At 35.5% G+C, this 57671-nt stretch carries 37 protein-coding genes (2 of these 37 running past the window's edge); 16 read left to right on the forward strand and 21 right to left on the reverse strand.

The genetic code is table 11. The annotated features are described in order from the left end of the window. From PXD56_RS11895 to PXD56_RS11905, 3 genes are all read right to left on the reverse strand, one after another. Positions 1–283: the beginning of a gluconate:H+ symporter gene (locus PXD56_RS11895; protein ID WP_276493566.1), read on the reverse strand. It extends 1034 nt beyond the left edge of the window; only the first 283 of its 1317 coding nucleotides appear in the window; it begins with the start codon at positions 281–283; its stop codon lies beyond the left edge, outside the window. A 95-nt stretch (positions 284–378) separates the two neighbouring features. Continuing rightward, on the reverse strand, positions 379–1074 hold the full coding sequence (gene aqpZ, locus PXD56_RS11900) for an aquaporin Z (RefSeq protein WP_276493567.1): 696 nt from the start codon (positions 1072–1074) through the stop codon (positions 379–381). Positions 1075–1276: 202 nt separating this feature from the next. Then, positions 1277–2170 (reverse strand): metallophosphoesterase family protein, encoded by an 894-nt coding sequence (locus tag PXD56_RS11905; RefSeq protein ID WP_276493568.1) that lies wholly within the window; start codon positions 2168–2170, stop codon positions 1277–1279. 111 nt (positions 2171–2281) lie between these two features. Here PXD56_RS11905 and PXD56_RS11910 point away from each other — a divergent pair, with 111 nt between their 5' ends. Continuing rightward, positions 2282–4654 carry a GAF domain-containing protein gene (locus tag PXD56_RS11910; RefSeq protein ID WP_276493569.1) on the forward strand — a complete coding sequence of 791 codons (2373 nt, stop codon included), beginning with the start codon at positions 2282–2284 and terminating at the stop codon, positions 4652–4654. Here the strand turns inward: PXD56_RS11910 and PXD56_RS11915 are convergent. Next, entirely contained in the window at positions 4643–5860 is a 1218-nt protein-coding gene (locus tag PXD56_RS11915) for a Pycsar system effector family protein (RefSeq protein ID WP_276493570.1), read from the reverse strand. The genes PXD56_RS11910 and PXD56_RS11915 overlap by 12 nt on opposite strands. A gap of 57 nt (positions 5861–5917) precedes the next feature. Here PXD56_RS11915 and PXD56_RS11920 point away from each other — a divergent pair, with 57 nt between their 5' ends. Beyond that, on the forward strand, positions 5918–9640 hold the full coding sequence (locus tag PXD56_RS11920; RefSeq protein ID WP_276493571.1) for a metallophosphoesterase: 3723 nt from the start codon (positions 5918–5920) through the stop codon (positions 9638–9640). Between the two features lie 9 nt (positions 9641–9649). Here PXD56_RS11920 and PXD56_RS11925 read toward each other — a convergent pair whose 3' ends face one another. The 5 genes from PXD56_RS11925 to PXD56_RS11945 are packed head-to-tail and all read right to left on the reverse strand — an operon-like array spanning position 9650 to position 19355. After that, positions 9650–10507 carry a hypothetical protein gene (locus PXD56_RS11925; RefSeq protein WP_276493572.1) on the reverse strand — a complete coding sequence of 286 codons (858 nt, stop codon included), beginning with the start codon at positions 10505–10507 and terminating at the stop codon, positions 9650–9652. Beyond that, the gene (locus tag PXD56_RS11930) at positions 10500–11399 is read right to left on the reverse strand and encodes a GyrI-like domain-containing protein (protein ID WP_276493573.1); all 900 of its coding nucleotides are present in this window, start codon (positions 11397–11399) and stop codon (positions 10500–10502) included. Before PXD56_RS11930 ends, PXD56_RS11925 begins: the two co-directional genes overlap by 8 nt. Before the next feature lie 22 nt (positions 11400–11421). After that, positions 11422–12753 (reverse strand): vanadium-dependent haloperoxidase, encoded by a 1332-nt coding sequence (locus tag PXD56_RS11935; RefSeq protein ID WP_276493574.1) that lies wholly within the window; start codon positions 12751–12753, stop codon positions 11422–11424. A 4-nt stretch (positions 12754–12757) separates the two neighbouring features. Next, entirely contained in the window at positions 12758–16009 is a 3252-nt protein-coding gene (locus PXD56_RS11940; protein ID WP_276493575.1) for a VCBS repeat-containing protein, read from the reverse strand. Next, positions 15999–19355, reverse strand: a complete 3357-nt coding sequence (locus PXD56_RS11945; protein WP_276493576.1) for a VCBS repeat-containing protein — start codon at positions 19353–19355, stop codon at positions 15999–16001. The genes PXD56_RS11940 and PXD56_RS11945 overlap by 11 nt, the downstream gene beginning before the upstream one ends. A 276-nt stretch (positions 19356–19631) precedes the next feature. Between PXD56_RS11945 and PXD56_RS11950 the strand changes: the two genes are divergently transcribed. Beyond that, positions 19632–21218, forward strand: coding sequence for a solute:sodium symporter family transporter (locus PXD56_RS11950; RefSeq protein WP_276493577.1), 1587 nt, complete (start codon positions 19632–19634; stop codon positions 21216–21218). 501 nt (positions 21219–21719) lie between these two features. On the opposite strand, the gene PXD56_RS11955 is transcribed toward PXD56_RS11950, so the two are convergent. Next, positions 21720–23330, reverse strand: a complete 1611-nt coding sequence (locus PXD56_RS11955) for a RagB/SusD family nutrient uptake outer membrane protein (RefSeq protein WP_276493578.1) — start codon at positions 23328–23330, stop codon at positions 21720–21722. A gap of 19 nt (positions 23331–23349) precedes the next feature. Continuing rightward, positions 23350–26472 carry a SusC/RagA family TonB-linked outer membrane protein gene (locus tag PXD56_RS11960; RefSeq protein ID WP_276493579.1) on the reverse strand — a complete coding sequence of 1041 codons (3123 nt, stop codon included), beginning with the start codon at positions 26470–26472 and terminating at the stop codon, positions 23350–23352. Between the two features lie 321 nt (positions 26473–26793). On the opposite strand from PXD56_RS11960, the gene PXD56_RS11965 reads away from it, so the two are divergent. From PXD56_RS11965 to PXD56_RS11995, 7 genes are read left to right on the forward strand one after another with little or no spacing between them, the layout of a single operon-like run. After that, positions 26794–27819 (forward strand): LacI family DNA-binding transcriptional regulator, encoded by a 1026-nt coding sequence (locus PXD56_RS11965; RefSeq protein ID WP_276493580.1) that lies wholly within the window; start codon positions 26794–26796, stop codon positions 27817–27819. 10 nt (positions 27820–27829) lie between these two features. Next, positions 27830–28498: a beta-phosphoglucomutase gene (pgmB, locus tag PXD56_RS11970; RefSeq protein ID WP_276493581.1), complete on the forward strand. Its 669-nt coding sequence runs from the start codon at positions 27830–27832 to the stop codon at positions 28496–28498. 57 nt (positions 28499–28555) lie between these two features. Further along, entirely contained in the window at positions 28556–30859 is a 2304-nt protein-coding gene (locus tag PXD56_RS11975; RefSeq protein ID WP_276493582.1) for a glycoside hydrolase family 65 protein, read from the forward strand. A gap of 45 nt (positions 30860–30904) precedes the next feature. Beyond that, positions 30905–32680 carry an alpha-amylase family glycosyl hydrolase gene (locus PXD56_RS11980; protein WP_276493583.1) on the forward strand — a complete coding sequence of 592 codons (1776 nt, stop codon included), beginning with the start codon at positions 30905–30907 and terminating at the stop codon, positions 32678–32680. Positions 32681–32737: 57 nt separating this feature from the next. Further along, the gene (locus PXD56_RS11985) at positions 32738–33430 is read left to right on the forward strand and encodes a glycerophosphodiester phosphodiesterase (protein ID WP_276493584.1); all 693 of its coding nucleotides are present in this window, start codon (positions 32738–32740) and stop codon (positions 33428–33430) included. Continuing rightward, entirely contained in the window at positions 33430–34716 is a 1287-nt protein-coding gene (locus PXD56_RS11990) for a BaiN/RdsA family NAD(P)/FAD-dependent oxidoreductase (RefSeq protein ID WP_276493585.1), read from the forward strand. Before PXD56_RS11985 ends, PXD56_RS11990 begins: the two co-directional genes overlap by 1 nt. Next, entirely contained in the window at positions 34713–35252 is a 540-nt protein-coding gene (locus PXD56_RS11995) for a DUF1697 domain-containing protein (protein WP_276493586.1), read from the forward strand. The genes PXD56_RS11990 and PXD56_RS11995 overlap by 4 nt, the downstream gene beginning before the upstream one ends. On the opposite strand, the gene PXD56_RS12000 is transcribed toward PXD56_RS11995, so the two are convergent. After that, positions 35249–35722: a TspO/MBR family protein gene (locus PXD56_RS12000; RefSeq protein WP_276493587.1), complete on the reverse strand. Its 474-nt coding sequence runs from the start codon at positions 35720–35722 to the stop codon at positions 35249–35251. The genes PXD56_RS11995 and PXD56_RS12000 overlap by 4 nt on opposite strands. Before the next feature lie 81 nt (positions 35723–35803). Here PXD56_RS12000 and mvaD point away from each other — a divergent pair, with 81 nt between their 5' ends. The 5 genes from mvaD (at position 35804) to PXD56_RS12025 (ending at position 40908) form a co-directional block, all read left to right on the forward strand. Next, complete coding sequence (mvaD, locus tag PXD56_RS12005; RefSeq protein WP_276493588.1) at positions 35804–36886, forward strand: diphosphomevalonate decarboxylase; 1083 nt, start codon at positions 35804–35806, stop codon at positions 36884–36886. A gap of 147 nt (positions 36887–37033) precedes the next feature. After that, positions 37034–37972, forward strand: coding sequence for a mevalonate kinase family protein (locus tag PXD56_RS12010; protein WP_276493589.1), 939 nt, complete (start codon positions 37034–37036; stop codon positions 37970–37972). A gap of 13 nt (positions 37973–37985) precedes the next feature. Continuing rightward, on the forward strand, positions 37986–38891 hold the full coding sequence (locus PXD56_RS12015) for a geranylgeranylglycerol-phosphate geranylgeranyltransferase (protein ID WP_276493590.1): 906 nt from the start codon (positions 37986–37988) through the stop codon (positions 38889–38891). Between the two features lie 75 nt (positions 38892–38966). Beyond that, the gene (locus PXD56_RS12020) at positions 38967–39809 is read left to right on the forward strand and encodes a pseudouridine synthase (protein ID WP_276493591.1); all 843 of its coding nucleotides are present in this window, start codon (positions 38967–38969) and stop codon (positions 39807–39809) included. Positions 39810–39846: 37 nt separating this feature from the next. After that, positions 39847–40908: a zinc-binding metallopeptidase family protein gene (locus PXD56_RS12025; RefSeq protein WP_276493592.1), complete on the forward strand. Its 1062-nt coding sequence runs from the start codon at positions 39847–39849 to the stop codon at positions 40906–40908. Here the strand turns inward: PXD56_RS12025 and PXD56_RS12030 are convergent. Both PXD56_RS12030 and PXD56_RS12035 read right to left on the reverse strand, forming a co-directional pair. Further along, complete coding sequence (locus PXD56_RS12030) at positions 40905–41831, reverse strand: PorP/SprF family type IX secretion system membrane protein (protein WP_276493593.1); 927 nt, start codon at positions 41829–41831, stop codon at positions 40905–40907. The two genes, PXD56_RS12025 and PXD56_RS12030, sit on opposite strands and share 4 nt — an antisense overlap. A 4-nt stretch (positions 41832–41835) precedes the next feature. Further along, on the reverse strand, positions 41836–49410 hold the full coding sequence (locus PXD56_RS12035; RefSeq protein ID WP_276493594.1) for a BspA family leucine-rich repeat surface protein: 7575 nt from the start codon (positions 49408–49410) through the stop codon (positions 41836–41838). 235 nt (positions 49411–49645) lie between these two features. On the opposite strand from PXD56_RS12035, the gene PXD56_RS12040 reads away from it, so the two are divergent. Continuing rightward, positions 49646–50527 carry a YihY/virulence factor BrkB family protein gene (locus tag PXD56_RS12040; RefSeq protein WP_276493595.1) on the forward strand — a complete coding sequence of 294 codons (882 nt, stop codon included), beginning with the start codon at positions 49646–49648 and terminating at the stop codon, positions 50525–50527. Here PXD56_RS12040 and argH read toward each other — a convergent pair. From argH to PXD56_RS12075, 7 genes are all read right to left on the reverse strand, one after another. Continuing rightward, positions 50520–51800, reverse strand: coding sequence for an argininosuccinate lyase (gene argH, locus PXD56_RS12045; protein ID WP_276493596.1), 1281 nt, complete (start codon positions 51798–51800; stop codon positions 50520–50522). The genes PXD56_RS12040 and argH overlap by 8 nt on opposite strands. Positions 51801–51862: 62 nt before the next feature. Beyond that, positions 51863–52936 carry a M20 family metallo-hydrolase gene (locus tag PXD56_RS12050; protein WP_276493597.1) on the reverse strand — a complete coding sequence of 358 codons (1074 nt, stop codon included), beginning with the start codon at positions 52934–52936 and terminating at the stop codon, positions 51863–51865. Between the two features lies 1 nt (position 52937). Next, positions 52938–53717: an acetylglutamate kinase gene (gene argB / locus PXD56_RS12055; protein WP_276493598.1), complete on the reverse strand. Its 780-nt coding sequence runs from the start codon at positions 53715–53717 to the stop codon at positions 52938–52940. Between the two features lie 161 nt (positions 53718–53878). Continuing rightward, entirely contained in the window at positions 53879–54820 is a 942-nt protein-coding gene (locus PXD56_RS12060) for a Rossmann-fold NAD(P)-binding domain-containing protein (RefSeq protein ID WP_276493599.1), read from the reverse strand. Beyond that, complete coding sequence (proB, locus tag PXD56_RS12065) at positions 54817–55584, reverse strand: glutamate 5-kinase (RefSeq protein ID WP_276493600.1); 768 nt, start codon at positions 55582–55584, stop codon at positions 54817–54819. The genes PXD56_RS12060 and proB overlap by 4 nt, the downstream gene beginning before the upstream one ends. Before the next feature lie 111 nt (positions 55585–55695). After that, positions 55696–56892 carry a glutamate-5-semialdehyde dehydrogenase gene (locus PXD56_RS12070; RefSeq protein ID WP_276493601.1) on the reverse strand — a complete coding sequence of 399 codons (1197 nt, stop codon included), beginning with the start codon at positions 56890–56892 and terminating at the stop codon, positions 55696–55698. Then, positions 56889–57671, reverse strand: the 3' portion of a protein-coding gene (locus PXD56_RS12075) for an aspartate aminotransferase family protein (protein WP_276493602.1). Its footprint extends 342 nt past the window's final position; only the last 783 of its 1125 coding nucleotides appear in the window; the start codon falls outside the window, past its right edge; the stop codon is at positions 56889–56891. Before PXD56_RS12075 ends, PXD56_RS12070 begins: the two co-directional genes overlap by 4 nt.

The following is a 57671-nucleotide window of genomic DNA, read 5'->3' on the forward strand; positions in this document are numbered from 1 at the left end:
TTTTTCCGAATTTCTCTACTAATTTAGTGGTAATACGCTGCGCCGCACCACTATCGGCTACCAATTTGCCCAGCATGGCACCAAGACCTAAAATAATAACAAGAAAACCTAGAATGTTACCGATACCTTTTTGAATGGAATCAACAACGCTAATGGGTTCCATACCCTCAGCAATACCAACGAATAAAGAAACGATGATAAAAGTGATAAAGGCATTTAATTTGAATTTGGCAATAAGAATGAATAGGAGAAGAATTCCTATAATAACAATGAGTAGTGGCATATTTAATAGAGTTGTTTAGTTGATTCTCTAAATATACCATAAAAAAAAAGCTCATCATATTTTAACTAAATACGATGAGCGTAATCTTTAAAGTTCTATAATTTATCTGTCATTTCTGGTGAAATAGCTTTGTAAACCAATCCTGCTATAATAGCCCCAACTATAGGTGCCAGCCAGAATAACCAAAGCTGGTCTAAAGCCCAATCACCAACAAAAAGTGCTTGACTTGTACTACGAGCAGGGTTAACGGATGTATTTGTTACGGGAATACTGATCAAGTGAATTAAGGTAAGACAAAGTCCAATTGCCAAACCTGCAAAACCTCTTGGAGCTTTTGTGTAGGTAGATCCCAGAATTACGAATAAGAATATAAATGTCATTACTACCTCTATGATCAAAGCAGAAGTCATACCGTATCCTCCTGGTGAATGTTCACCATAACCGTTAGAGGCAAAACCGCCAAGAACGAAATCAGATTTACCCGAAGCAATAAGAAAAAGTATTGCTGCACCCGCAATACCGCCCATTACTTGGGCAACGATATAGGGGAAAACATCTTTGCCTTCAAAACGACCACCTATCCAAACACCTATAGTTACGGCCGGGTTTAAATGGCAACCAGAAATATGACCAATCGCATATGCCATGGTAACGACGGTTAAACCGAAAGCCAAAGAGACGCCAACGAAGCCAATACCCATTTCCGGAAATCCTGCGGCAAGTACGGCACTACCGCAACCACCTAATACCAGCCATAACGTACCGATAAATTCTGCAATAAATTTTTTCATTTTTATAAGGTTTAATTGATTGTATTAGTTTAGAAACTAAAAATTTATATAAGTCACAATATTTTGGATATATTTTTAAGAATTTTCATACAAAATACATATTGCACAAAAGTATTCTTATAAAAGAATCTAATTTAATATGATTATTTAAATATTTGATTTAGAAATGATAAAGCAGATAAAGTACCGCATTATGGTATACTTATTCTATATAATCTGCCAGTTTCTGAGGTCCTTCCAATAGAATACGAACAACGCGAAGAGTGCCATCATCGGTGGTGTTTATTTGCCATTTGATCAGAGAAATATTGCCATTTTCTATTTCAATACCGGTAATACTTCTTGGGTGAACGCAGCTGCCATCATTAAATAGGGGAATATCGCCAGGTTCAGGAAAGCGCGGTCTATGCGTATGGCCAACAACAGTAACTTTTGAGTTGTTCTTTAAAATCCACTTTTTTGTACGTCGTTCAACTTTTATAAGTTCGGTATAGTTTCTAGCGGGAGATGTAGGATCGGCTATACCCCAAACTTGAAGAGGTTTCCAAAGAATTCTCACTAAAAATCTACCTACTCGCCAAAACCTGTAATTCCACCAATCTGCTTGGTGCCCGTGGGTAAGAAAAACTTCTTGCTGCGTTTCTTTGTGTTTAAGAATAAGCGCTTCATGATATTTAATACCTTCAAAAAGAGATTTGTCTTTATCATCAATAGGCTCAAAGTAACTAGATAAATGCTTCTTTACATAAGCTTCATCTTTGTAGACCATATCATGATTTCCCCAAATCATATGCAATCTTTGCTCTAAATGAAATTGCTTTAAAAGCTTGAATACATTTTTATGAGCCTCAAAAATAGACTCGAAATGAATGTTCTCCCAAAGTTCATCGCCATCACCAAGTTCACAGTAGTCAAACCCTTGTGAGTGATAGAATTGTAAGGCGTGAAAATAGATGTTTCTGTTGTTAGCGAAATCATCGGCAAAACTGTTGTCTCCCCTATGGCAATCGCTAAAAAGTATGAATTTAGATGCGTCGTCAAACGGAATAACTTTGGCGTTTTTGTAAGCTCTATTAAGTCTACTATCCGATGACATGGGTAAATTTTCGTTAAATATCCGAAAATCAAGTCAACCATAGGGCTTAGTGCGCTAAAAAAATATGGTATGTTTTGTAACTTTACCTCAAATTAGTAGACTAACTCAACCATGGGAAAGCACGAAAGAAAGATAATGCCGGTAAAGCACCTCATTAGTTTTGAAAAACTTCTACAGAAGTATGATGAACATTTAAAGGGTGATGATCCTTTTTTGGCGGCTACCGCTGAGCGTATTTTATCTATTGAGAAGGGTTTTCCTGAACTACGAGATGGTTTTTCAGATTTTACATTATTAGAGAAGAACAAAGATCTTATAAATAAAATTCTACAAGATACATTTACAGAAGCTTTAAGTGGTAATGAGATAAAGGTAGCAACCTTGCCTTATCAAGATATGATCATAAAGTCTTCTAATCGTTTTCAAAAAATAATTGAAGAGGCTGGTAAAGACTATGAGCCAGAGTTAAGAAATGTAAGCGATGATATGGATTATATCATGAGCTGCGTAGTGGTCTTGAATTATTATTATGGTTATCATATAGATTTTAGCCGTCCCTATTTTTATGATATTCCAGATGCCAATGGGGTAATGCGTCATTACCGTATTTTGTACAATGCAGATTTTATTGATGTTATACCTACGGAGAGAGCAAAAGAAATTACGCAAAAAGATGTAGATGAGCTTTTGGCTAGTCCAAACGACATTAAACTGTGGATGGAGAAAATACCGCCAGAAAGTTTTATATCTAAAGGTTTTGTAATTGCCAATCTGTTCGATGTTACCATGGAGCAAGCGATTTCAAATATTAAGACAAAATTAATTTCTAAGGATACCATACAGCCTACAAACTTCATGCATGATCTGCAGGAAACTTTCAAGTCGTTCTTTAGATTGCCAAATATTAAAGTGGGTTTTGCTTCTTTTGATGCTAAAAAAGATGAATTTGAAGAGGTTGCAGGTATGGGGTTTGATAGCTTTCTGCTAGGTGGGTTGCACCATATGGATTGTAAAAGTGCATTGTGTGCAGATTCTTATGATAAGCTCATAGATCACAATTCATACTTTACAATCACAGATATGGACAGTAAGGTAGAGCAGTCAGGTAATATGAATCCTTATAAAGGGCTTAAAGAGCAAGGCATACAAAGTGCCATTTTTGCTCCTATAGCTTATGAGAATAACCTTTTAGGGGTTTTAGAAATCGTTTCTAAAAAGAAGGGAGTGCTTAATGGAGTAAATGCCCAAAAGTTAGATGACGTATTACCGTTTATAGTATCTGCCGTTGTACGTGCCAATGTTGAAGAGACCAATAGAATAGATGCTATAATTCAGAACGAGTGTACTTCTGTTCATTCATCGGTTTACTGGAAATTTCAAGAAGAGGCAAAAAAGTTTATGATTGATGAGGCAGAGGGGAAATCTCCATCGTTTAAAGAAATTGTTTTTAAAGATGTGTATCCGTTATTCGGTCAAATTGACATAAAAGATTCTTCCCAAGCTAGAAATTTAGCCATTCAGCGCGATTTAATGATTCAGCTTTCTGAGATAGACAATGTGCTTAACATAGCACAAAAGAAGTGGAATTTGCCAATTTATGAAGAGCTGATCTTTAGGGTGAACAATCATTTAGAGAGTATAAAGGAAATGCTTTATACGAATAGTGAACAGGCTATATTTGATTTTGTACATGAAGAAATATTCCCTGTTTTTGAGCATCTTAAAAAGTCTGACAAAGAAATAGAGAAGCATATATTAAAATATGAGTCTAAGATAGATATGGGTACGGGCTCTTATTACGATCATAGAAAGAACTATGACGAGAGCGTAACATTAATCAATAAAAAGCTTTCTTCGGTAATTGATAAAAGACAAGAAAGTGCACAGGCAATGTTTCCTCACTTTTACGAGCGTTACAAAACAGACGGCGTAGAGCATAACATGTATATTGGTTCTTCAATTTCTGAAAACAAAGAATACAATTCACTATATCTTAATAATTTAAGGTTGTGGCAATTACAGGTAATGTGTGAAATGGAAAATGCACATTATGCTTTAAAGCCAAAATTACCGGTACCGTTAGATGCAGCCTCTTTAATATTGGTATATAACACATCGTTATCTATTCGATTTAGAATGGATGAAAAACAATTTGATGTAGATGGCACGTACAATGCCCGTTATGAAGTTATTAAAAAAAGAATTGATAAATCTTATATAAAGGGCACCGATAAAAGGTTAACTCAGAAAGGTGTGCTGTCTATTGTGTATTCACAAAAGAAAGATGAATTGGAGTATTTAAGATATATCAAGTTCTTAAGGTCTAAAGGTTGCTTTACCAACAAAATAGAAATTGTAGAGTTAGAGGGGTTACAAGGTGTTTCTGGCTTAAAGGCTATACGTGCAGAGATTCTTTATAAAAGAGAGCAAGAACCTGAAAAGACATATACCTACCAGGATCTTATGGATGCCTTAAAAGAATAACACCTGGCTCAATAATTCTATTTTTCGGTCTGGACCAAAGAATTTAAACGAAACGGCAAATGCTATTACGGAAAGGATCATACCGATCATGAAAATGGTATAGGTCCAACGCAGTAATGAATACTTTCTGTTCAGTACAATACCAAGAAAATAAAGATCTTTGGTTAAAGATGTATAGATGTAATCTTTGTCCTTTAGCATTTCTTGAATAGCCCATTCATACTCACTTAAAGCCATTTTGTGAAAGTTGCCAAAAAATAAGAGGTTTACATTTTTGTTGGCTACATCTTCTTTGGTAAACTCGCCACTGGTAACGTTAGGTCTGGTTGCCAATACTGCCAATACCATAGAAACTACGCTAAAGAATACGAAAATTACAGTTGGGTAAATTAAATAATCGTTAGACGGGTTGTCTAATTTAGGGATAAGGTTAGATAGGGCTAATGATATGATAATGGCATTTACAGAAAGTAAAATGTTTGCTTTTGTGTCTGCAATATCACTTAGGGTTATATGGTTTTTAAGGGTAACTCGGTATAAGGTCTGTATACCACGATCCGGACTTTCGCTTTTGAACTGTGCTTTTAGTTTTTCTTTTTTAGCAAGTTTCTTTTCGGACTTTTTGTCTTTTATCAGCTTTCTTAAATTTTTGTCTTTTTTAGGTAGCCAATTCTCTTTAGCATAATCTGTATAATACTGGTGGTCTGTTCTAAAAACTTGAATATTCAGTTCTAACCAATCTTTTTGGTTGTAGTTTTTTAAACCGAGCAGTTTAAGTTCTTCACGTAAAAGATCGGAGGTTTCAAGATAGCTGCTTTGTGCAAAATGAGAAGAATCTGCATCGCGTATAATCTCGTCCATTAAATTGGTTGGCTGTGCATTCCATTTGGTGGCTAGTATGCAAGATTTCACCTTCTTTATTTTTTCTTTGTCATAACCTTCTTTTGTCAAAAAATTCTCTGAAATGTCACAGCTACTTTCTTCGTGATTGGCGGTGCCCTTTGTGTAGCCGGTATCATGTAACCAGGCAACTAATACAAGAAGTTCCTTATCCTGATCGGATAGAGAACATGATTCCAGTAATTGTTTAGTACTTTTAACGACTCTTTGGGTATGTCTTAGATTATGGTATAAAAACTTCTTATCCAGATGATTGGTAAGTAAGTCAGTTACAAACTGTTGTGTATTATCTAAGATTTTTGACATGGAAAAATTGGTTTCAAATACCCAAATTACAAAATTTTAAAGATGGGCAACGTTACTATGAAAAAATTATATGCATATCTGTCGGTTTTTATATTCATTACTAGCTGTGCTACGTATAATACAAAGTATGTAGATGAAAAATATGGTATAGATGTAAATGATGAAAAAGAGATATCACATACCTTTTATTTAATTGGAGATGCTGGTTTATCTCCTATGGGAGGAATGAATCCTGCTCTGAAAATTTTTAAGAATAGATTAGACAAGGCAGATGAGAATAGCACGGCCATTTTTTTAGGCGATAATATTTATCCTGCCGGTTTGCCTGACCCAAAAGATTCTACCGATGCCTATAGAACAGCTAAGAATCATTTAGATGCCCAGGTCAATACATTAAATAATTTTAAAGGAAGACCTCTTTTTATACCAGGAAATCACGATTGGTATACAGAAGGTTTAGTAGGTCTTGAAAGAGAAGAAAATTATATAAAGAAAGCACTTAAGAAAAAAGAAAAAGATCCATTTTTACCAGAGAACGGCTGCCCTATAGATGTTGTGGAAATAGGTGATGATGTTGCTGTTATAACTATTGATACAGAATGGTATTTGACAAATTGGGACAAACGCCCAGATATTAATGATAAGTGTGATATTAAAAGTAGGGCAAAGTTTTTCTTAGAACTTGAAGATGCTATAAAAGATTACCGCGACCGTACAACGGTTATTGCAATGCATCACCCTAGTAATAGTTATGGTGAGCATGGTGGGCAATATTCGATAAAAAAACATTTGTATCCTAAGAAAATGGCGGTGCCATTACCTGTACTAGGTTCGTTCATTAATATACTTAGAAATACTTCTGGTGCATCTGTAGAAGATGTAAACAATAAGCGTTATCGAGAATTAATGAATAGGGTAACTACATTGGCACAATATTCTGATCGCGTAATTTTTGCATCTGGGCATGAACATACATTACAATATTTTGTAGAAAATAATACTCCGCAAATTGTTAGCGGTTCTGGTGCAAAAGAAGGTTTTACACGTTTGCTCAACGGTTCTCAATTCAATACCGGTAAAATGGGATATGCTACTTTAGAAGTATATAAAGATGGTTCTTCTAGAGTTCGTTTTTATGGTGTAGGAGATGATGAAAACGAAGAGTTTTTATTTACTAATGAAGTTCTGCCATCAACTCAAAAAAAATATATTGGTGAATTTTCCAATGAATTTCCTGATAGTGTAAAGGCATCTGTTTATACAAAGGGCGAAATTGATAAAAGCGGATTTTATAAAGGAATATGGGGTGACCGCTACCGAAAGTATTATGGTACCGAGGTGACCGTACCAACCGTAAATATAGATTCTCTTTTTGGTGGTTTGGTACCAGTTAAAAAAGGAGGTGGTCATCAATCTAAATCATTACGTTTGCGAGCAAAAGATGGAAGGGAATTTGTGATGAGGGCTTTAAGGAAAAGCGCGGAATTGTATTTGCAGTCCATGGCTTTTCAAGATCAGTATGTGCTAGATGATTTAAAAGAAACATATACACAAGAGATATTACAAGACTTTTATACGGGATCACACCCCTATGGGCCGTTTACAACAGCAAAATTATCTGATGCAGTAGGTATTTATCATACCAACCCGGTTTTATATTACGTGCCTAAACAGCCAGCTTTAAAAGAGTATAACGAAACCTTTGGTGATGAACTGTATATGATTGAAGAGCATACTGGCGATGGTCATGGAGATTTAGCAAGTTTTGGGTATTCTAATAATTTAACGAGTACAGATGGTATGCTAGAGGACCTTCGTGATGATGAAAAGTACGAAGTGGATAAAGCCCTCTATTTAAGAGCACGACTTTTTGATATGGTTTTGGGCGATTGGGATCGTCATGTAGATCAGTGGCGTTGGGCAGAATTTAAAGACGAGAAGAAGGGCAAGATCATTTATAGACCTATACCTAGGGATCGTGATCAAGTGTTCTCTAAAATGGGTGATGGCGCGTTAATGAAAATAGCTACCCGTATTATACCAGGGTTAAGATTAATGGAAGGCTTTAATGAAGATATTAGAAGTGTAAAAGGCTTTAATTCATCACCAATGACCTATGTACTTGATTTGACATTATTGGGCGAAACAGAAAAAAGTCAATGGTTAGAGCAAGCTAGATATTTACAAGAAAATCTAAAGCCTAGTGATATAGATGAGGCATTTAAATCTTTTCCAGAAGAAGTGCGTGATGAAACGGTAGATGAAATTAAAAAGGTTCTATTGGCGAGATTGAGCCATATCGAAGAAACAGCAAATGAGTATTATAGAATATTAAATAAATATGCTGTAGTTGCAGGAACGGATAAAGATGATTGGTTTGAGATTAATAGGCTAAATGATGAAGAGACTGAAGTAAAAGTATTTAGAAATATAGGTGATAAGAAAAAACGACTATTCTATTATAAAGTTTTTATTAAAGAAGATACTAAAGAATTGTGGGTTTTTGGATTAGATGATGATGATATTTTTGAGATTAAAAATCCGTCTCACTATTCTGGTGTAAAGGTTCGTATAATCGGTGGTCACAATAATGATATCTATAGGGTAGAAGATGGTAGAAACGTTGCTTTATATGACTTTAAAAGTAAGAAGAACACATTTGAAGAAACAGGTGGTGCAAAAGTAAAATTGTCAGATGATTATGAGCTAAACACCTATCAGCCGCTAAAGTTGAGAAATAGTTTCAACCAGATTATACCCACCATAGGATTTAATCCAGATGATGGTGTTAGAATAGGTTTTGTAAATACATATACATATAACGGTTTTAGGCAAAACCCCTTTACCCAACAGCACACTTTTGCAGCATCTTATTATTTTGCTACAAGTGGTTTCGATTTTAAATATCAAGGAGAATTTGCCCACATATTTGAGAATTGGAATGCAGAACTTTCTGCTAGATTTACGAGTCCTAATTTTGCAATCAACTTTTTTGGTTTTGGTAACAATACCGAAAATTTCGATGATGATTTAGGTTTGGATTATAACAGGGTTAAATTACGGCAGATAGATTTTTTTCCTTCATTAATTTGGAGAGGACAATTGGGAGCCAAGGTAAAGTTAGGACTGTCATATGAAAATATCAGTGTTGAAGAAACGAATGACAGATTTATAAATACCTTTTACCAACAGAACGGAGAAGAAACCAATAGTGATTTTGTAGGGGCTCATGCTGCATATAATTATGAAAACAGGGATAATGAAGCTTTCCCAACCTTGGGTATGGGAACGTCATTAGAAGCTGGGTTTAAAGAAAATCTCTCTAAAGAAGGCGGTAGTTTTGGTTACATTATACCAAGTCTAAGTTTTGATTATAAACTGATCCCCAATGGTAGGTTAGTATTGGCGACGAAATGGAAAGCGCATTTTAATATTGGTGATGAATATGAGTTTTACCAAGCTGCCAGCATTGGCGGTTTAGATGGTCTTCGTGGATTTAGAAATCAACGTTTTACAGGTAAAACATCTTACTATCAAAATACTGATATTAGATTTAGCTTAAAAAAGAAGAGAACTAGATTATTGCCAACGGCAATGGGTCTCTTTGGCGGATTTGATTATGGTAGGGTATGGATGCCGGAAATGAATTCTGGTCGCTGGCACACTTCTTATGGTGGCGGATTCTTTTTAAATGCCTCGGATATTATCTCTGTAAATACTGCAATATTTGCGAGTGAAGACGGAGCAAGATTTACTTTTGGGTTAGGTTTTGGCTTCTAAAAAAGTTTTTTATTTTAAAGAATAGGTATATAGGTTTCCCCCTTCTCCATGAGCTTTCTCATCTGAGATGAGAAGGGTGTTGTCATTTAGAAAGCAAACAGATTCTAATTGCGAGCGTGCTCCTAAATCAATTTCTTGCATGTTACCTTTGGTAAAATCATCCCAAGTGAAATCTGTGAATATAAATAGTTTACCGTAACTGAGCGCTATAATTTTATCTCCTTTTGGAGAAATGGCTATAGAGGTTATTTGACAAATATTCCAATCTGAACACGGGGTAAAAGAACCAATCAGTTTGGCTTCATACTTTCCTTTGGTGTCCGGTACAGAATAGATATGAGCTTCTCCCGTAAAGGATTTTGATCTGTTTTTAGTTACAATATAAATCTTATTACCGTGGTGAAAAATGGCTTCAGAATCATAGAACAAAGCATTTTTTTTTGGTGGAAATTGCTTTTGGTCAGGGTAGTATAGTTCAATTTTTTCAGCGTCAATTTTGTCGCCGGGCTCTGTAGTAGGATTTGGGAGTTTTAGGATTTCCAAATTTTTACGTTTGTTGGCATTATTGCCAATATCAGCTATGTAGAGGTTACCAAAAGTGTCTTTTGTAAGATCTTCCCAATCATGGTTTTTACCATTTTTAACTTCTAAACTTTTAAGTATTTCTCCCTTTAAGCTAACTTGATAAATTTCATCTTTATTACCACCGTCTTCTATGACCCATACAGTGGAATCATTATAAGTAGCAAGACCAGAATTTTCAGATAAACTACCTGGTAAATCTGCAATTACGTTTAGTTGTCCATAATTGGAACAAGATGTAAGTGTAGAAATAAATAGTAATGTTGTAAAGATTGTTTTACTCATCTTGATCTGTTAATGGCATGAATATTTCAGCTTTCCAACGTAAAGCATCACCGCCCATGTTAGGATTGTTAAAGAAGAACTCTATGGGTTTTTTGTCGACATCAATATTCTTCTCTTTAGCGTAATCTAGTAAGGTGTACCAAGCCCTATCAGAGGTCATATAATTACCGTTATAAATTGCCTTTAACGATTTCATACCTATGAACTCTTTGTAAACAAGATCTTTAATTACTGGTAGAGAGTCGGTTTTAATGATAGGGTAACAGAAATTAAAACTAATGCTATCGTTCTGCATATTCCAATCAGTAGTCTCTATAAAAGGAACGCCATTCACTTGAATTCCGTTGCTGGCGATAACAGAATTCATAAAAGGATAACTTTCCATCATACCAAAGGCTTTATTACTTTGTGTGGTTTTATGTTCAACACAGGCGCAATAGGTAGACAGTAAATGATCTTCACCCATAAAAGTTACTTTAAACTCTTTTCTATGGGTATTTAAACTTTCTATAAAATCGGTAACCGTTTTTCTGGCTTGTTTCTCAAAGTTGGTGTCGGTAAAGGGAATGTATAGCTTATTTGTAAAGCTGTGATCCTTGTCCTTCACATTGACAACTAATTGAGAAGTTGAATCATTAATTGGGGTAATATTCCAATTATAGATATGTGTAGAATCGCCGGCAACAATCATTTGTTCTAGATGCGCTAAATCATCTTTTTGGCGTATAGAGGCTTCTTGAAGCGTTTTACTCCATGATTTTAATGCTTGATTAACTGTTCCTGTGTTAGACTTAGCTATAACTCTTATTTGGTAATCTTGCGGTTTTATGAAAAAATACCAGAGTAATGCAATAGATATGACCGCTATTATAATGGTAATGCCTTTTCTCATTGTTGTTTGTTATGCGTAAAATTTAATTATTTTTCATTTTGATTTTAGAATTCAATAGCTCACCAATTTTTCTACCTTGGCCAACACCCACTTCAACGGCAGCTCGGTAATGAATACCTCCATACATTCTACTAATAGCGGCTTCATCGGCAGCTTCGTTAAAAGAGTTAAACTTTCTAATAGGTAGACCATATGGTGTTTCGGTATCGTCTTCAAAACTGAAATTTTCACCAAAAATACTAGTTAGGGCAGTTGCAGCAGCACCTGAAACTACACTATGGCCACTGGTATATTCAGGAAAAGGGGGTGTTTGTAAAATAGGTTTCCAGTTCTCGTCAATATGTTGATTGATCAATGTTTCTGGTCTAATTAAATTACTGCGATATTTTTCATCCCAGCAGCTAATGAATCCGTCGGCAATTGCCATTGAAGTTTTTGTATAGGCGAATACCGTATCGTCGAAATCATTATTTACTTTTTTACTTGCAATTTTTGTGATTCCGATCCAATGCGCACCAGGAGTAATTTTCTTGGTAGCGAACATTAAGTGTCCTCTTGTTACTGAAACGTAGGGGTTACAGTCCCAAAATTTTGCAATGGCTACTTCGTCAGATTCATCACCATTTTTAGTAATATCATTACTAATGTTATAAACTTCTATAAGCTCTTTGTAGAAATCAGAATCTTTTTCCAGAGAAAAAGGTGGTGGCGGAATTGGTTTAAATTGTGATGCCGAGTCTATTATAAATGGTCTAATTTTATTCCAATGCGGTTCTATGCCATCCATATATGCCGGTGGGGTAGGTTGCCATCTTGCTGGGTCATCAGTATTTACAGTAAACTTAGGCATAGTACGGGTTTGGCTGTAATTATCTTTATTCATCCACGCTTTAATATGCTCTGCCACTTTTAATCCGTAGGTTTTAGATGCTTCAAACTCTGGTTCGTTCATTGTTTTCCACTGCGTGAAAAGGCTATCTTGTAAAACATCAAATTTATCTTCTGAGAAAATAAGTTGCTTGCTAATATTCATATGCGCAATTAAAGCGGATAGTTGAGGGTTAATGGTGGATACGGTATCAATTGCAGGTATTGGGGTAAGACCTTTCAATTGACCTGATAGTGTCGTGTATTTTGGATTTACCTGCGCAACAATCTCGTATGCCGCAATATTAGGGTAGGCAAATATTCTACTTGCTACCGGTGGTGAGAAAATATCATGAATCATAATATCTATGACATGATCAATAGAGTTATGTAATTGATCAGGAGATACTACTATAGGTTCTTTTTTCTTTTCGGTGCAACTCGCAAGTATAACACCTGTTATTATGATAAATAAATACTTCTTCATTGTACTAAGGTTTGAGTATGCTATACACTTCTGCAGCCTTATTGTTAAAGGTGAGTAAAATGTATTTTTTGTTGTTTGCGTTTAAAATATTCATGCTTCGAATAGATTTACCTGTAAGATCCAGTCCTATTTCATTGGCTAAGGTAACATTGTTGGTGCTACTAATCAATGCCCCGGGAAAAGAATCAAAACGACCGTGGTATGGTTTTACGCCAAAATAATTTCCTGCAGCCAAAACTTCGGTTTTAGTATCTCCGTTAAAATCAAATTCTAAGAATGCCATTATTGGTGCCAATTGTAGTTCATAGCTAAATGGTATAAAAGAAAACTTACCGCCATTGTTTTGTAAGTAACCAGAGCTTAAAGTATGTACTTCAAGAACTTCAGCATTTGGTAGCATATCTTCTCCTAATATTTCTTCCATTGATTTTCCTGCGAAAGAACTATAAGTATTGAATTTTTTGCGAAGAGCTACTAACTGGCTAGATAATTCTTTTAAACCGTCTACGGGATAATCTTTACCATCTTTATAAGTGCTGACAATAGTTTCTGTAGCTCCGTTTTTATCAAGGTCGCCATAAAACATTTTCATGGGGTGATCTTGCGTAGCGGTAAATTTAGTATTTAGCCCCCAGTTACCTAAAAGGTAGTCTTGGTCACCATCACCATCAATATCAAAACTGGTAATTGCTTGCCATAAACCGTTCGTGTTTTTATTTTCTAAGGGATGTATTTCTTCAAATGTTCCTTTAGAATTTTGAAAGAATCTTGGTGACATCCATTCACCAACAAATAGAATATCTTCCCAACCATCATTATTAAAATCTGTTACAATGGCATCGGTAACCATTCCTAAGTTCTCGAACGGACTTGTTGCTACTTTGAAATCACCATTTTCGTTATTTAAAAGATAGCTGTTGGGTTTGTTTCCATAATCTGCACTAATAGATTGGTTACAGATAATGATATCTAAGTCGTTATCATGATCATAATCTAATTTCAAAAGAACAGATGTATTCTCGAATAGGTCTGGAAATTCATTTTTGGTGAAAACAGAATCATTTGAAACGTAATAAGAATTGATGAGCGGCTTCATTTCATTGAAAAAATCTGCGCCACCAGTACCTACTATAAGATCATTTTTACCGTCTAAATTAAAGTCACCAAGAATAGAGGCAATGTCTTCCTTGATACTGTCTTTTTTGATTTCTTGATAATTTTTTGAATAAAATGTAGAATCGCCTTGAACGTATATTTGTGACGGAATATATTTAGCTCCACCAAAGAATATGTCGTCTTTTCCATCACCGTTTAAATCTCCAATACTTACCGCAGGACCTCTATCGGACATTTGATAAGGAATCAGTTTTTGACGTAAATAATCACTGTAAGCATCTTCCAAATGAACATAGTCTATGCCCAGGTTGTTTGAAGCTTTTTCAAACAACACATTTTCTTTCTGTTTAAGTGAGTTATAATTAAAAGGCTGAGTGTTTTCAGGATTTAGATATAGTGTTTGATTGACAGCAATGTTTTTAACCAACTGAATGTTTTTGTCTGGCCAAATAATTTTAAGGGAATCAATATTTTCAAGTTCTCCATACCCAAAATGTATAATCGGTTCAGAAGATGCTTGAAATCCGCGAACGGTGTACATTTCTTTAAACTGTTGAATTCCGTTGGCGTATGAGAATATTTTAGTACCAATCCCGAATGTATTATTCTTGGTATAGTTCAGTTTAATTTTTAGCCAATTACGTTGACTGTTCGTGGTATTTTCTTGAATTCCTGCTTTGCTGTATAAATTGTTGGTTATTAAATCTAAATCGCCATCATTATCTAAATCACTATAGGCGGTTGCTCCAGAAATAATGGTGTCTTGTGCAATCCAATTTTTAGATTCATCAATAAACTGAAGGTCTTTAGCTCCTTTAAAAATCATATTGCCAACAAAACCAGAAGGCATCATTTTAAGGGCTTTCTGGTCTACAAGATTGGTGTTATTGATTTTAGACCGAATGTTCTCGTTAGATATATAGTTGATGTAATCTAGGTCGTTAGGACGCTTTGGTATACCGTTGCTAATGTATAAATCTTGTTCGCCATCTTGGTTGAAATCACCAAATAAGGCGCTCCAGCTCCAATCTGTAGCCGCTACTCCGCTCTGTAAAGCTGTTTCTAAAAACTTGCCATTTGGCTGGTTTACAGATAGCATATTTCTAGTATATTGATTGTGATAACCAAAAGACTTGGTCTTCATTTTTTGAATTTGGACGTCGTCATCACCTTCAGAAGATTTTAAGACGATTTCGTCTTTGCTCAACATATCCAAAGAAATTAAATCTGGTAATCCATCGTGGTTAATATCTGCAACATCACTACCCATAGAAAAACGTGTAGTATGTCCAAATGCTTCCTTAAGACTTTCTTTAAAAGTACCATCGCCATTATTTATATAATAATAATCATCTTCATGAAAGTCATTACCAATATAAAGATCAGGATATCCGTCTTGATTAAAGTCTGAAACGGCAATACCTAAACCGTAGCCATTGACACCGCCATAAATACCGGCATCTTCACTAACATCTACAAATTTACCATTGTCATTTCGTAATAATTTATCGCCCGTTTCATAAATACGGTTGTGTCTTATTTGAGCATTTCCATAAGAATCTTGTGTATGAATGGCATGGTTTAGAAGATACATATCTAAATCTCCGTCCAAATCATAATCTAAGAAAGCTGCTGATGAGCTGTAAGATTCGAAATCTAAACCGTAATCCGCGGCACTTTCCTTAAATGTTGCATCGCCTTGGTTTATAAAAAGCTCATTGTATCCATTAAATCCATTTAGACCAACAACAGCACACACGTAAATATCTAGAAGTCCGTCACCATTTACATCGCCCATGATCGTACCCGTATTCCAGGAGCTGTCGCCAGCGACACCTGCTGTTTCTGTAATATCCTCAAACTGTAAATTACCTTTGTTTAAGTATAATTTATTTTTCACTTGATTTCCTGAAAAATAAATGTCGGGTAAACTATCGTTATTGATGTCGCCAATGGCAACACCGCCACCATTATAAAAATATAGGTAGTCTAAAATACTTAGGTCTTTGGTTTCGGTTAAAGTATTTTCAAAAGCGATACCTGTATCATTAGCATTGTGTTTTACAAATAACTCTCCTGAATTCTGTTTGCAACCAATGGCAAATACCAATACACATATGTACAGTAAATTATTCTTCATTTAATCGATACAATTTTGGAGTGTCATTGTTGATAGCTGCGATGATAAATTCATTTCCTTTTTTATCTTTTACTATTTGTAGTTGTTTTACTTCATTTCTTATGAAGAACCCGCTATCAGTATAGTTTTTCCATTCAAAATTCACCTTTCCATCACCAAGAAGAACGTTGCCGTAGTTGGCGTCTAATCGAGAATACTGAGGTTTAAATTCAAAATTATTACCTGCCATTACAAGGTCAAGATTACCGTCTTTGTTTACATCTAAACATTGAATACCGCAAATACAGGAAAATTGAACTTGAGGAGGTAAAATTTTAATAGTAAAATTGCCATTACCATTATTTATGGCAATTACGGTTTCAGCAATACTAGCTTCTTTTAGAATGGTGTTGTCAATAACATTTTTTGAAAATAACTCTTGAATTGTTTTTGAAGCGTATTCAGAAGCTTTAATGTTCTTTTTCTTAAGTGCTAATATTTGAGTAGTTAATTCCTTTTTTTGATGAAGAGGATAATCGCCGCCATCATAATTTTGTGTGGTTATTTGTTCAATGGTTCCATCATTATCAAAATCATTTACCCACATTTTCATAGGTTGCCCAGGTGCAGGTTTGTAATGAATGTTACTGCCCGTATTACCTAAAATTAAATCTTGGTCTCCGTCGTTATCCAAATCATAACCTTCTACGGCACCCCACCAACCACTAAGGCTGTCAAGAGAGCTTTTAGAATCGCTAAGTCTTCTGCCAGAGTTTTTATAAATTTTTGGGCTACCCCAATCAGAAACGGTTACTAGGTCATCTTTACCGTCACCATCCATATCTAGCCATTTGGCATCGGTAATCATCCCTGCATCTTTTAGGTCGTATGCAGAGCGTTCGGTAATATCTGTAAAAGTACCATCACCGTTATTTAAGAGAAATAAATGATCAGGGTTTATACCGTATGTACCAACTACACTTCTTGATCCTACAAAAACATCAATATCACCGTCACTATCAAAATCTGAAGGAGCGACAACGGCTACATTTTTGTTGATATTTGGTAGTTTGTTTGTACTTAAAGAAAAGTTGCCATTTCCATCGTTCAGATATAGTCGAATGCCATAACTGCCTTGCAAACCTAATTCATTACCCCCCGTACCGACCATAAGGTCTAAATCACCATCATTATCCGAATCAAAAAAGGAAGCAGTGGTGTCTTCTAATGGTGCTTCGGTTTTAAAATATTTTACAATAGGTTTAGAAAGTGAACCGTTGCCCTTGTGAAGATATAATGCACCAGTTTGATTTTTTGCGCCACCAATGAAAATATCATCATTTCCATCTCCATTTACATCACCAACTGCTAAGCCGGGACCTTCTTCTGCCAATGATTTAGAAATCAATCCTTCATTATCAAAGTCCATATAGTTGTTTTCTTTATGGGTCAAGAAAGTATTGTTATCTATAGATTTTAAAAGAGTAGGAGTTTCCGTTTTATTAATCTTAAATACTTCGCTAGCTTCTTCTTGATTAAATGTAATGGTCTGGTTAGCTTTTACATTGGTTAGCTTAGCAGTAGCGCCATTAGGCCATATAATACGAATGGAGTCTAATGTTGTTGTAGCTCCAAGACCTATGGTCATAGGATATTCAACCGAAGATTGAAAACCTCTTGAAGGCATTAAAGTCTGGTCGATAATATTATCTGGGTAGTATAAACGAGCAACCGTTCCAATACCGAACTTATTGCCGTCATTACCTTTAAATTTTAATTTGATATAGTTGTTTTCTGATTGCGAATCAGAATTGTTGCGATACACAAACGTCTCCATATTTACGTTGTTGACCACTAAATCTAAGTCGCCATCATTATCTAAATCACCGTAAGCAGAACCGTTTGAACGGCTAGGTATTTCAAAACCCCACTGTTTATTGTAGTTGCTGAATGTGATATCTCCGTTGTTTCTATATGCGTAGTTAGGTAAAGGTGTAACTGGCATTTTGTTAATGATAGAATCAATAGATTCTTTTCTGCCGGTCAAAGCCATTTTTTGAATGATTTCGTTGGCAAAGAAATCAACGAAATCTAAATCTGTAAGATCATGATTAATTCCATTAGTGATATAAATATCTTTTAATCCGTCATTGTCCATATCGAATAAAAGTCCAGACCAGCTCCAATCTGTAGCTTCTACGCCACTATAATAAGCGATTTCTGAAAAAGAGCCATTTCCATTGTTCAGCTGTAATGTGTTTTGAATGTATTGCTGGTGGAAATCTTTGCTCTGTTTTAATTTAAAAATATTGTAGCCTTCAAATTCCATTACAGATTTTACACGCTGATCTGGTTCAGGGAGCATATCGGTAATGAAAATATCTGTAAGTCCGTCATTATTTATATCTGCCATATCAACCCCCATGGCAGATAAACTCAAGTGGTTTGTCCATTTTTGAACCTCTTCTTTAAAGGTGCCGTCTTGATTGTTGATGTATAAATAATCTCTTTCATAAAAATCGTTAGAAACATAGATATCCGGGTACAGGTCATTATTGATATCTACGACCATAACGCCAAGACCAAAGCCAATAAGACTGCCATAAATTCCTGCTTCTTCACTTACGTCAACGAATTTACCATTGTCGTTTCTCAGAAGCATATCGCCTACGCCTCTAAAAATTTTAGGTACACCCTCCCAATCTTGAGCTCTTACTTCTCGCTGCTCTGCATAACCAAGGCTACTAACGGGAATATTACTGTTGTTTAATATGTAAGCATCCAGATCGCCGTCTTTGTCATAGTCAAAAAAAGAGGCATGGGTAGAAAAACCTGTTTCAGCTAAGTTGTATTCATGTGCTTTTTCAGTAAAAGTACCGTCACCATCGTTAATGTACAGATCGTTATCATGGTTGTTGCCTTCCATGTTGCCGGCGTTACTTACGTAAATATCTAAAAATCCGTCATTATTGATATCCGCCATCACTACACCTGTAGACCATGGCTTATTTCCTTTTATACCGGCAGTTTCTGAAATGTCTTCAAATGTCATTTCGCCTTTATTAAGAAATAGCTTGTTAGGTTCCATGTTGCCGGTCAAGAAAACATCTGCTAATCCATCATTGTTGATGTCACCTATGGCAACACCGCCGCCGTTGTAGAAATTACGGTATTTAAAAATGTTGAATTCTTTAGAGTTGGCAACTTTATTTACAAATGAAATACCGGTTTCTTCTGGTTGTAAAAGAGTAAATAAGGTAGGTTCTGTTTTTTCTTTTAACGTATTTGCATCTTCCTTAGAACCGCAAGAATATAATAGGGATAAAAATAAACCAAGGCAGCTTAATTTAAGCAAATTAAAGTTCATTGTTGAGTTTGTTAGAGATAGCACTTCTAGTTAATTTGTTAGCTATTAAAGTTGAGTTAATAACCTGTTTAATAGTTAGTTCAAAATTAATTTGCAATATAGCCAAATACCTACTATTTGTTAGGCTTATTTGGTAAAAGTCAACGTTAAAATTTAATGAAATCGTTATAGGCGCGGTCTAATAATATGAATAATGAGATTTAGTGGCTACTTTTTAGAAGTAATGGAAATAATCCAATATATTTAACCTTGACTAAATAACAAACAACTCAACCAATGATAGGAATTTTATCTTTTTTAGGCTTTACCATTTTAGTGGCGGTAATTGCATATCTAGCGACAAGATCAACCAATGAACAAACCTCTGATGGCTACTTTCTAGGAGGCAGAAGTTTAACAGCAGGAGTAATAGCGGGTTCTTTACTGTTAACAAACCTATCTACAGAACAGATTGTTGGTCTAAACGGTAACGCTTATAGTGATGGAATATTAGTAATGGCTTGGGAGACCTTGGCGGCTATAGCCATGGTAATTTGTGCCATTTATTTGTTGCCAAGATATTTGAAAGGTGGTATTAGTACAATACCGACGTACTTGGAAAGAAGGTTTGATACTACAACGAAAGCAATGACCTCTGGTTTGTTTTTAAGTGGCTATGCTATTGTATTATTACCTATTGTTTTGTATTCTGGTTCTTTAGCAATTAGTGGAATGTTCGATTTACCAGAGAAATTAGGGATTTCGGAATGGGGTTCAATTTGGGTCTGTGTTTGGAGTATTGGTATAATAGGGAGTATTTATGCCATATTCGGAGGCTTAAAAGCTGTTGCAGTTTCTGATACTATTAATGCCGTAGGGTTACTTATAGGTGGTTTGTTAATACCAATATTTGGACTATATGCAATTAGTGATGACAATAGTATTTTAGGGGGGGTGTCTAAACTTACTGCAGAGCATCCTGAAAAGTTTAATGCTATTGGTTCGGAATCTTCCAGTATACCATTTGCTACCATTTTTACAGGTATGGTGTTGGTGCAGCTGTTTTATTGGGGAACCAATCAACAAATAATACAAAGGGCTTTAGGTGCTAAAAATTTAAAAGAAGGTCAAAAAGGAGTAATGCTTGCAGCGTGTTTTAAGATATTAGGACCGTTAATTGTTGTTTTGCCAGGTATTATAGCTTTTCATATGTTCGATGGTCAATTGGATAGAGCAGATCAAGCTTATCCTAAATTAGTGGCGGCGGTGTTGCCTGTAACTTTGGTAGGCTTTTTTGCAGCGGTACTTTTTGGTGCTATTTTAAGTTCTTTCAATAGTGCGTTGAATAGTTGTGTTACTTTGTTTGGTTTGGATATTTATAAGGAGTACATAAATAAAGAAGCTTCAGAAACTAAAGTCGTTGCAGTAGGTAAGCGTTTTGGTGTTATGCTTGCATTATTTTCAATGATACTGGCTCCTTTTTTATATTACGCGTCAGATGGTCTTTTTGGTTACTTGCAACAGGTTAATGGAGCTTACAGTATTCCAATTTTATCGGCGATAGTTATTGGTTTTTTAACAAAGAGAGTGCCGGCTATAGCTGCGAAGGCGGGGATAATATTTGCTGTTGTTGTTTATGTTATTTACATATTCATGCAAAGAGGTCTTGGGGTTGAATGGTTGCCGCATATGTTGCATGTTCAAGCTATAACATTTGTTTTAACAATAGGTTTAATGTTGTTGATAGGAAAACTAAAACCTAGGGAGAGTGATTATGAGCAAGAATATACAAATGAAGTAGATATTACCAGCTGGAAATATGTAAAGCCTGTTGGTTTAATTATAACATTAATTGTAGTAAGTACATATATTATATTTAGATAAGTAGTTTTCAATTAACTATATACTTTTTTACTTATAAAGTGATACTCTAGCTGATAGTAGAGTTGATAGCGCAATATTTCTTACCGCTTCTGAGGTTAGAAATGTTGCGTTATTTGTTTATGATAATTCTATTTGATTAAGTAATAGTCTAGGTTAATTGCGGTAACAGTATTGCTTCGATTGAAAACAGTTGATGAATAGAAGTTAAAGGCTCTTTGATTCATGGTACTTATAATTATATACAGGAATACTTAGGGTTTTGGTATAGGTTTATTTAGTGATATTTGTTTTAATTAGGCAATTTGAATTAGCGTCTAATCGATAATCATTATTAATTTAGTTTAACTACTAGTTTTTAAAATGGTTAGGTATATCAATATTCAGCTCATATAGTCAATTTAAGATTTCTTAATTCTGTAGTAATTCTATTAAGTATGAGAATTAAAAAAGCCCCCAATAAAATTGGAGGCCTTTTCAACTTAAACTTAAAATTATATATCCTTAGTAACCTGGATTTTGAACCAAGTTAGGATTTGCAAGTAATTGTGCTGGTGGAATAGGGAACACATTGTAATCATCGTTGTTAATAGTTCCTTCCGCTTTAAATAACCAATCTCTACCGAATTGACCGAAACGAATTAAATCGTTACGTCTCCAAGCTTCTTGATATAGTTCTCTACCTCTTTCATCTAAGATATCTTGTTCAGAAACTGTTCCTAACAACTCTTGAGTGTTACGAATAGTTCTTAAGTCGTTAATCATAGCTGTTGGGTCACCACCACTTCTAAACATAGCTTCAGCCTTCATTAAGTGAGCATCTGCATATCTAAATACAATTTGATGACTTATTGAAGCTTCACCATTTCTAGCAGCATATTTTTGAATACGAATACCAGTTGTTTCATCATTATTAATAAAGTTAACAGCACCTGCACCATCTTTAAAGTCTCTTTTGAAAGTAAGAGGAGCACCTTGTCTGTCCTCTAACGGAGTACCATCAAGGTCATACTGTTGGTTGATTAAGAAACCATAACCAACATTTGAACCATTAACATATCCATCTAATTCAGAAGCATAAGGTTGATCGGCAAAATCTACACCTATAGTTGGTACACCACCTCTACGTTCTTCTTGTCCGTCAACTGGGTTTTGATCGGCATCTAATTCATTAGATTCAGAATCTCCTTCAAATAAGTCGTAAAACTCAGCAAGAGTACTAAACCCGTTCCAGCCACCACCTTGAATACTAGTGTTGTTGTAGTGAAGTCCCATTACTACTTTGTTAATAGTATTTGCTTCTAGCGACCAGATAGTTTCTGTGTCAGCGTCTGGTAAGAATAGGTCAAAATAACCTTCTTGTAACGCATAACCATCAGCAGTAATAGCATCAACCAAAGAAATTACTTCAGCCATATCACCAGCGTCAGGAGAACCGCCAAGATAAATATGTTTGTTCAAAAGAACCTTAGCTTTTAAATATCTAGCTGCAGCTTTGCTTGCTCTAAGATTAAGTTCACCGCTACCGGCAGATGTAGTTGGAGTATTGGCAATTGCAGTTTCTATGTCAGCAAGAATAAAATCGACAGCTGCTTGTCCAGATAATACTTCAGGTACTGAAGTAGAAGGCAATGCAGTGTCTCTATAAGGTACTTGACCAAAATTATCAAGTATTACCCACATACTGTATGCTCTAATAAAGCTAGCATCACCAATGTTTTCAGTAGACGGGTTACTTCTAGAATCTAAAACTTGAGAAGCTTGTAATTGGTTACCGTTCCATAACTGAAATACGTTAACTATAAAAGAATGTTGACCGTTCCAATCGTGTGTGTGCAATACTCTCCATAATCCGTTATCACCCCAGTCACCACCACGTGTTGGTATTAGGTGCTCATCTGAAGTAACTTCTTGAAGTGCAAAGTAGTTATCTTGACCAGCATATTGTCCTGCAAGTGAACCGTAAAGATTGGTTACTGTTGAAGACGGATCAGCTAATCCTTGAAATCCTTCAGAAATGATTGAATCTGTTTCTTCTATTTCTAGGTCGGTACAGGAAGAAACCCCTACCAACGATAGAATAGAAAGTGTTAAGATTTTAAAATTATTTTTCATGATATACAATTTTTTTTAATTAAAATGATGCATTAATACCAAAAGTAAAAGTTCTTGGTCTTGGGTAAGAACCGTAGTCAATACCTCTAGATGGTACACCTGAACCTAAATCACCGGTATTAGCAGTAACCTCTGGGTCTAATCCACTATAATCTGTAATTAAGAAAAGGTTTTGACCTGTTAAAGAGAAACGTAAAGAGTTTAATGCTCCTTCACCTGATAGTGGTACATTGTAGCCAATGCTAGCATTTTGGAACCGTACGAAATCTCCTTTTTCTAAGAAACGAGTAGAAGCATCGGCAGAAGCTCCTGGGTCCTCTCCGCTTGTTAGTACATTCTGAGTTACGTTTCTAGAGTTAGAAAGTGCTCCTGCAGTGAAATATGCATTTTCCGTATTGTTATATACAGAGAAGCCAAATTGACCTTGAAAGAAAACAGATGCATCAAAATCTTTAACTTTCAAGTTTAAGCTTAAACCAGTTGTAATATCTGGTAAAGCATCTTCACCTACGAAGGTTTTGTCTGCGAAAGGATCTCCTACACCGTTTCCATCAACATCTTGGTATGTTGGCGAACCTGCACTATCAAAACCGGTGAATATTGGTAAATAGTAAGAGTATAATGACTGTCCGGAAGCGAAACGTTGTGCAAATGCACCCGTTAAACCTGGTCCGTTAACCGCACCGGTATCAATTAAACCTTCGAAGTTTTGAACTTCGTTGTCGTTGTAAGCAATGTTAAAATCCGCAGAAAAAGTTGTTTCATCAGTTCTAACAAAATCGTAAGCCAAAGCAAATTCAACACCTTGGTTGATAATGCTCGCGTCTACATTTTGGAACTGGAATGGATCTACAGCAGGTGCAGCAGGTGGTGTCTGTAAAAGAACATCAGTAGTTTCAGTTCTATAAATATCAAAACTACCACTTAAGCGATCATTGTTAAAACCAAAATCAAGACCAGCGTTTAAGTTGAAAGAAGATTCCCATTTAAGATCAGGTCTATCAGTAGCTACAATTGCAGTACCATTAGCGTTGATCTCAAGATTTTGCTGAACAGTTAAATCAGAAAAACGTTGTCTTGCCACGAAGTTACCATATCCTAGACCATCTTGGTTACCAGTAATACCTGCACTTAAACGTAATTTAAGCGTAGATACGTTTTCACCAACAAAATCTTCTTCGTTCATTTTCCATGCAAAAGCACCAGAAGGGAAGTATCCGTATTGATTTTCAGGTCCAAATCTTGAAGAACCATCTGCTCTCATTGTAGCTGTAAACAAGTACTTGTCATTTAAAGTATAATTTAATCTAGCAAAGAAAGATTGTAACTCATCGGTATTGTCAAATGAATTAGTAAATACAGAAGTTACTGGGCTGTCAAGAGTTCTACCTAATTCTTCTTGAGCAACAACAGTTGGTAATAATCTATTGATTAATACACCATTTGTATTAGGAGCATAATAAGCTTGTTGGTAAGAACCAGAAACAGCATTCTGTAAATCATTTACAGCGCCTCTAAGGTCTCTGCCCATAGCATTTAAATCACTTGTTGAGTAACCTCTACCCCCAGCGTTGAAACCGTAAGTTTGGAAATCTTGATAACCAAAACCAACTAAGGCTTCTAAGCTAGAGTTTTCAAATTCTGTATTGTAGTTAACAGTGGCTTCAAAAGTTTTGTTATCTCTTTTTAAAACTCCGTAGTTACCACGACCTATATCGGTAACACCGTTTATGTTGTTGATGTCTCTCGAAATAACTGATGTGTTAGAAGCTTCAGCGATATCTAAACCAGCATTTAATTTAGCAGAAAGTTCAGATGTAAAATTATACTGAATAGAACCGTTTAATAAGTATCTGTCAGTGTTGGTAATATTCTGAGTATTGTCTAATGCGTTTTGAGGGTTTACATTTAAACCACCAGCATTAAAGTTAGAATTTGAAGGCCATGTTGGATTTGCTGCATAAGCACCACCTAAAACATCACCTGCTGCACCTGCTTGTGCACTAATTGGTGCTTGAGAATCATTAATTCTAGCGATCGACATTTGAAGACCAAGAACTAATTTATCATCTAAGAAACGTTGGTTAAGATTAACTCTACCGGTAATTCTTTCTAAATCAGAGTTCTCAACGATACCAAATTGTTTTCCGTATCCAAATGTTGCTCTTACGTTACCGCTACCATAGTTCTTAGAATAAGAAAGGTTTTGGTTTTGAGAAGCTGTAGATCTTAATACAACTTGTTGCCAATCTGTAGTAGCTCCAAAATTTACGGCATCTGCATTACCGCCAACAGCAGTAACACCAGCTAAAAATTCAGAAGGCTTAAGTAAGTCAAAAGTATTTGCTGCAGTAGCAATACTTAAAGAACTAGAAAAGTCCCACACACCTTGACCACTACCTTTACCACTTTTAGTAGTAATGATTACAACACCATTTGCACCACGAGAACCGTAAATAGCAGTTGCAGATGCATCTTTTAATATACTGATGCTTTCAATATCATTAGGGTTGATAAAGTTCAAAGGGTTTTTAACCGCACTTTGTCCAAAACCTGTTTCACCTTGTGGAGAAGTATCGCCACCACCTAATGGAACACCATCAACTACGAAAAGCGGATTGTTGTTTGCACGTACAGAATTAGAACCTCTAATGTTAATTTGGATACCAGCTCCTGGTTCACCACTAGTTTCCTGAATATTAACACCGGCAGTCTTACCTTGTATTAACTGTTCTGGTGAAGCAATGTTACCACCATTAAAATCTTCAGCTGTAACCGCAGTTACCGATCCGGTCGCATCTTTAACAGTTGTAGTACCGTAACCGATAATTACAACTTCTTCTAATGCTTCAGCATCTTCTTGTAATGTGAAGTTGATTGAAGTTCTACCGTTTACTGCTACTTCTTGAGTTTTGTAGCCGATATAACTAACAATAAGTACTGCACCTTCTTCAGCGGTCAATGTGTAATTACCGTCGAAATCAGTTTGCGTACCATTCGTTGTTCCTTTTTCAAGAACACTAGCTCCTGGTAAAGGTCCACTTGCATCTGAAACAGTTCCAGATACTTCTTGTGCCTGTATAGATCCAAAGCACAAAAATGCACCTAGAATAAACAGACTTTTTAGGAATGTAATCTTCATAAATTGTTAATTTAAGTTGAGTTTATTTAATTTCAATTGTTAAAAATATGTAAAAAGGTGTGTCAACAATGGTTTGGGCAATGTTAAAAAGTTACGAAAACGGTTTCGTGTTAATAACTTTTATTTTTTGCGAGTATAATGAATGTTAATGGGTGTTTTTATGATATTCTTAATTAGATACGGGGTTAAATATGAATATGTGATAATAATACAAATATATAAAAAATACTTTTTTCAATATATTTACCATTTACCTGTCAATTTTGAACTTTAACTTTTAGAATAATTTAAGTTCTTATCTTAAAACTTAAAATCCCTTTTTTGAAACCAAAAATCACATTAAAAGACATTGCTAGAGAATTAGATGTTTCTATTTCTACCGTGTCAAAAGCGCTAAAAAATAGTAAGGAGATTAGCAAAGACACAAAAGATAGAATTAAGGCATTTGCAAAATTCTATAATTATCGTCCTAATAATATTGCGCTTAGTCTTAAGAATAGGAGAACTAAGAATATTGGTGTAGTAATACCTGATATTGTGCACCATTTTTTCACCACTGTATTTAGAGGTATAGAAAAATATGCAAACAGTATGGGGTACAATGTTATTATTTGTATTTCAGATGAATCATTTGATAAAGAAGTCATTAATATGGAAATGCTTGCGAACGGCAGTATTGACGGGTTCATACTTTCATTAAGTGCCGAAACGCAGCTTAAGAATGATTTTACGCATTTAAAAGAGTTATTAGATCAAGGAATACCAATTGTGCTGTTTGATCGTGTTACTGAAGAAATTGCTTGTGATAAGGTAGTATTGAATGATGGGGTAATATCTACAGAAGCAGTTGAACATTTTATTAGTGCCGGGTCAAAGAAAATAGCTTTGATTACTACTGAAGATTTTTTCAATGTAAGTGAAAGCAGAAAAGAAGGCTACTTGCAAGCTTTGAAAAATCACAATATAGAAGTTGATGAAAATTTAATACTGACATTGCCACATGGTTTAGACCATGCCAACCTCATTACAGAGTTTTTTCAAAATAGGGAAATTGATGCAGTGTTATGCGTTAATGAGATTTTTGCTGTGCAGTGTATGAGCATAATTCAACATTTAGGATACAATGTTCCCAATGACATTTCCATAATTGGATTTACCGATGGGATTCTATCTAAATATTCGTCACCAAAATTAACCACTGTAGCGCAACATGGCGAAACTATGGGGGAAAATGCAGCAAAGTTTTTAATAGATAGAATGGAGTCTACAGAAATGGAAGAGGCACCTTTTAAAACCAAGGTTATTGACGCGACCTTAATTAAACGTGGTTCAACAATCAATAAATAAGAAAAAGAAAATGAAAAAAGTAGGTTTTATATTTGATCTGGATGGTGTCATTGTAGATACTGCAAAATACCATTTTTTGGCTTGGCATAAACTAGCCAAAGAGTTGGGCTTTGAATTTACAAAAGAGCAAAATGAACTGTTTAAAGGAGTAAGTAGAAAAAGGTGCTTGGAAATTCTTTTGGATATTGGGAATGTAAATGCGACACAAGAACAGTTTGATACTTGGATGGTAGAGAAAAACGTAGATTATCTTGCGTATATAGAAAAAATGGATGCTAGCGAAATTCTACCAGATGTTCCAAGGGTGCTTAAATATTTACAGAAAAAAAATATTCCGATAGCCTTAGGTTCTGCAAGTAAAAATGCAAAACCAATTTTAGAGAAAGTTGATTTATTACCATATTTTGATAGTATTGTTGATGGTAATAATGTAACAAAAGCAAAACCTGATCCAGAAGTATTTTTAATTGCAGCCAAAAATTTAAATGTTGACCCAAGCTCATGTGTTGTTTTTGAAGATGCGGTTGCAGGTATTCAAGCAGCTAATGCTGCAGGTATGGTAAGCATAGGAATAGGAGATGCTGAAATACTTAATGAGGCTGATTATAATTTTACTGACTTCACAGGAATAAGCGATGATTTTTTAGAATCATTGATCAATAAAGAACATAAAGGATAAATTAAGATAGCAGTATTTTAATTTCATTTTTCAAAATATCAATTCAATTTAAATTTCATGAATCAAGATTATATAAAACCAGATAATTGGAGCATTATCGAAGAAGGATTTGACAGTGAAAATGTAAAATCTTCAGAAAGTATATTTAGTATCGGTAACGGTGCTATGGGTCAACGTGCCAATTTTGAGGAAACCTATACAGGTGAGACTTTTCAAGGTAGTTATATTGCTGGTGTTTATTATCCGGATAAAACGCGTGTGGGTTGGTGGAAAAACGGGTATCCAGAATATTTTGCAAAGGTGCTTAACGCTCCTAATTGGATAGGAATCAAAATCTATTTAAATGATGAGGAATTTGACCTTGCAACGTGTAAAAAGATTTCAAATTTTAGAAGAGAGCTAAATATGAAAGAGGGTGTTTATACCCGTAGTTTTCAGGCTGTATCATCTAATAATGTAGAAATTGATGTAATTGTAAAGCGGTTCTTAAGTTTAGATATTGATGAAGTTGGTGCTATATCATACACTGTTAAATTATTAAAAGCCGATGCTAAAGTGGTATTTGAGCCATACTTAGATAGTGGTATTACCAATGAAGATAGCAATTGGGATGATAAATTCTGGAACACTACAAATGTTACTGCTGCCGATAATCGTGCTTTTATAGAGGCGCATACCATGAAAACTGACTTTAAGACCTGTACGTTTATGCAGGCATCTCTAGAGTATAATGGTAATGAAGTAGTAGGTGTTCCTTTAGAAAAGACAGATAATTTTGTGTCCTTAAAATTTGAACAAAACGTAAAAGCAAATTCAACGGTTACGTTGACCAAGTTTGGTGGTTATGTAGTTTCAAGAAATCACCCAAATGAAGAATTGATACAGGTAGCCAATAATAGTTTAAGTAAAGTAAGTGCTTTAGGTTTTGATGGCTTAATGCAAAAACAAATAGAAGCATGGGCTGCTATTTGGGATATGAGTGATATTGTTATTGAAGGTGATATAAAGGCACAACAAGGTATTCGTTTTAATATTTTTCAGTTGAACCAGACCTATTTAGGAACAGACTCTAGATTAAATATTGGTCCTAAAGGATTTACTGGTGAAAAGTATGGTGGTAGTACTTATTGGGATACTGAGGCTTATTGCATTCCGTTTTACATGGCCACCAAAGATGATAAGTTAGCTAGAAAGCTATTGAAGTATCGTTACAATCACTTAGAAAAAGCTATTGAAAATGCTGAGAAGTTAGGATTCTCTAATGGTGCAGCATTATACCCCATGGTAACCATGAACGGCGAAGAATGTCATAATGAGTGGGAGATTACGTTTGAGGAGATTCATAGAAACGGAGCAATTGCATTTGCCATTCATAATTACTTTAGATATACAGGTGATTATAGCTACATACCAGAAATGGGATTAGAAGTATTAATAGCTATTTCTAGATTTTGGCATCAGCGTGTAAATTTATCCAAGGATAAGAACAAATATGTAATGCTTGGGGTTACGGGACCTAATGAGTATGAGAATAATGTCAATAATAATTGGTATACCAACTATTTGGCAAAATGGTGTATTAACTATACGCTAACTCAATTAGATAAGGTTAAGAACGGTTATCCTGATGATTATGATAGAATTATAGGTAAAACCAAACTTACCGATAGGGAGTGCGAAAAATGGAAGAAAGTAGCAAGTAAAATGTACTTTCCGTATTCAAAAGAGCATGGTGTATTCTTACAGCAAGACGGTTTCTTGGATAAAGATTTGGTACGGGTTGATGAATTACCAAAGTCGGACAGGCCAATTAATCAAAAATGGAGTTGGGATAGAATTTTAAGATCTCCATACATTAAGCAAGCAGATGTTTTGCAGGGTTTTTACTTTTTTGAAGAGGATTTCTCTACGGAAGATTTAGAAAAACATTTCGACTTTTATGAACCTTTTACGGTTCATGAATCTTCGTTGTCACCATGTGTGCATAGTATTCAGGCTGCCAAATTAGGTAGAATGGAACAAGCCTATAATTTCTACCTAAGAACATCTAGGTTAGATTTAGATGATTATAATAAAGAAGTGGAAGAAGGTTTACATATTACATCTATGGCCGGTACTTGGATGAGTATTGTCGAAGGCTTTGGCGGCATGCGTGTTATCAATGATAAATTATCCTTTAATCCTCAAATACCTAATCAGTGGAATGCATATTCCTTTAAGGTCAATTTTAGAAATAGAATAATACAGGTAAATGTCACTGCAAAAAATACTACTTTTCAATTGATGGGAACTGAAGAAGTGACCATTCGTGTTAATGGAAAAAAAGTGGCGTTATCGCCAGATGAATTGACAACCGTATAATTAGTCATTAGTTTAGTGCTGTAAAGTTTAAAAGCGATTTGCCCCATGAATAGTAAGATTGTAATTTATCATGTATTTACCAGACTTTTTGGAAATACTAATACCAATAATAAACCGTGGGGTACTATTGAGGAAAACGGGGTCGGGAAATTTGCTGATTTTAATAAAAAGGCACTTACAGAAATTAAAAATTTAGGAGTTACCCATATTTGGTATACGGGAATTCCGCATCACGCGGTGATCAATGATTATACTGAAATTGGCATTTCTAATGATGACCCGGCAGTTGTTAAAGGTAGGGCGGGTTCTCCTTATGCGGTTAAAGATTATTACAATGTTAACCCAGATTTAGCTAAAGATCCATCAAAAAGGCTAAAGGAGTTCAAATCTTTGATTGATCGCACGCATAAAGCGGGTATGAAGGTGATTATTGATATTGTGCCTAATCATGTTGCTAGAAAATATGAAGGAAAAACGAATCCTAAAGGTGTTTCTGACTTCGGGTTTGGTGATGATACATCTGTGGAATATCAAAAAGATAATAACTTTTATTACATTCCCGGAACAGAATTTCAAACCCCTCAATGGCGAGATGGCTATGTTCCGTTAGGTGGAGATGTTCCAAATTTTTCCTATTCTAAATTAAAAGAGGTTCCAGCGAAATGGACGGGTAATGGTTCTCGCAGTCCGCAACCAGATATGAATGATTGGTATGAGACCGTTAGAATAAATTACGGTGTAAGGCCAGATGGCAGATTGGATTTTGATATGTTGCCAAATGATTACGGGGAGAAAGATTATAAGGAACATTTTAATTATTGGGTAAAAAGAGTGGTGCCTAGCTCTTGGCGAAAGTTTAGAGATGTTGCCTTGTATTGGTTGGCAATGGGTGTTGATGGTTTTAGATATGATATGGCAGAAATGGTTCCTGTAGAATTTTGGAGCTACATGAATTCTTCTATTAAAATGAATAACCCTAACGCCTTTATAATGGCAGAGGTGTATAATCCAGACTTATATAGAACCTATATCCATAAAGGTAAAATGGACTATTTGTATGATAAGGTAGATTTTTATGATGGACTAAAACATATTATGAAGGGGTACGGATGGTCTGATCACCTGCCTGTTGTTCAAAACGGTTTAAAAGATATAGAACATAACATGCTTCATTTTTTAGAGAATCATGATGAGCAACGTATTGCAAGTCCAGAGTTTGTGGGTAATGCTGAAATTGGTAGGCCCGCCATGGTTGTTTCTGCCACAATAAGTACATCACCAACAATGATATATTTTGGACAAGAAGTAGGCGAGCCAGCTGCAGAAAATGCGGGATTTGGTAGTCCGTCAAGAACTTCTATATTCGATTATATTGGAGTCCCTCATCATCAAAGATGGGTAAACAACAAAAAATTTGATGGTGGCCAATCTACACCTGAAGAAGCATCATTAAGAGATTTCTATAAAAGATTGTTGAATTTTACCATTGGCAGTGAAGCGCTAATGGGTGCTTATAGAGAGATTCATTTTTATAATAAGGAAATTACAGAAAATTATAATCATAGGGTATTGTCCTATGTACGTTGGTCTGAGGATCAAAAACTGATTATAGTATCAAACTTTGATGTAAACGACCACTTTTCGTTCGATTTAAAAATACCGGTAGATTTAATAAATTTATGGAAATTGAAAGAAGGTAGTTATTCGTTGAATGATAAGTTATATGGGCATGATAATACTTTGCGTATAGAAAATGGAGAAGGGCATATTACAATTGACTTAAATCCTTTAGAATCCTTTATTTTTGAAATAAATCTATAGAACATGTTTAAAAGAATTACCCTAGCTCTTATTTGTCTCACTTTAGCATCTTGTCAAATGAAAAAAGAACCCTTAGTAATTGGTCATAGAGGAGCCATGGGACATGAAACTGAAAACACCTTGCCGTCTATTCAAAAGGCAATGGATTTTGGTGTAGATATGATAGAAATCGATGTTTTTAAGATTAAAAGTGGTGAAATTGTAGTTTTTCATGATGATAAATTAGACCGGTTGACCAATGCACCGGGTAATATAGAAGATTATTATATTGTTGATTTAATGAAAGTCATTGTAGAAGGTGGTCATAAAATACCTATGCTACAAGATGTTTTAAAGTTAATAGACAATAAAGTAGCCCTTAACATAGAATTGAAAGGTGCCGGTACTGCAGATAAGGTCAATCATATTATGGAGTATTATATAGAAACGAAAAACTGGTCTCCAGATAATTTTATCATCTCGAGTTTTAATTGGGACGAGCTTAGGGAAATGCGTAAGCACAACCCAAATGTGGCTATTGCAGTATTGACGGAAGAAGATCCGGTAGATGCCATACCTGTTGCTAAAGAATTGAATGCGGTAGCTATAAACCCGTATTTCAAAAATCTAGATTTAGAGAAGGCAAATACTATTAGGGATGCTGGTTTAAAAATCTATACTTGGACAGTGAACGAACCTGCAGATATTGATGCCATGAAACGTATGTCTGTAGACGGCATTATTACAAACTTTCCTGAACGGGTTAAATAATGTATGATGTTTTAGTAATTGGTGGTGGTGCAGCAGGTTTTTATGCAGCAATTCATATCGCAGAGAAAAGACCAAATACAAAGATTGCAATTTTAGAGCGTGGTAAAGAGGTTCTCACTAAGGTTAAAATTTCTGGTGGTGGTCGTTGTAATGTTACCCATGCAGAATTTAATCCCGCAGATTTAAGCAAGAACTATCCAAGAGGTGAGAAAGAACTTTTAGGTCCATTTCATACCTATGCAAGTGGTGATACCGTTGGTTTTTTTGAAGAACGCGGCGTAGCCTTAAAAATAGAGGACGATGGTAGAATGTTCCCAATCAGTAATTCATCGCAGACCATAATAGACTGTTTTGTCTCAGAGGCAGAAAGGTTAGGTATTCAAGTAAAAACGCTTTGCTCCGTAACAGGAATAGAGCAAATAAATGAAGAACCGGGCAAAAAATGGAAAGTAACCATTGGCGACAGTTTTATGTACTGCAAAAAGCTTATCCTGGCTACAGGAAGCAATCCTAAAATTTGGAAATATATTGAGGGGTTAGGCCATACAATTGTTCCACCAGTACCATCATTGTTTACATTCAACATAAAAGATGACCGAATAAAAGATATACCTGGTGTGGCCACTCATGCCGAAGTGAAGGTAATACCGAAAAAGAATTTTGGTAAAAAGTCTTCAAAAACTAAATTTGATGCATCGGGTTTGTTTTCGGACGGACCGTTATTGATTACACATTGGGGAATGAGCGGACCAGCTATTTTAAAGCTCTCCGCATGGGGAGCAAGAATTTTGGAAGCGTATAACTATCAATTCAAAATTCAGGTGAATTGGGTTCCAGAATATCACCAAAACGGATTGCTGGAATTGCTTTTAAAAGTAAAACAGGTTGAAAAGAAAACTGTTCTAAGAACCAAGGTGTTAGATATTCCTAAACGTTTATGGGCAAACTTGGTAATGGCTTCTGGTATAGATGATACAACAACTTGGCCAGAAGTGTCAAAGCAGCAATTAACCTCTTTGGCAGAGCAATTAACTGCAGGTGTTTTTCAAGTAAACGGAAAAAGTACTTTTAAAGAAGAGTTCGTTACCGCCGGTGGTGTTGACTTAAAAGAAATCAATTTTAAAACTTATGAAAGTAAAATTTCACCTAGTCTATATTTCGCAGGTGAAATTATAAATGTAGATGCCATTACGGGCGGATTTAACTTTCAAAATGCTTGGACAGGTGGTTATATTGCTGCCAATGGAGTCGTTGAAGATTTAAATGCAAAAACGCATTTATCATGATAACTTACATCGCATTCTTGAGAGGGATAAATGTCAGCGGAAAGAATAAAATTCCTATGATTGAACTTCGAGAATTATGCGAAAATATAAAGCTACAAGACGTTCAGACTTATATTCAAAGTGGTAATATTGTTTTTAAAAGTGTAATTAAATCTACATCAGAACTAGAAAGGCTAATTGCAGCAGCTATTTTAAAGAGATTTGATCTTGAGGTACCAATTATTGTAAAAACAGTTGAGCAGCTGTCTGCTATATTAAACGAGAATCCGTTTGCATCTAATGATGAAAACATTAAAAAGCAGCTCTATTTCGTTCTTATCAATGAAAAACTAAATATTGAAGCGCTAAGTAAGTTTAGAGCGGAAGTTTTTACAAATGAAGAGTTTTCAATTTCTGACAGTTGTATATATCTAAAGTGTAGTGCTGGGTATGGCAAGGCAAAGTTGAATAATAATCTTATAGAGCGAAAATTAAAAGTGCGGGCAACGACCAGAAATTATAAAACAATGAATAAGTTGTTAGAAATGGTCGGTTAGTTCAGTTCCCAGATTTTAAAGTTCAAAGCGGTGGCAAAGCATACCCATAATATATACGGAATCAATAAATAAGCACCAATTTTGCTTACTACTCTAAACCACTTAAAGGTTAATATTAGAACTATTAATAGAGCGATAATTATTAAAAGTGCATAAAAAGGCTGCTTCAGACCAAAAAAAACAATGCTCCACAATCCGTTTAAAAGAAGCTGAAACCCAAAATGGTACAGTCCGGTTTTTACCCATTTATGATGAAATCCTTTTGCCCAGACCCAACCTACAGAAACGCCCATCATTACATAAAGAACGCTCCAAACAGGTGCAAAAACCCAGTTTGGGGGGTTAAAACTTGGCTTGTTCAATGTCATATACCAATCGTTTACAGAGCTTTGTGTAACAACACTGCTTAGAAAACCTATGGTAGAGCAGACAATAATACCAATAAAGACGTACGTTAATTTTCTTTTCAATTGGTTGGTGTTTAGCTCTAAAATAAGGATTTATTTTTATTGATTGCCCTAAAAACTATATTTGCACAAATTGAAAATTCAATGTCAGAAAAAGATTTTATTCCAGTTCCGTATACAACATTGAAAGAAGAGGGTACGGTTTCGTATTCTTCTCCCAGTAATATTGCTTTGGTAAAGTATTGGGGAAAGAGAGATAATCAGATACCTGCAAATCCATCTATAAGTTTTACCCTGGCGGCATGTGTTACTAAAACCAGTGTAAATTATAAAAAGAAGAATCAAAAAAGTGATGAGTTTTCTTTTGATCTTTTTTTTGAAGGTGAGGCAAAAGAAGAATTCAAGCCAAAAATAAATACCTTTTTAAAGAGAATAGAAATCTATCTGCCATTTCTAAAAGAGTATCACTTTGTAATCAATACCTCAAATTCTTTTCCGCATAGTAGTGGTATTGCATCATCGGCTAGTGGTATGTCTGCTTTGGCATTGTGTTTTATGGAGATGGAAAAGAAGTTTTTAGATACTCTTTCCGATGAACATTTTAATAGAAAAGTTTCGTTTTTAGCAAGGTTAGGTTCAGGTAGTGCATGTCGCAGTTTAGAAGGACCTTTGGTGCAATGGGGAGAAACACCTTCAATTGAAGGAAGTTCAAACTTATTCGGAATAAAGTATCCTTATAAAGTACATGACGTATTTAATAATTTTCATGATACCATTTTATTGGTTGATAAAGGGGAGAAGCAAGTTAGTAGTACGGTGGGTCATGAGTTAATGCATGGGCACCCATTCGCTAAGCAAAGGTTTGATCAAGCACATAATAATTTACAGAAGTTAAAATCTGTTTTGTCAGAAGGAGATTTAGATACGTTTATAAATATTGTGGAAAGTGAAGCACTTACATTGCATGCCATGATGATGACAAGCAATCCGTATTTTATATTGATGAAACCTAACACCCTCTCTATTATTAATGAAATATGGAAGTTTAGGCAAGTATCTAAGACCCATGTTTGTTTTACTTTAGATGCAGGAGCCAATGTTCATGTCTTATATCCTGAAAATGAAAAAGATATCGTTTTTCCGTTTATTAAGGAGAAGTTAGTGCCCTATTGTCAAAATGGGCAGTATATTTGCGATCGAATTGGTCTGGGTGCTAAGAAGTTGTAGGTGATTTAAGTACTATTTCTTTACAAAAAACGTTTGTAAGGGAATGATTCATCTAATTTGTTTAACCTTTTAGGGTAAAACGTTCAACTTTTTGTGAATCTTTGACTATATTTATATAAGTTTCAATATTTGCTTAGTTTTTAAAAAATGAAAGGACCTCTTTTTTATTCAAAAATTCTTCTCTTTGGAGAGTATGGTATCATTAAGGATTCCAAAGGATTATCAATACCTTATAACTTTTATAAAGGAGCTTTGAAGTCTGATGCCAATATGTCAAAAGAGGCAATAAAATCTAATGAGAGTTTAGAGTCATATGCTGTTTATTTAGAAGAGCTTACGGTAACTGAGCCGAATTTGGTTTCTTTTGATTTAGACCTTTTAAAAGCAGATGTTGCTGAGGGTATGTATTTTGATAGTTCTATACCACAAGGGTATGGAGTGGGTAGTAGTGGTGCTTTGGTAGCAGCTATCTATGATAAATACGCACAAGATAAAATAACGGTTCTTGAGAATTTAACTAGAGAAAAGCTATTGAAACTTAAAACGATATTCGGTAAAATGGAATCGTTTTTTCACGGTAAATCATCTGGTCTTGATCCTTTAAATAGCTATTTGAGCCTTCCTATTCTTATAAATTCTAAAGACAATATTGAGTCAACTAGTATTCCTTCTCAAAATGCAGAAGGTAAGGGGGCAGTATTTTTATTAGATAGCGGTATTATTGGTGAAACAGCACCTATGGTTCAGATTTTCATGGAACAAATGAAAAATGATGGCTTTAGAAGTATGCTAAAGAACCAGTTCATTAAACATACCGATGCTTGTGTAGAAGATTTCGTGAATGGCAATATTCAATCTTTATTCGGAAATTTAAAACAACTTTCGCATGTTGTTTTAGACAACTTTAAACCTATGATTCCTGCCAAATTCCATGCTTTATGGAAAAACGGAATCGATACCAACGATTACTACTTAAAGCTTTGTGGCTCAGGTGGCGGCGGGTATATATTAGGTTTTACAGAAGATTTTGAAAAAGCTAAAACTGCGTTAAAAGACTATAAACTAGAAGTAGTCTATAATTTTTAGGTAATTTTCATAAATGCTTAATAGAAGAAATAAACTCTTACTTTTAAAAGTACTGAGTCTGTTTTCAGTGGTTAGAGGGTATAACATTTTAGTTATAGCACTAGCCCAATATTTAGCGTCTATTTATATACTTGCACCAGAACTTCCGGTCCGTAGAGTAGTATTTGATATTAATCTCTTTGTTATTGTATTGGCATCTGCATTGGTTATTGCCGGTGGTTATATCATTAATAATTTTTACGATGCAGAGAAAGACCTAATTAATAAGCCACGAAAAAGTATGTTAGATCGTTTGGTGAGCCAACGGTTTAAATTAACAACCTACTTTGTGTTGAATTTTTTGGCGGTAGTTGTAGCTAGCTATGTTTCGTTCAAAGCGGTATTCTTTTTTTCATCCTACATTTTTGGTATTTGGATTTATTCGCATAAGTTAAAACGGATTGCGTTTTTAGGTAATTTCATATCCGCTACTTTGGCAATTACGCCCTTTTTTGTGGTGTTCGTTTATTATAAGAATATTCAGCCGGTCATATTTGTTCATGCAGTATTTCTCTTTTTATTGATACTGGCTCGTGAAATGGTGAAAGATTTGGAAAATATATCAGGAGATTTGGCTCAGAATTATAGAACCATTCCTATTATATATGGGTCTAGAACTTCAAAATTGCTAATTTCTTTTTTAATTTTTTTGACCCTGGTACCATCTTTATTGTTGATTTTCCGTTTTGATGTAGGGTATATGAACTTTTACTTTGTGTTGTGTGTGCTCTTAATGATTTTGTTCATTATACTACTTTTTAGAGCAAAAGCCCGTAAAGACTATGTTTGGTTACATAATATTCTAAAACTTATCATAGTTATGGGTGTTTTTAGTATACTTCTTATAGACGTACAGTTAGTTTTGAACAGAATACTGTAGTTGTGCGTAATATGTTTCATATAACTATTTGAACCGCAATGCAATTTCCTACCTTTGTGCAAAATTAGTACAGTTATGAGTAGGGATGATTCTAGTAGGGGAAAAAATGCTTCAGGTAGGCAAGGTGGTAATTTCAAGAAAAAGAGCTATGCTCGTGGTAATGCACCAGTTAAAAAAAATGCAGCGCCTGCCAAACCTAAAGATCCAAATTCTATTAGATTAAATAAATATGTAGCTAACTCCGGAGTATGCTCTAGAAGAGATGCTGATATTTACATAGCAGCAGGTAATGTTACCGTTAATGGAAAACCTATTACTGAAATGGGCTATAAGGTAAAATTGAGTGATGAGGTAAAATTCGATGGTCAATTATTAAATCCTGTGAAGAGAGAATATGTTCTTCTAAACAAGCCTAAAGATTTTGTAACTACCATAAGAGATGAACGTGGTAAAAGACATGTTTCTGGATTAATATCTAGCGCATCCAAGTCAAAATTATTACCGGTAGATAAATTAGAAAAAGAGCATACAGGTTTACTTTTATTTACTAATGATGGCAGTATGACCAAGGTGCTGAAGAGCCCTGTAAATGGAATGCGTAAGATTTATCATTTGGTTTTGGACCAAGAGTTAAGAAGTGCAGATTTAAAGAAGATACAAGAAGGTGTAGTTGTAGATGAAAAAGCGGTTCGTGTACAAGATGTTAGTTTCATAGCCGATGCTCCAAAAAGAGAGGTTGGTATTGAAATTTATAGTTCTAGAAATAAAATTGTAGAACGCATTTTTGATACGCTAGGATATAAGATTCAGAAAATGGATAGAGTTGTATACGGTGGTCTTACTAAAAAAGATTTACCAAGAGGACACTGGAGATATTTGACCGACCAAGAGGTGATAAACCTTAAGATGATCAAATAGCACACTGTCCCCTGTCTGTTAAAAGAGGCTGTAGGATATGAAATTATTTCAGTGTACCAATTGTAAGAATACAGTTGTTTTTGAGAACAATAAATGTTTAAACTGCGGTTTCAAACTTGGGTATTCTTCATATTATAATAAAATTGTTTCATTAGATCCTGATGCTACCGCATGGCAGGTTGACGAACTTGATGGAAAAACCTATGAGTATTGTGAAAACTATAAACACAAGGTTTGTAATTGGCTTGTAGATGTTTCTAGAGGTCGCAAGTTTTGCCTTGCATGTACTTTAAACAGAACTATTCCACATCTTTTAGATGAAGACAATTTAGAAAAGTGGAAACATATTGAAATTGCCAAACATAGATTAATATATCAACTCTTACGTTTTAGGTTACCTGTTGTTAGTAAAATTACAAATGACCAAAAGGGTTTTTGTTTTGATTTTTTAGACAAAGATGATTTGCCAGAAGGTTCCAAAAGTTTAAAAACGGGGCATGCAGATGGTGTAATTACTCTTATGATAGCCGAAGCAGACCCTGTTGTTCGTGAGCAGGTAAAACAGCAAATGGCTGAGCGTTATAGAACTTTGCTTGGGCATTTTAGGCATGAAGTAGGGCATTATTATTGGGATTTGCTTATTCGTGATAATCCAGATGTATTAGCAGAATTTAGAAACGTTTTTGGTAATGAATCCGAGTCTTATGCAGATGCATTGTCTAATCACTATAATAATGGTCCACAGGCAAATTGGCAGCGAAGTTTTATTAGTAAGTATGCATCATCTCACCCATGGGAAGATTGGGCAGAAACATGGTCTCATTATTTACACCTGACCGATGTTCTGGAAACAGCCTATAATTTCGGATTAAAATCTGACCCAAAGATTACGGCTAAGAAAAATCTGAAAATGAATGCTAGTTTTGACCCTTACAAAGAAATTAAATTTAAGAAGGTTATGGATACGGGTATACCGCTATTATTCGCATTGAATAGTATGAACCGTTCAATGGGCGAAGATGATCTTTATCCTTTTATAATTTCAAAACCTGTAGAGAAAAAATTAGAATTTATTCATAATTTATTGAGAAAGGTCTAGTCTCTACTAAAACCTTCTCCAAAACGGTAGGTTGCAATAATACCATGAGTATTACCTAATGGAGAATTGTTAGTTGCTACGTTGTAACTGTAAATTGCTCTAATATTTTTAAAAAGATATACTCCGGCTAATAGATTTAAAGATGAGTTTGTTCTGTAGCCAGTTCCTAGTTCAAAACGGTTTCTAAAACTTACCGATATATTCATGTCCGCCTGAAAAGGAGCGCCATTTTCATACTTTAGTAATACGTTAGGTTTAATCATTAATTCTTCAAATTTATTGGAGAAGAATCGGTAACCTAAGTATCCGTAATAAGGTACATTGATTTGAACATTATTATCAGAAACTAGCATATCACCAATTACATTGGGGGTTGAGAAGCCTACATAAACATCGGCAAGATTTAAAAGAAACCCTAGCCCGATAGTGGGTATTGTGGCATTTATGTTCATGGCAAAGTTGGGGTCGTCCATAATACCAAGTTCTAGTAAATTATCTTGATATTGCTGCACACCTGGTGATATAGAAAAGGATAATGAGTTGGGGGTGTATATTTGCCAATAAGGTCTGTTTTTTTTGGTATCAAAAAAGATTTTATATGAGTAAGTGGCAAAAGCACTTGTTGAGGTGGTAACTCCAACTTCATCACGAATTAACCCTGCGCCTAACCCAACTTTACCTCGGTTTAGAGGAGTATGAAAACTTAGGGCGAAACTTTTAGGACTACCTTCAAATTGATTAAAAGTACCGGTGTTACTAATGCCGATTTCTGCACTTGGAGCCAATCCTGCAAAAGCAGAATTCACTAGGTACGGGTTGTAATTGTACTCTGAGAAAGTAGGAGTTTGCTGAGCCAATACGTTATTGGTGTATGCAACAAGAACAAATGCTATTAAAGCGATATTTTTATATAAATTCTGCATGCTATTATCGCTTTAATACAAGATAACCTTGTGTTTTTCTTAAAATAGTTTCTCCTTCAATTTGAATGTTGAAGAAGTAGGTTCCCGTTGGTAGTTGGTCAGCTCCTAATTTGGTCTGCACATTTGCAGTACCTGAAAATACGTTAGATACATTATCGTAGTTTTCAATTTGAAAGACCATTGCTCCCCATCGGTTATAAATACTGACCACATTTTCAGGGTAGTAATCTATGTTTTCAATATGCCAATATTCATTAATTCCGTCGCCATCTGGTGAGAAACCGTATTTGGTTTCGTCTTCGGGAATCATAGTTGTAAACGATTGTAACTCGCAACCAATAGCTTCACCTACACTGTTGTAGGGTGTTATGGTGATATAGATTTCAGAATCAAAAGGAAGTTCTTCTCCATGAGTATAGCTTGTAGTATTACCCATATCAATAGTATCTAATATGTCATTTTCCTCTGCGGAAGTTCCTATGGAAATGTAATAACCATCTGTATGTTCAACTTCATCCCATGAAATAGTACTTTCTAATGATACATCAGTTTCACCGTTAGCGGGACTCATTAATACGGCGCAATCAGGTGCTATAATTTCAGTGGTGAAATTTTCAGAAATACACCCTTCTGCTATACCGGAAGAGTTGTAAGGGGTTATATATACATATATAAGAGTTTCGGAAGGTAAATCTTGACTTAAAGTATAACTGGTCAAAGATGCAACATCTTCATTGTTGACAATATCGGTACCGTCTTCCGTGGTACCTATTGAAATGTAATAACCATCAGCTTCGTTTGCAGCGTTCCATTCAATATCGGTAGAAACAGAAATATCATTGCCATTTTGTAACGAAGGTATTAGAGTTGTACAGACTGGTATTGGTCTTATGGTAATGTTCTCAGAAGTACAGCCAATGGCATCACCAATTTCGTTGAAAGGGACAATAGTAATCGTTACAGTTTCTCCAATATTAAACTCATAGGGGAATGTGTAAGTAGTATCTAAAATTTCCAGATTAGTAATATTATTCTCAATACTATTGCTTGATGTAATGGTTAGTCTGTAACCATTTGCATCTGTAACAGCGTTCCATGTAATTTCGTTCAATTCGGGAACAACATCACCATTTATTGGAGAAATTAGAGTAGTACAGTTAGGAACCGATTTAATAGTGAAACTCTCTGTAGAACATCCAATAGCTTCACCAGCGGCATTATAAGGAACAATAGTGACCGCAACTGTTTCTCCTTGCTCAAAATCGTTGGTAAAATCATGGGTGTTTCCAGCAGTGATATCTAATTCTAATACATTGTTTGCTATACTGTTATCTGCATTTACGGATAATACATAACCAACAGCCTCAGGTACTGGTGCCCATTCTAAATTAGTGTTGATGGCAACATCTACGTCGCCGTTGGCGGGAGAAATTAAAGTGGTGCATTGAGGAATTGCTTCAATAGTAAACGTTTCTGTATTACAACCGATAGCATTACCAGATTCATTATATGGAGTTATAGTAACTGAAACTGTTTCTCCTTGCGTAAAATCTGAATCAAAATCTATCGCAGTCGTTGTTGTTTTTCGGTCGATAAAGTTATTGGCAGTGCTATTGCTCGCATTCACGGTTACGAAATAGCCGAGTGCATCGGTTACGGCATTCCAAGAAATTGAAGTGCCTATGTCAACTGCTGTAGCTCCATTTAATGGCATGCTCAAACTAGTACAAGAAGGTACCGGTTTAATGGTAAATGATTCTGAAGTACAATCTATAGCTTCACCTGAGTTGTTAAAAGGTTTAATGGTAACCGTTACCGTTTCGCCTTGTATGAAATCATTGGTGAAATCATAAGAATTCGCGATGACATCTACTTCGTTTAAGTTGTTGTCTGTGCTTTCACTTGCTATGACAGTTAATTTGTAGCCAGTTGCATCGGTTACGGCATTCCAACTAAGATCTGTATCATTATCAACATTAACAGCATTATTTAATGGTGATATTAAACTTGTGCATGATGGTAATGGTGGTGGTATTATGGTAAAACTTTCAGAAGTACAGCCAATGGCTTCTCCATTATCATTGTATGGTTTAATAGTAACCGTAACTGTTTCACCTTGTATGAAATCATTTGGAAAATCGAACGTTGTATCCGATGTTATTTCAAAATCGGTCATGTTATTTGCAGTACTGTTGCTGCCAATAACGGTTATTCTATAACCATTGGCATCTGTAACTGCATTCCACGCTATAGAAGTATCTATAGCAACATTTGTATCGTTATTTGTAGGACTTATTAGTGTTGTACATTCTGGTGGACCCGCTGTTTCAAAAGTGTACTCTGTACAACCTGAAGAAGGACCATTAATGTTGTAGGCGATAATAGAAACGTGAATAGTTTCATTTTCAGGTAGGTCGCTTACAAAATCGTATGTAGTTTCATTGCCAAGATCACCTGTAAATATGTCTGAACCACCAGATGTTGTACCAACCGTTAATCTATAGCCGTCTGCTGAACCTGAACCATTCCAGCTTAAATTGGTATCTAAAGGAACTTGTGTGGCACCATTTGCGGGTGAATTTAAAATTGGACATGATGGCGGACTTGTAGAATCGCCAGTAGTAAAGCTTTCTTCGATACAGCCTGCCGCATCATCAACATCGTTATAGGGTATAATAGTTACATAATAAGTTCTACTTTCAAGTAAATCGTCAGGAATATCATATGTTGTAACATTACTTACATCAACATTATTTACTATTTCGTTACCACCTTCGGTTAGACCAACAATAACAAGATAACCAGTTGCTTCGGGAACTTCCGTCCAACTTAAATTTGTATCAATAGCCACATCTGTTTCTTGATGTGCAGGACTAATTAAATTAGTACATGTAGGTGCAACCGGTATTGTTTCTGTATGAAAAAATTCTTCGGTACAACTATCAGCAGGTCCTTGTTCATTATACGGTATAATAGTGATGAAAATATCACTATCTTCAGGTAGGTCTGTTACTAGATCATGTGTAGTAACATTCTCTACATCAAAATTATCTAAAATATCATTGGCTCCTGCAGATGTTCCTATCGTTAATCTATAACCGTCAGCATTAGATATTGCATTCCAGGTTAAATCTGTTGTTACTGGCACATCACTATCGTTATTGACAGGTGTTACCAAAGAGGTGCATTCTGGTATGGTAGGTAGTGTGTTTGACAGGGTGAAACTCTCTTCGTTGCAAACACCAGAGTTACCTTCATCGTTAAAAGGTACAATGGTTACATAAACAGTGTCGCCAGTATTAAAATCTGAAGCAAATTCGTATGAAGTCTCGTTGATTATAGTTTCATTATTTACAATATCGTTTCCGCCAGCAGTTGTTCCTACAGTTAAGTAATAGCCTTGAGCAAATTGAGCGGCATCCCAAGTAAGGTTTGTGTTAATGGGCACATCTGTTGCTCCATTTAAGGGTGAAGCTAATTGTGTACATTCAGGAATAGGACAATCTCGAACATCTTGGCTGAATGTCCAACCAAAATTATCTATCATAGACTGTCTTTCTTCTTGCGCATCACAATAGGGCAGACCTTCTGCTCCTAGGGTAATACCACTGTTTAATGTTTGTTCAGACCAAGCAATAAGGGTCGCATCGTAATTTTCTCTTACCAAAGCGGTATGATCTAACATATCACTCATATTAGTAACACCGCTTACATCCCATTCGGCAAGGCTTTGGTCTAATGAAGTGGCATTGTCGAACATAGCACGCATGCTTACATTACCTGGATTCCATGAATCCATAACTTGGTTATATGCAGATGCATTTTTAAACATATAATCCAAATTGCTTACACCTGTTATACGCCAATTGTTTATATTTTGGTTGAAAACAGTTGCGTCGCTGAACATTTCTTCCATAGTAGTGACACCTCTTACATTCCAATCTCCAATAGCTTCATTAAACGCAATGGCGCCTTTAAACATATCTTCCATGGTAGTTACAGAGGCTACGTTCCAAGAGTTCATACTTTGGTTGTAACTGGTAGCTTCGTTGAACATAGCTTCCATTGTGGTTACAAATGAAACGTTCCACGCATCAATGTTTTGATTAAAGGCGGTTGCACCACTAAACATTTCTTGCATAGTTAAAGCTTCGCCTGTATTCCAATTGGTAAGTGGTTCATTAAAAGCCAATGCGTTTTTAAACATAGCAGCAAAGTTGGTTACCACAGCTGTGTTCCAGTTGTTTAACGGTTGGTTGAAAGTTTCAGCGCTTTCGAACATGGACGGCATTAGCGTAACCGATGATACGTTCCAATTATTTAGTGGCTGATCAAACAATAGGGCATTTTTAAACATAGATGACATGTTGGCCACGGCACTTACATCCCAATCTATTAGAGGTTGATCAAAAACTTCTGCGCCATTGAACATTTCGGACATGTTTACTACAGAGTTTACGTCCCAGCTATTTAATGGCTGGTTAAAGCTTAGAGCTGAATTAAACATGGAAGACATGTCTGTTACATTTGTTACGGACCAACTATCTATGTTTTGGTTAAACTTTTGAGCATTGTAGAACATAGAACCCATATTGGTTACCGAGTTTACATTCCAATTGTTTAGAGGTTGATTAAATACTTCGGCATTACTAAACATATAATTCATAGTAGTAACCGATGATACGTTCCAATCATTTAAAGGTCTATCAAATGATTCAGCGCTTCTGAACATAGAGCTCATATTGGTAACTGAAGAGGTGTCCCAATCATTTATGTTTTGGTTAAATAGCTCCGTAGATCCAAACATTCTATACATAGAGGTAACCTTAGAGACGTCCCAATCTATCGGTTGATTAAATACTTTTGCATCATAGAACATTGAACCCATATTGGTGACATTACCCGTATTCCATGAATTTAGGGGTTGATCAAATTCTCTAGCGCTATAGAACATACTGGTCATGTCAGTAACATTGCTTACATCCCAGGTGTTTAAAGGTTCATTAAAAACATGGGTTCCTTTAAAGGTAGAATCCATGTTCGTTACATTACTAACATCCCAACTATTTAAATTACCATTGAATAATTTGGCATTTTCAAACATTTCGGACATATCGGTTACATGGGTAAGGTCAGGGATATCTGTAGCATTATACTCCATGTTTTCACATCCAAAGCAAGCTCTTTGCATGGATTGATACTCATGTGTTCCCCACTGGTCAATAGATATGACTTCATCGGCATCTCCGTAATAGTTATAAGGAGCGGGAAAATCGCCAATAATAGCTATCGTATAGATTCCAGGAGTATTGTATATGTGCGTAAGATTACCCGTAACATTATTGTTGTATTCGCTATCCCCCCAATCAACGGAATAATTGTAGCTGTAACTAGAGTTTCTTTGAATTCTAAAATCAAACTGATCAGTACCGTAAGCAGATCCAAGCCTAGTGTCAATCGTAAATTTATAGGCCGCTGGACTATTGACCCATGAAGGTACTACGGTAAAGCTAAATTCTTCACAGCCAACTGCCGGACCCTCACCATTATAAGGTGTAACGGTAATAAAAATAGTATCGCCTGGAGTAAATTCGTTGGTAAAGGTTAAAATTTGTACGTTACCAACATCATAATTATTTGCAGGGCTTCCATTGATATTTACAAAACTACGTACTCCACCTCTTTCAACTTCTAAGTCAATATAGTAACCTGTTGCATTTGGTGCGGCAGCCCAATGTATATTAGAATTTGCAGGAACATTTGTATCTCCTTCGGCCGGGTTTGTAATTGTTGTGCAGAACACATTTGAACAGTTAACGATGTCTCCCGTAATATTCCAATTATGGGTGTCAATAAGTTCTTGTCTTGCAAGTCTACCATCACAATATTTTAAGCCAGTAGCTCCTAGTTCAACATCATCTTCTACTTCTTGTGTGGACCAACCTATTAAAGTAGCATCATAATTTTCTTCTGATAATCCAGCGTTGGATAACATAGATGACATATACCTAACAGATGTAATATCCCATGGAGATAAATCTTGATCAAAAGCACTTGCATTGGCAAAAGTACTTCTCATACTAGTTACTGCTGCAGTATTCCAATTATCTAAAGATTGATTAAACAGGGGGGTATTTGCAAAAGTATTATCTAAATTGGTAAGCGAAGTAATTGACCAATTGTTAAGTGGCTGATTAAATTGCGTTGCGTTATCGAACATACTACTCATATTCGTAACATTAGAAACGTCCCAGCCTTCAATATTTTGGTTAAAACGTGAATCATGAAACATATTACTCATGTTGGTAACACTGCTTACGTCCCAAAGGTCTAGTGGTTGGTTATAAGCAGTTACATATGTAGATGCCCAACCGGCAAACATATTGCTCATATTGGTTACGTTACTAACATCCCAACCATTTAGTGGTTGATTAAAAGAAGAGCTTTCAAACATACCCGACATGGTGGTTACATTACTAACATCCCATTGATCTAAAGGTTGGTTAAAATCTTTTAAGCTACCGGCACTACCAAATGTCCGGTTCATGTTGGTTACATTGCTAACGTCCCAATCATTTAAAGGTTGATTAAAACTATTGTTTTGGGCAAACGTACTGGCTAAGGTGGTTACATTACTAACATCCCATAAATTTAAGGGCTGGTTGAACGAACTATTTTGGAACATTCCAGAAATATCCGTCACATTGCTAATATTCCAATTATTTATTGGTTGGTTGAAGGGTGTTAGGTAAAACATGCTTGCCATTGTGGTAACATTACTAACATCCCATAAGTTTAATGGCTGATTAAATTCTCTGGCATAATAAAACAAATTGGACATGTCCGTTACATTGCTAACATTCCAATTGTTGATGTTTTGATTAAAGTCTTCGGCATGATAAAACATATTAGACATTGTCGTCACCGCAGCTGTGTTCCAACTATCCAATGGTTCATTAAATAGTTCGGCTTCGTAGAAGGTATAAGACATATCCGTTACTTCCCTGGTGTTCCAATTTGCCAAAGGTCTATTGAATGTTTCTGCTTCATGAAATAAACCAGAAATATCATTAATAGTGCTGGTATCCCAATCATTTACAATTCCATTAAATGAAGTACAACCTCTAAACATCTGTTTTAAAGAAGTCACTTGAGCAAGGTCTGGAACGTCAATTAAATCAAAATTCAAGTTTTCACAACCATAAAAAGCATTTTCCATGGTTTGCCATTCAATGTCTCCCCATGCTAGTATTTCTATAATCTTTAGTTTGTCATTTACTTCTTCATCGTTAAAATAAATAGAAGGAAATGTACCGCTTATTTGAACGGTATATGTGCCTGGTGTAGCATAGTCATGGGTAATATTACCCGTCACGCCAGTATCCGTTGCTCCATCTCCCCAATCTACGTCATAATTATAGGTTGTATAAGATGGGTTGGTTGGTATGGTAATTTGTGTGGAAGTAGAGGAGCCAGATTCTGTATTGTTGGTATTCCAAACAGAATTAAATGATTGAGAAAAAAGATTAACACTTAAAAATAAAAGAAAGAGGGTGATACTTTTTTTAAAAGTTGGCATGCTAGGTGGTTTGATCGAAGGTTTAATCCAAATATGCCTATGAAAATTAAGTGCTAAAATTATTTGTTGTGAATTGACGTTTTATCGGTGTAAAGCCCTCTTTTTCTGATAAAATGCATGAATATTAATTTTTTACAAATAATGACTTACTCGTAAGAGATAGTATTTATTTTTTTAGAACAACAGTTATGATTTTGTCTGTGTTAATTTTAAAGTGAGCAAAGAAAGATTTTAAATGTCTACCAAAAAAGAAACAGATTACATTAAATTTAAACTAACCCACCTCCCTAAATTATTGGTAAAAACTTTTAATTCTTGGATGGTAAAAGAGCCTTTTCAAATTAGCGCGGTAATTGCTTATTATGCAATTCTTTCTCTCCCAGGTTTGTTGATTATGATTCTTGAAGTAGTAGGTAGTATTTGGGGAAAGGATATAGTAGAAGGTGAGTTGTTTTCTGAAATTTCATCGGCTATGGGTTCAGATACTGCTGAATCTATTAGAGAAATGATAATGTATAGAGGTAATGATAATACCTCTATGATAGCTACAGTTTTAGGTGTTGGGGTTTTGATATATGGTGCAACGGGTGTTTTTTATCAGTTACAGAATGCTTTGAACGATATATGGAAAGCCGAACCTAAATACACTAATGAAATATTATCCACCCTTTTTATGCGATTAAAAGGCTTCGGTTTTATTCTAATTTTTGGATTTCTGCTACTTATAAGTTTTGTGGTAACCTCTTTTTTATCCGCATTTTCAAAACAACTTTCAAAACTGTTGCCAGACGGTGTTTTGGAAATTGGTTTTGGATTAGACCTACTGATATCGCTAGGATTTATTTACTTGTTATTTGGGGCTATGTTTAAATATTTACCCAGTACCTATGTACGGTGGAAAGCCGTAAAAGTGGGAGCTGCACTTACTGCACTTTTATTTTTAATAGGTAAATATGCATTGGCTTTCTATTTTGGAAAAGCTGAACCCGGCTCTACCTATGGCGCAGCCGGGAGTATTATTTTGGTGATGCTTTGGGTATCTTATTCTAGTTTAATAGTCACCTTTGGAGCGCAGTTTACCAAGATTTATTCAGATAAATATGTAAAGGTTAATTAATCTTTTTCATTTTATCATGAATTTCTTTCAGGCATAAATTACCTAGACTACCTTCATGAGTATGGTGTATATCTCTTTTAGGTGTAAAAGTACCTTCATTAATTTCCATACCCATTTTCTTATAGGCATCTCTAAAAGGCATTCCATTTTGTACCAATTCATTTAAGGTATCTACACTAAACAGGTAGTCATATTTTGGGTCGTCTAGAATACTATCGTTCACCTTAATTTCCTTTAAGCTAAAGGTCAAAATTTCTAAACAAGCTTTCATGTCTTGTATAGCAGGTACAATAATTTCTTTCACCAGTTGCAAATCTCTATGGTATCCACTTGGTAAATTATTAATTACCAAGGTTAATTGATTTGGAATGGATTGTAGCTTGTTGCACTTACCACGAACAAGTTCAAAAACATCTGGGTTTTTCTTGTGTGGCATAATGCTAGAACCTGTTGTTAACTCATCTGGGAATGAGATAAAATCAAAATTCTGACTCATGTACAAACAGATGTCCATTGCCATTTTAGATAAGGTAGCTGCAATATTAGCTATGCCAAAAGCGGTTGCCTTTTCAGCCTTTCCTCTACTCATTTGTGCTGCAACTACATTGTATTTCATAGTTTCAAAACCCATTTCTTCGGTAGTGAAACTACGGTCAATGTCAAACGAACTACCATAGCCGGCAGCACTACCTAACGGATTTTGATCTGCAACTTTATAGGCTGCTTCGATAAAATAAAGGTCATCTATTAGACTCTCTGCATAGGCAGAAAACCAGAGTCCGAATGAGGAAGGCATGGCAATTTGTAAATGCGTATACCCCGGTAACATAACATCTTTATGTTCTTGTGCTTTAACCAATAATAAATTGAAAAGCGATTTTGTCATTGACTTTATCTCTGTCAATTCATCTTTTAAATATAAGTGCATTGCCACAAGAACTTGATCATTTCTAGAACGCGCTGTGTGTATTTTTTTACCAGTATCACCTAAGCTTAGGGTTAGCAAATATTCAATTTTAGAATGCATGTCTTCAAAAGAATTTTCGATGGTAAAAGTTCCCTTCTCAATTCTTGCTGCAATATGGTCTAACTCATTTACAAGCTCAACAGTCTCTTTAGGAGAAATCAGTCCTATTTTTCCAAGCATTTTAGCGTGAGCTTTAGAAGCTATTACATCATACTTAGCTAAGTGGAGGTCTAATTCTCTATCATTTCCAACCGTAAAGTGGTCAATCTTTTTATCGGTGCTAAATCCTTTATCCCAGAGTTTCATATGTTGTCAGTTATCAATTATCAATAAAGCAATGAACAATGCTTATTGGTAATTGGTTATTGTTAATTGTTGATTGAAAGGAAGCCTTTTAATATTTTAATATACAAATCTATACCTTCTTCTATTTCATGTACATAGATAAATTCGTTTGCAGAGTGGGAGCGTGTACTGTCTCCTGGTCCTAGTTTTAACGATTGACAACTTAATGCCGCTTGATCAGACAATGTTGGTGAGCCATATGTAGTTCTGCCTAATGCAATACCTGATTTCACTAATGGGTGGTCTTTATCTATTTTAGATGAATTTAAGCGCAAAGATCGTTCCTTTAATTCGCATGGAGCGTCCTTCTTCAGTAAATCTGCAACTTCTTTATTACTATAAGCGTCATTTACACGAACATCTATTACTAAATCTACTTGGGCAGGTACTACATTATGCTGTTTGCCAGCATTAATTTGTGTAACGGTCATTTTTACATCACCTAATGCTTCAGAAGTTTTCTCAAATTTATAGTTCTTGAACCATTCTAATACTTTGATAGAATTGTAAATGGAATTATCATCGTTAGGATGTGCCGCGTGTGAGGGAGTACCTTTTACCACAGCATCAAAAACGACCAATCCTTTTTCGGCAATAGCAAGTAACATTAGCGTAGGTTCGCCAACAATAGCAACATCTATATGCGGAAGTCTTGGTAATAAGCCTCGTAAACTATTTTCACCGGCATTTTCTTCTTCAGCTGATGCCACCATAAGAATGTTATGATTTAAATCTTCAGCATTATAATAGTGAACAAAGGTTGCTAGAAGTGATACTAACGGTCCGCCGGCGTCATTACTTCCTAATCCGAATAACTTGCCATCTTCAATGTGGGGCAAAAAAGGGTCTTTTGTATAAGCACTATTCGGTTTTACGGTATCGTGATGTGAATTTAGTAACAAAGTTGGTTTACTATCGTCCCAAAATTTGTTCTTCGCAATAATACTGTTGCCGTCCCTTTCGTTTGGTATATCATACTTTGCTAGCCAGGCTTGTATAGCATCGGCTGTTTTATCTTCTTGTTTAGAAAAAGATTCTATAGAAATAAGTTCTTTCAATAAAGATATGGCGCTTTCTGTAAGTTCTGTTTGGTTCATCTTAAAGTTGTATTGTAGTGAACAGTTCTGTTTTTGTATCGAGCATGGTTACATCGCCTAGGCATACTTTTGCTACGCTATTGTTTAATGCATGAAAGCAATTATGAAGCTTTGGTAGCATTCCGTCAGCAATTATTCCATCAGATAAAAGCTCTTTATACGTTTCTGTATTGATGTTTTTTACAACACTATTTTCGTCATTAATATCTAATAAAACACCTTTCTTTTCAAAACAATAATATAAAGTGGTTTCGAAGGTTGCTGCCATACCTATTGCAATTTCAGAAGCAATGGTATCAGCATTCGTATTCAATAATTGCCCAGCTCCATCATGTGATAAGGCACAGAATATAGGTGTTAATTCAGCAGACAACAGTTTGGTTAGTAAGTCTGAATTTACACCATCAATATCACCAACAAAGCCGTAATCAATTTCTTCAACGGGGCGTTTATGTGCTTGTATACTATCACCGTCTGCACCACTTAAACCAATAGCATTGGTCTTTTTGGCTTGTAGTTGCGCAACAATTTTCTTGTTTGCCAAACCGCCATAAACCATGGTAATGATATCTACAGTTTCAGCATCGGTAATACGTCTGCCATCTATCATTTTAGATTCAATACCTAGTTTTGTCGCTAATTGTGTTGCTAGTTTTCCGCCACCGTGAACTAATATCTTAAGACCTTCAATTTTAGAAAAAGCAGTTAAGAATGTATCTAAAGCATTTTTATCTTCAATGACATTACCGCCAATTTTTACAACACTTAATTTACTTTTCATAGTCGGCAAATTTAAACATGAGAACCATAGCAATAATTAAAATAATGTTGCTGACGGGACCCATATAGGTTTTCCAATGCGCAGTGCCGTGGTCAATATCTGCCATATTAACTATGAATAAGATTAGGGCAAATAAAGCGATGCCAATATAGATCCACTTATTAATTTTCATTGCTTTCTAATATTTTCTTTAATACTAATTGTGCTGCATAAGTTCTGTTGTTCGCTTGTTCAATAACTAAAGACTGTTCGCTATCTAAAACTTCATCTGCCACAACTACATTTCTACGCACAGGAAGGCAATGCATAAATTTTGCTTTACCCAATTTTTTAAGGGTCATTTGCCAGTTTGTATCCTGAGATTTTATTTGTCCGTAGTCGGTATAGCTACTCCAATTTTTTACGTAGACAAAATCAGCATTTTCCAAAGCCTTTTCTTGGTCGTGTTCAATAGTGCAATCTTTGGTAATGTTTGGGTCTAGTTCATATCCTTTTGGGTGTGTAATTACAAATTCGGCATTTTGCTTCTGCATCATTTGTACAAAAGAATTGGCAACTGCATGCGGTAAAGCCCTAGGGTGTGGTGCCCAAGATAAAACGACCTTTGGGTTGTTCTTAAAATTTTGTTCTTCAAGGGTAATGGCATCGGTCAATGCCTGTAGTGGATGCCCAACGGAACTTTCCATATTTACGATAGGTACAGATGCGTATGTTTTAAAACCAGTGAGAACTTCTTCGGCTTCATCTAATGCTTTGTCTTTTAATCCTGCAAAAGCACGAATAGCAATGATGTCGCAATATTGAGAGATTACCTGTGCAGCTTCTTTTATATGTTCAGAAGTACCTTGGTCCATAATTGTACCATCAGCATATTCTAAAGCCCAACCTTCACTACCAAAATTCATGACAATGACTTCCATACCTAAGTTCATAGCTGCTTTTTGAGTGCTTAAACGTGTACGAAGCGAGTTGTTAAAAAATAGAAGTCCGATAGTTTTATCGCTACCAAGAGCTTTGTATTTTTTAGGTTGTTTTTTGAGCGATATGGCTTCTTTTACCCAAGTGGATAAAGAGTCGATATCATTTATAGAAAGGTAATTCATGATGCTGTAATTTTTGTAAATGTGCTTTTATTGTTAATGGCGTCGGTAATAAAATTATCGTGTAAGCCGTTGGTGATCCAAGTTTCAATACCTGCTTTTTGGGCAATGGTAGCTGCATCTATTTTAGATTGCATTCCGCCAGTACCATGGGTAGATTTAGATGCACCAATTTCTTTTAATAATTCACTTATCTCAGATGCCGATTCAATTGTCTTCGGAGTAGTAGTGGCTAATGATGATTTGGTATAAATTCCGTTAGTATTAGTAGCTATAATTAAGATGTCTGCAGATAAAAGCGATGCCGTTAAACTTGCCAGCTTATCGTTGTCTCCAAACTTAATTTCATCGGTAGCTACGGTATCGTTTTCATTGATTATAGGAATAAAGTTATTGGCAACAAGAACATTGATGGTGTTTTTAATATTGGCTCTGGTCTTCTCTTTTTCAAAATCTGAATAGGATAATAAACACTGAGACGTAAATAGGCCTAGTTCTCTGAAATTCTCTTGAAAAATACGCATTAGATGTGGCTGACCAATTGAAGCCAATGCCTGTTTTACATTGATTTCTTCGCCATTATGTTCAATTTTTACGAATTGTTTGGCTGCGGCGATAGCCCCAGAACTCACGATAATAAATTCGTACTCCTCTTTTAAAGCAGCTATTTGCCTACCAATATCCTCAATTTTACCACGAGAAATATGGTCAGTGTCTTTCGTTAAGGTATTGGAACCTAATTTCAATAAAATTCTCTTTTTCAACATTCTAGTTCTAATTTTGTCAGGCTAATTTTTATGTTTACCTAACTCCTTTTTTAGGTTATGGCTGCGCTTAACAGTACACTCTTATCATTTGTTTTACCAACAATTGATTACCTATCTAACTTGTCCATTCCCTTTTACATACCATTTGTTGGTAACCAAATGTTGTAAGCCTATAGGACCACGTTGGTGTAATTTGTCTGTACTAATAGCAAGTTCACCACCAAGTCCAAATTGTCCACCGTCAGTAAAGCGAGTTGATGCATTATGATACACGGCAGCAGTATCTACAGATTGCATAAAAATGTCCGCTTCCTCTTCATTTGTAGTGATGATAGCTGCAGAATGACCGCCTCCATAGGTGTTTATGAGTTCTACCGCTTCTTCTACATTAGGTACTTGCCCTAATACTACCTTATAATCTAGAAATTCTTCATACCAAACAGATTCGTTCTCCATTTCAGAAGTATCGTCCATACCGGCTAGTTTGCTATCGGTTAAGATTTCTACCTTATATTTTTTCAATGTTTGAATCAAATGACTTAAAAATTCAGCCTTACGGGGCAAATCTCTTGATATAAGTACTTTGTCCACCGCATTACAAGCTGATATTTTAGTTGTCTTTGCATTTACGATAACATCTAATGCCAATTGTAAGTCTGCTTCTTGCGAAACATATACAAAGTTGTTTCCACGACCACTAACAATTACAGGGCATTTAGCGTGCTGCTTTACAAAAGCAATTAGTTTTTCGCCACCACGAGGTACTATTAAATCGAGTTTTTGTGTCGGATGTTCTAAAAACTCCTGTGTTTCTACTCTAGAATAGTTGAGGTAGGTTACCCAATCTGCGGCACAGTCACAAGATTCTAATGCTTTATGCCAAAGGTTGACCAAGACTAAGTTAGAGTTCAGTGATTCTTTACCACCTTTTAGTAAAATTTTGTTTCCAGATTTAAATGCGATTCCGGCTGCTTCAATAGTTACATCTGGTCTAGATTCATAAATAATCATGATAGTACCAAAAGGAGCCGTTTTATTGCTGATCTCTAAACCATTGTCATGTGTAAATTGAAAACGTTCTACATGTAAAGGGTCGGGGAGAGTAGCTAATTTTTTTAAAGAAGATACCATTTCAGCAACCTTGTCCTTATTCACTTTTAAGCGATCGATCATGGCAATGTCGCCTGATTCAAAAGAATTTAAATCTTTCTCATTGGCAGACATTAAAATAGATTCTTCTTGTTGTACCAATTCTGCCATACGTTTTAGTACGGCATTTCTTTTTTCTAAACTGAGTGTTGTTTTCATGATAATACAGTCTTAAGAGCTGTGAAGAACACGTCTAAATCTTGTTTTGTAATATTCAAAGCCGGTAAAATTCTAAGTACCGTTTTATCTTTTGCTCCGCCAGTAAACAAGTGTTGTTCGTGAATTAATTTTTTACGCAAATCGGCAACTTGAAAATCGAACTCCAGCCCCAACATTAACCCTCTTCCTTTTACGCGTTTTACCTGCGGAATTTCCTTTGCTTTTTCATTAAAGTATACTCCCAGTTCTTGCGCGTTGGTTATCAAGTTTTCGTTTTCAATAACTTCAAGTACAGCTAAAGTGGCTACACATGCTAAATGGTTTCCACCAAAAGTGGTGCCCAACATGCCATATTTAGCCTTAATGCTTTCATGTATAAGCACCCCACCAACAGGAAAACCGTTACCCATACCCTTTGCAATACTGATGATGTCTGGTTGAATGTTATGATGTTGAAATCCAAAAAACTTACCACTTCTACCAAATCCGCATTGTACTTCATCTGCAATTAATAAAGCATCGTTTTCTTTACACAGTGCTGCTACTTTCTGTAAAAAATCGGTAGTAGGTTCGTCTAGCCCGCCAACGCCTTGAATAGCTTCAACAATTACCGCACAAACATTTTTTGAAATCTCTCTTTCAAAACCTTTTATGTCGTTCAGGTCAAGAAATACAACTTCATGCTGTTGGTTTAATTCGGCATTTATAGACGGATTGTCAGTAGCTGCTACTGCTGCAGAAGTACGTCCATGAAATCCGTTATTGAAGGCAATAACTTT

Source organism: Maribacter zhoushanensis (assembly GCF_029350975.1).
Taxonomy (GTDB): Bacteria; Bacteroidota; Bacteroidia; order Flavobacteriales; family Flavobacteriaceae; genus Maribacter; species Maribacter zhoushanensis.

Bases quoted from the DNA above. Each gene is read 5' to 3' on its own strand.
- aqpZ (WP_276493567.1), bottom strand. From the start codon at position 1,074: ATGAAAAAATTTATTGCAGAATTTATCGGTACGTTATGGCTGGTATTA.
- PXD56_RS11905 (WP_276493568.1), bottom strand. From the start codon at position 2,170: ATGTCATCGGATAGTAGACTTAATAGAGCTTACAAAAACGCCAAAGTT.
- PXD56_RS11910 (WP_276493569.1), top strand. From the start codon at position 2,282: ATGGGAAAGCACGAAAGAAAGATAATGCCGGTAAAGCACCTCATTAGT.
- PXD56_RS11915 (WP_276493570.1), bottom strand. From the start codon at position 5,860: ATGTCAAAAATCTTAGATAATACACAACAGTTTGTAACTGACTTACTT.
- PXD56_RS11920 (WP_276493571.1), top strand. From the start codon at position 5,918: ATGAAAAAATTATATGCATATCTGTCGGTTTTTATATTCATTACTAGC.
- PXD56_RS11925 (WP_276493572.1), bottom strand. From the start codon at position 10,507: ATGAGTAAAACAATCTTTACAACATTACTATTTATTTCTACACTTACA.
- PXD56_RS11930 (WP_276493573.1), bottom strand. From the start codon at position 11,399: ATGAGAAAAGGCATTACCATTATAATAGCGGTCATATCTATTGCATTA.
- PXD56_RS11935 (WP_276493574.1), bottom strand. From the start codon at position 12,753: ATGAAGAAGTATTTATTTATCATAATAACAGGTGTTATACTTGCGAGT.
- PXD56_RS11940 (WP_276493575.1), bottom strand. From the start codon at position 16,009: ATGAAGAATAATTTACTGTACATATGTGTATTGGTATTTGCCATTGGT.
- PXD56_RS11945 (WP_276493576.1), bottom strand. From the start codon at position 19,355: ATGAACTTTAATTTGCTTAAATTAAGCTGCCTTGGTTTATTTTTATCC.
- PXD56_RS11950 (WP_276493577.1), top strand. From the start codon at position 19,632: ATGATAGGAATTTTATCTTTTTTAGGCTTTACCATTTTAGTGGCGGTA.
- PXD56_RS11955 (WP_276493578.1), bottom strand. From the start codon at position 23,330: ATGAAAAATAATTTTAAAATCTTAACACTTTCTATTCTATCGTTGGTA.
- PXD56_RS11960 (WP_276493579.1), bottom strand. From the start codon at position 26,472: ATGAAGATTACATTCCTAAAAAGTCTGTTTATTCTAGGTGCATTTTTG.
- pgmB (WP_276493581.1), top strand. From the start codon at position 27,830: ATGAAAAAAGTAGGTTTTATATTTGATCTGGATGGTGTCATTGTAGAT.
- PXD56_RS11975 (WP_276493582.1), top strand. From the start codon at position 28,556: ATGAATCAAGATTATATAAAACCAGATAATTGGAGCATTATCGAAGAA.
- PXD56_RS11980 (WP_276493583.1), top strand. From the start codon at position 30,905: ATGAATAGTAAGATTGTAATTTATCATGTATTTACCAGACTTTTTGGA.
- PXD56_RS11985 (WP_276493584.1), top strand. From the start codon at position 32,738: ATGAAAAAAGAACCCTTAGTAATTGGTCATAGAGGAGCCATGGGACAT.
- PXD56_RS11990 (WP_276493585.1), top strand. From the start codon at position 33,430: ATGTATGATGTTTTAGTAATTGGTGGTGGTGCAGCAGGTTTTTATGCA.
- PXD56_RS11995 (WP_276493586.1), top strand. From the start codon at position 34,713: ATGATAACTTACATCGCATTCTTGAGAGGGATAAATGTCAGCGGAAAG.
- mvaD (WP_276493588.1), top strand. From the start codon at position 35,804: ATGTCAGAAAAAGATTTTATTCCAGTTCCGTATACAACATTGAAAGAA.
- PXD56_RS12010 (WP_276493589.1), top strand. From the start codon at position 37,034: ATGAAAGGACCTCTTTTTTATTCAAAAATTCTTCTCTTTGGAGAGTAT.
- PXD56_RS12015 (WP_276493590.1), top strand. From the start codon at position 37,986: ATGCTTAATAGAAGAAATAAACTCTTACTTTTAAAAGTACTGAGTCTG.
- PXD56_RS12020 (WP_276493591.1), top strand. From the start codon at position 38,967: ATGAGTAGGGATGATTCTAGTAGGGGAAAAAATGCTTCAGGTAGGCAA.
- PXD56_RS12025 (WP_276493592.1), top strand. From the start codon at position 39,847: ATGAAATTATTTCAGTGTACCAATTGTAAGAATACAGTTGTTTTTGAG.
- PXD56_RS12030 (WP_276493593.1), bottom strand. From the start codon at position 41,831: ATGCAGAATTTATATAAAAATATCGCTTTAATAGCATTTGTTCTTGTT.
- PXD56_RS12035 (WP_276493594.1), bottom strand. From the start codon at position 49,410: ATGCCAACTTTTAAAAAAAGTATCACCCTCTTTCTTTTATTTTTAAGT.
- PXD56_RS12040 (WP_276493595.1), top strand. From the start codon at position 49,646: ATGTCTACCAAAAAAGAAACAGATTACATTAAATTTAAACTAACCCAC.
- argH (WP_276493596.1), bottom strand. From the start codon at position 51,800: ATGAAACTCTGGGATAAAGGATTTAGCACCGATAAAAAGATTGACCAC.
- PXD56_RS12050 (WP_276493597.1), bottom strand. From the start codon at position 52,936: ATGAACCAAACAGAACTTACAGAAAGCGCCATATCTTTATTGAAAGAA.
- argB (WP_276493598.1), bottom strand. From the start codon at position 53,717: ATGAAAAGTAAATTAAGTGTTGTAAAAATTGGCGGTAATGTCATTGAA.
- PXD56_RS12060 (WP_276493599.1), bottom strand. From the start codon at position 54,820: ATGAATTACCTTTCTATAAATGATATCGACTCTTTATCCACTTGGGTA.
- proB (WP_276493600.1), bottom strand. From the start codon at position 55,584: ATGTTGAAAAAGAGAATTTTATTGAAATTAGGTTCCAATACCTTAACG.
- PXD56_RS12070 (WP_276493601.1), bottom strand. From the start codon at position 56,892: ATGAAAACAACACTCAGTTTAGAAAAAAGAAATGCCGTACTAAAACGT.